Genomic DNA, 57,671 nt, shown 5'->3' with positions numbered 1-57,671 from the left:
TCCCAACTGCACCAGCTCCGTGGCCGAGTGGGCCGCGGGGGGCTGCCGGGAACATGCCTGCTGGTGACCGCGCTGGAACCGCCGCACCCCAGCCGGCGCCGGCTCGACGCCGTCGCCGCCACCACCGACGGCTTTGTACTCTCGCAGGAGGACCTCAAGCTCCGCCGCGAAGGCGACATTCTGGGCGCCTCGCAGTCCGGCGGCCGCTCCACCCTGCGGCTGCTGCGCGTGCTGGCGCACGAGGACATCATCGCCCGGGCCCGCGAGGACGCCGCGGAGATTGTGCGCAAGGACCCGCAGCTGCGCGAGAATTCGGCGTTGGAAGCGGCCATTGAAGCCTATTTGAATCCGGAGAAAGAGGCATTCCTTGAACGCGGCTAAGCCGGCAGCCCCAGCCCGATACGTGAGCGGGCTCCCGGCGTGACGCGGATCATCGCCGGCGTGGCCGGCGGCACACCCCTGGCCTCCGTGCCCGGCACGCTGACCCGGCCCACCACGGACCGGGTCAAGGAGGCGCTGTTCTCCCGGCTGGAGTCCATGGACGCCCTGACCGGGGCGCACGTGCTGGATCTCTTTGCCGGATCCGGTTCCCTGGGTGTGGAAAGCGCCAGCCGCGGTGCCGCCAGCGTGGAACTTGTCGAGTACGATGGCGGTGCTGCCGCCGTCTGCCAGCGCAACGCCGCCACCATCAATGACGCTCTGGGACGCAAAGTGGTTTCCGTGCACCGGTCCAAAGTCGAGTCATTTCTGGGGCGCGTCCCGGACGCGAACGCAGAGCAGTGGGACCTGGTCTTCATGGACCCGCCCTACCCTCTGGGCGAAGTGGAGCTCAGCACCGCGCTGGCCGCACTGGCACCCAACCTCTCGCCGGAAGCTGTCGTGGTGCTGGAACGCTCCACCCGCTCGCCGGAACCCACCTGGCCCGCCGCCGTCGAACGCTTCGCCGAGAAGAAGTACGGCGAGACCCGGCTCTGGTTCGCCGAGCCCGCCGACTAAAGTGACGCTTTAGCAGTCTTCCCCCCGGCCCGAGCCCCGGGCCGCCAGCGTCCGTCAGAAGGTACGTCCGGTCAGAAGGTAAAGGTCAGGACGGTCGCTGTGCCGGACGTCAGATTCAATTTCACCTCTTGGGTCCCGGCCGTGAACCCGGGAACACGGTCCTGGGTTGCCTTGGGGACGCCGGCGGTTTCCATGCCGTCGATTCGCGTCTGGTTTTCCGCATCGAAGCTGGGGCCAGTCATCTGACTCATGGTTCCGGTGCCGGCGGCCTTGGGGAGGGTTAAAGTGATAGGCGCCTGCGCTGTGGTTTGTGGATCATTCTGGTTGACGATCAGCACACTCAAGCTGCCGTCGTCGTGTTTTATTGCGTAGGTATAAAGGTTTTCGTTTCCCACAGTGTTGACCTTTTGAAACGCTCCGGCTCCGACGCTGTTGACCAGCATGGTGCCGTAATACGCCGGGCGCATGGTGAAATTGCCGCTGGGCTTCCTGTAGGGGCCGCTGTCGCAGATCGGTGACAGCGGCGGACCGCCCTTACAGGCTTCCAGGGAGCTGTGTAGATCCACCTGGGAAACACCTGTTTGCGCCGCACTCATGGCGAAGTTCACCGTCCACAGTGCGGAGACATGGCGTCCCGTGGTCTCATTGGAGCCTCCGCAGGAGGAGATTCCCGTTTCCGTCAGCCATGCTGCGATGTTGGCGTCCTTGGCTACCTTGCTGGCGGCTGCCTGATACTTTGCACTGGAATCGGCAAGGCTCCGCGACATAACCCGTGCAATGGACGGAGCAAGAGGATTCGACGGATCGGGGCACTCCGGGAGCGGATAGTTGTGATAGGCCAACGCGCCGACGTTATCGAGTTTCAGCGCGGTAAATTGCTTCCACCACGAATCCGAATAGGTTTCAGGTCCCGCTATCTTGACCCCGGGAGCAGCCTTTTTGATTGCGTCGGCAACGGCAGTGGCTTCTTTCGCATAGGCGGCAAAGTCCCAGCCGTCGCCACGCAGCGTCAGGTAGGGATCGTAGGACCGGTTGTAGCCGTTCGGCTCATTTCCCAGGCTGACGCCCAAAAGCCGGTCGCCCAGAATGTCCTTTGCATGAGCGGCGAGGTCCCCGGCTCTGGCCGGGTCAAAATGGCCCATGTCTGCAGAGAGCAACACGGTGCCGTCCACGGCATCGAGGAGGCGCTTAATCCGCTGCAGGTCCTCGGGCTGCACCCGCATAATGGGCCTCACATCACCCTTGTAGGCCGGCACTAATTTCCAGTCCGGCGCCGGCTCATTCGTGGACGTCCAGAAGAACCGCCGATCGACGGATTGCCCGCCGAAGCGCAGGACCGGCTTGTTCATTTTCTTCAGGACAGCCGCCAATTCCGAGTTATCCGGATCAAGGGCCGGGTCCGTCATCGAATCCGTTTCGATCGACAGCCCCATGAGGCCAGCAGGCATATTTTCACCCGTCGACTGATCCGTGACGCTGACGGCCGTTGGGTCAACGCCAGTGGTAGCGCCCGCCGCTGCGCCAATCTGCGCATATTCTTCCCGGTCAAAAGGAGCGAAGGTCTGTTTCGCGGACGCGGAGGTTGAGGTGGAGGTGGACGCGGAGGTGGACGTGGACGCGGCCGACGCCGTCGAATTCCCGGGGCGTTGTTCTTGCTCCGCAGCCGGCGCGCAGCCACTAAGGATCAGCGCTGCGAGAGCGGCAGTGACGACAAAGGCCTTGGCCCGAACGCGTGATGGCCGGTCGCGCAACGGCGTTTTCTCTGTCCGGGAGTCTTGTGCATTAGTGTCCGGCCCTTGGGCAGCGGCTTCCAGGGTCATATTTCTCCGAGGTTAGTTGCGGAAGGGGATACATACGTCAATACCCGTCTCCACGGGCGAAATGGCATGTCAGCTTCGACAGCTGAGAGGAATGGATTTGTCTTGATTCTATCCGAGCTGACCGAGGCACAGGACGTGCCGTCGCAGCCGGCGTCCCGTTGCGGTTCCCGCTGGGGTTACCGCTGCCGTCCCCATAGTCGTTCGCCGCCGTCGTGCTCCCCGGCGTTCCGTCGTCGTCGTTCGCCGCACGGCGTGCTCCCCGGCCGTCGTCGTCGTTCAGCTGTTGTTGAAGTCAGGGAGTCGGGTGCCTACGTTGAGGAGTTGGGCGATGGCCGCGATGCAGCGGGCTGCGGCGTCGCCGTCGCCGTAGGGGTTCACGGCGTTGGCCATCGCCGAATAGGCTGTCGGGTCATTGAGCAAGGTGGTGACCTCCTGGACGATGACGGATTCATCCGTGCCGATCAGTTTTACGGTGCCGGCGGAGACCGCTTCGGGGCGTTCGGTGTTGTTCCGCATTACCAGCACGGGTTTGCCGAGGCTGGGGGCTTCTTCCTGGACGCCGCCGGAATCGGTGAGAACCACGTGGGCCAGGGACAGCAGCCGGGTGAATTCACCATAGCCAAGGGGTTCGGTGATGACTACGTTCGGCTTGCCGGTGATGGCCGGGAGGACGGCTTCGCGGACGGCTGGGTTCTTATGCACCGGCAGGACGATGGTCACCTCCGGGTGAGCGTCGGCGATGCGGGCCAGGGCGCGGCCGATCCCGTCCATGGTGTTGCCCTGATTTTCCCGCCGATGCGTGGTCACCAGCAGGATTTCCTTGCCGGCCTCGGCCAGATCCTGCAGGGCCCGGTCCTGGAAGGGTACGTTCTTCTCGACGGTTTCCAGCAGTGCGTCGATGACGGTGTTCCCGGTGACGGCGATGTCCTCGGGGTTGATGTTCTCCCGGAGCAGGTTGGCTTTACTGACCGATGTCGGGGCCAGATGGAGGCTGGAAATGTGGCTGGAGATTTTCCGGTTGCCCTCTTCGGGGAACGGGGAGAAGAGGTCCCCGCTGCGCAGGCCTGCTTCGACATGGACGACCGGGATACCGCGGTAGAACGCCGCGATGGCCGCCGCCGTGGAGGTGGTGGTGTCACCTTGAACAATGACGGCGTCGGGTGCATCGGCTTCAAACAAGGCGTCCAGCCCAGTGATGGTTTTGGCCATGATTGAGTTCAGGGTCTGCCGGGGCGCGATGATGTTCAGGTCGTGGTCCGGGGCGATGCCGAAGAGTTCGTTGACCTGGTCCAGCATTTCCCGGTGCTGGCCAGTCACCGTGACTACGCAGTCGAACTGTGTGGACGCCTGGATGGCTATAATGATCGGAGCCATTTTGATGGCTTCCGGACGCGTGCCATAGATCGGCATCAGCTTAAGCATGTGGTTCCCCAGGGAAGTCGTTGTAGGTAAAGCCTTCAGAGTCTACCGGGCTTTGCACGGCCACGATCCGCTGGTGGCGCACTACAGAACCGGCTGGAGTTACCCACAACGCGCTTTAGGGTGCGCAGCGTGGCTTTCGGGCCTTCTGTTCCTGCACAGGCGGGGTCCGGCGTTCACGCATCCACATTCGCTCGGTGTCTGCTGAAAGTGGCGGTGTGTGTACCTAGTGTTGATGGCATGGGAACAGAAGGAGAAATGGTGGGCCTTCCCGGCGTCGCCGGTGCGGTGGGTATCGCGGAGGCGCAGGTAGCCCTGACCGTGCTTGCGTCATTCACCACCTCCTTCGCAGCAGCCGCACCGCTGCTGAACAAAGCGCCCTTGCTGGCAGCGGCGGAGCTGATCGAAGAGTTCTCCCGTCTAATCGAGGTCAACCAAGTCACTGCAGCTCACGCCATTGATACGCAAAACCTGGTTGCAACAGGCGGCATCGACACGAAGTTTGTCTGGGATGCCCCGATGGGAAGGAAATCGCCGTATCGGCGGGTCCAGGACCTGCTGATCGACCGGCTGCGGATTTCCCGTACAGCCGCGAACCGCCGGGTTCTCCTGGGCCGGGATCTGCTGCCGGGCTGGTCACCCGACGGGGGACCGGCAGTTCCGGTATACCCCGTCCTTGGCGGAGCTGCTGCCGATGGCACGATATCGCAGGAGACTTTGAATCTGGCCGTGCGGGCGCTTAACACCGTGCGGGTCAAAGCGAGCCCGGAGCAGCTGGCTGGAATGGAAACGGCTCTGGCCGCTCGGGCCCGGGTCACCGACCCGGACACCTTGGCACGGGACGCCAGAGAGCGGGAACTGCAGATTGATCACCAGGCCGGCGAACCATCCGCCGAAGAAATCGCGCTGCGGCAAGGCGTCCACGATCACGGAATGTACCGGGGCCTGCACCATCTGGAGATCTTCGCAACCCAGCCCCAATACGAGGTCCTGCTGACAACGATGAACACCGGGACGAACCCGCGCACGCAGTCCCTTGAACAAAAGGCCATGGACCAACGGACCCGGCCGCAAAAACTCATTGATGCTCTGACCGGCGCGTGCGGGATCGCGCTGCGTGCCGGGGAACTGCCGGAGACGGGTGGTAACCGGCCCCAGGTGCTGGTTACCGTCGACTATCAGGAGCTTTTCGACAAACTGGCCGTAAAACGGCGTGCCGGACAGTTCATGTTCTCCGGCGCAGTCTCGGCCGAAAACGTGCGTGAGCTGGCCTGCAACGCGGACCTAATCCCCGTCGTACTCGGCGGGGCAGGGGAAGTCCTCAATCAGGGTCGGGCGCGGCGGCTGCATACCAAGGCTCAGCGGCTGGCTCTGATCGCGCGGGACAAAGGGTGCACCCGACCGGGCTGTACGATGCCAGCGGCCTGGACCGAATGTCACCATGTGAAATTCTGGGAAAACAATGGTCCTACCAGTGTCCAGGAGGGAGCGTTGGTGTGCACTTACGATCACCATCTCGTTCACGAAGGCCTGTGGAAAATCCTGATGAAACAAGGCATCCCCTATTGGCTCGCACCGCCGGAAATTGACCCCTCCCGAACGCCCCGGCGCAATACCTACTTCAACCCGCCCCGGCCCGGAGCACCGGAAACCCTGCCGTCCATCACAGCCGATCCGGTTTCCGAAGCAAACGCTAATTCCGACGCCGATTTCCGGACAGCTTCGGGTATCAGCTCTCAACCGCAGCCGAACAGCAGCACGCAGCACAGCAGCACCGAAACGCCTCAAGCGCTGTGCGAGGCACGGCGCATGACCGGGATCTAGCCGCGAACTAGCGATGCACTAGCCGTGATCTGGTCGGTATCTGGTCGTGATGTAGTCGAAATCCAGCCGTAAACTAGCCGTTGAACGGGGCTCCGCCGGCAATGGAATCCAGGTCGACGCCGGTTAGAACCGTTGCGGGGTGAGGTCCTCGAGCAGTCAGTTCAGCAGTCCAGGTGGAAGGCCATCGGCCGGTAGTGCCGATGAGAATAATGTTTCCGGGGTAGCGCCCGGCAAACATTCCCGTCTCGGCAACGGCAGCCACCTCGCCGCCGCCGAAGTTCGCCCACCCGCTTGCCTGGATGACGCCGGCGTCCAGGACGATTGGTGATTCCGGGGCGCCAGGGGCGGCCGGGGCACCGGAGGAGGCGGGGATGCCGGTTCGTCTGTCCGCTATTGCGCGGCGCAGCGCACGGACCTGACTGCGTACCAAGGTCAGCGCGGGTTCGTCACCGACGTTGACAACCAGCACACCCGCAGGCGCCAGCCGGGCGATCGCTTCCTGATAGAACCCGGTGCAGGCAATGTGCTCCGGCGCCTCCGGGCCGGAAAAGATATCCAGGACAATCACGTCGAAGCTAAGATCCGGCTCCAGCTGGTTCAGCACTTCGCGCGCGTCGCCGATGTGCGTGGTCAGTATGCTGCCGGCGGGGAGCGGGAGCTGCTGGAGCACGTAGTCCAGAAGCTCCCGTTCCAGTTCGACCGCGTGCTGCACCGACCCCGGTCGGGTCCGCTGAATGTAGCGCGCCAGGGTGAGGGCGCCAGCGCCCAGATGCAAAGCTGAAATCGGCCGGCCGCCTGGAGCGACCAGATCTACCACGTGCGCGATTCGGCGCAGGTACTCGTAAAAGATTTCTTCCGGCCTGGCCAGGTTGACGTGCGACTGCTCTGCTCCTGCGATGCTCAGGACAAATGCCCCGTCCGTCCATCCATCGGGAGCGATTGTGGCGTGCTGCCCCGTGGTGCGCAGATACCGTGAATTGCCCGCCACGCCTTAGAGCCGCTCCTGCAACGTGGACAGCCTGGCCGCCGCTTCTTCCAGCACCGGAATTTTCTTGCAGTACGCAAAGCGGAGGAGGGACTTGGTGCGTTCTGCACCGTCGGCATGGCAGAAAACCGGAACGGGGATAGCCGCGACGCCGATCAACGCTGGCAGCCGCCTCGCGAGGGCAGTGGCGTCTGTGATGCCGAGGGCAGCGGTATCCGCGAGGACGAAGTAGGTGCCCTGCGAGGGCAGGACTTTGAGCCCTGCCTTCTGCAGCCCGTTGCTGAGGACGTCCCGCTTATCGGCCAGATCGGCAGCAATACCTTGATAGAAATCGTCGCCAAGGCCCAATCCGCCGGCTATCGCGTTTTGGAAGGGTGTTCCGGAGCTGTAGCTGAGGAACTGTTTGACGGTGCGGACGGCGGCGACCAGCTGGGCCGGCCCGCTAAGCCAGCCGATTTTCCAGCCGGTAAAGGAAAAAGTCTTGCCGGCGGACGAAATGGTCAGGGTGCGCTCGGCCGCCCCGGGCAGCGTGGCGATGGGAATGTGTTTAGGTCCGAAGGTGAGGTGCTCGTAGACCTCATCGGTGACGATGACGGCGTCGAACTTTTCCGCCAGCGCCACGATTCTGCTCAGCACTTCACGCGGGAAAACCGCTCCGGTGGGATTGTGCGGGTTATTTATCAGAACGACCTTGGTCCGCTCCGTGAAGGCCGCTTCCAAGGCGGTCAGATCGGGCTGAAAGTCCGGCGCCAGCAGTGGGACCGTGCTGTGCACCGCTCCGGAAAGACCGATGACCGCACCATAGGAGTCGTAGAACGGCTCGAAGGTGAGTACCTCATCCCCGGGTCCGGTCAGTGCCAGTAGGGTGGCCGCGATCGCTTCCGTGGCCCCTGTGGTGACAATGATCTCCGTCTCCGGATCCGGCAGAAGGCCATAAAAGCGCTCCTGATGAGCGGCAATGGCGGTGCGCAGCTCCAGCGTGCCCTTGCCCGGTGCGTACTGATTAGCTCCGGCGGCGATGGCAGCCCGGGCTGCCTCCTTGATGGACGCCGGTCCATCCTCGTCGGGGAAGCCCTGGCCCAGGTTGATCGCGCCGGTTTGCTGCGCCAGGTTGGTTATTTCCTCGAAAATGGTCACGCCCAAGGATCCGTCAGCCCCCAGCAGATTGGCGCCCTGGGCCGTTCGTTGCCACGGTGCGCTCATACTCGGTCCTCGATTTCGTGTTGCACGGTTATGCTGCAGGCCATAATGCATCGTCCTTGCGGTGTCATTCCATCGTATCGCTGCGCGTCCGGCATGCTCATGACACCTTGATGAGCTAGATTCGAGGGTATGCGACGCGCAGTATGTCCAGGCTCCTTTGACCCCATCCATAACGGTCATCTTGAAGTTATTGCACGTGCCTCGGGTCTTTTTGACGAGATAATTGTCGCCGTCTCGACCAATTATGCGAAGAAGTATCGCTTTACGCTGGACGAGCGGCTGCAAATGGCCAGTGAGACGTTCGCCGCCCTTCGCGGCATCATTATTGAACCGATGGGGGAGGGGCTGCTGGCGCAGTACTGCCGTGACCGTGGGGCCTCCACCATTGTCAAAGGCCTGCGCTCGTCGTCGGACTTCGACTATGAACTGCCGATGGCGACCATGAACCGGCAGCTCAATGGCGTGGAAACGGTGTTCCTTCCCGGAGACAGCCGTTACCTGCATTTATCCTCTACGCTGATCAAGGAAGTGGCGAAGCTCGGTGGCGACGTCTCAGACTATGTGCCCAAGTCTGTACTTCGCCGGCTGCTCGCTGGCGCGCCTGGCCGCGGTACGGCCTTCGGGCAGTAAGCTGGTGAGGGCCGCTTTACCGGATTCCCACGTGCCCGGGACCGTATTTTGGGTCCGGCGCCGGTTTCGGGCTAAGATGATACGTCGGTCATATGTTCTACAGGAGTTCTCATTAGCGCAACCAAGTTGGGCAATCGCCTCAACCAGGGCTCGCCCTTAGTCGTTTCAGTTAAAGACATTGGGCGTGCAGGCACCATGCGGACGCTGCAGGAAGGTGTGGCCACACCGAAGGATTTCGGTGTGCCGATCATTGGCGTTCAGGAAGGGTCCACCATGGACCTGGATCTGAGGCTGGAGGGCGTACACGAAGGAATTCTGGTATCCGGTACCGTATCCGTCGAAGTGACGGGTGAGTGTGCCCGCTGCCTGGATCCCCTTGCGTATGACCTAGAGGTCAATGTGCAGGAACTTTTCTCCTATGGGGAGCCGTCCAACAACGGTGCCGCCGTGGGGGAGGAAGAAGAAGAGCAACGTTGGATCGAGCACGATGCGATCGATCTTGAACCGGTGTTGCGGGACGCAGTGGTAACAGCGCTGCCGTTCCAGCCGGTGTGCCGGGAAGACTGCCAGGGATTGTGTTCCGAATGCGGAATCCATCTGGTGGATGAGCCGGGGCACCACCACGAGGTCCTGGACCCTCGCTGGGCTGCCCTACAAGGCTTAACCGGCAAAGACAGTCAGATCACGAACTGAATTAGAACCTGGGGAAAACCCCGGTTCGTCGAGAGAGAAAAGAGTTAGCCGTGGCTGTTCCCAAGCGGAAAATGTCCCGCTCGAATACACATGCCCGCCGGTCTCAGTGGAAAGCCACTGCTCCCGCCCTGGTCAAGACCGTTGAAAACGGTCGCGTGACCTACAGCATGCCGCACCAGGCCAAGGTCGTTACCGACTCAGCCGGAACCGCGCTGTACCTTGAGTACAAGGGCCGCAAGGTCGCTGACGTCTAAAGACCTGGGCAATGAACTATCCTGCCGGTGCTGCTGCGGGCGAGAAGGTCCAGGCTCTGCCTGAACCGCAGGCTGCTCACCACCAGCTTCTGAAGCGTCTCGGCGTCGATATCGACGCCGGGACGCTTCGTCTTGCCCTGACGCACCGCTCCTATTCGTATGAAAACGGCGGGATTCCCACGAACGAGCGTCTGGAGTTTCTCGGTGATTCCATTCTGGGATTCTCGGTAACGGACGCACTGTACAGGGACAACCCGAACCTGCCCGAAGGGGATTTGGCCAAGCGGCGTTCAGCCGTGGTCAGTACCCGGGCGCTAGCCGTGCTTGGCCGCAAACTGGGTATTGGTGAGTTCATCTACCTTGGTGCGGGCGAGCGCCTGACCAATGGCAAGGACAAAGCATCAATTCTGGCGGACACCATGGAAGCCCTGATCGGTGCAACCTATCTGTCCAATGATCTCGAGACCGCACGGCAGCTCGTGATGAGGCTGGTGGGTCCACTCCTGTTGGATGCCGGCGCTCTTGGTGCCGGTACGGACTGGAAGACGAACATCCAGGAGATCGCCGCCAGCCGGCATCTGGGCACGGTGCAGTACGTGGTCAACGGATCAGGCCCGGACCATGCCCGTTCCTTCGGCGCTATCCTCCAGATTGGCGGCGTCAACTATGGCACCGGCACGGGGAAATCGAAGAAGGAAGCCGAGCAGGAAGCCGCCGCCGATGCCTGGAAGGTCCTAGCAGCCCGTTTCCCCGACAGCCACGCTGCCGGCTCCGTCTAAGCGTGCCGGAACTTCCCGAAGTTGAGGTGGTCCGGCGCGGACTGGAACGCTGGGTCACCGGTCGGACCATCACGGCCGTGGACGTGCCGGATCCGCGCTCGATCCGACGCCACGCCCTCGGCGTAGAGGATTTCCGTGGCAACCTAGTCGGCGCGAGGGTGCTGGACGTGGTGCGCCGCGGCAAGTTTCTCTGGCTTCCGCTCAGTGATGGGACGGACGACGACGGCGTGCCCCACACTGCGCTGATGGCGCACCTGGGCATGAGCGGACAGCTGTTAATGCAGGACCCTTCGCAGCCCGACGAGAAGCACCTGAAAGTCCGGCTGCGACTCTCCCACGCCGCGGATGCGCCGGAGGAACTGCGCTTTGTCGATCAGCGGATCTTCGGCGGGTTGTTCGTCACCGCGCTGATTCCGACGGCGGACGGACTCCCGGGCGGGCAGTCATTGCTGTCCCTGCCGCTGATTGCTGCGGAGGCTGCCCACATTGGCCGTGATCCATTGGACCCCGCCTTTTCACAGGAAGCTTTCTACCAAAAAGTCCGATCCCGCAAGACGGGACTGAAGCGCGCTCTTTTAGACCAGAGCCTGATCTCCGGCATAGGCAATATTTATGCTGATGAAGCCCTGTGGCTGGCCAAACTGCATTACGCCCGCCCCACCGAGACACTGCGCCGGTCCGACGCCCAGCGGGTTGTGGATGCAGCCCGGGATGTCATGGGCATGGCGCTGGACGCGGGGGGCACGAGCTTTGACTCTTTATACGTCAACGTCAATGGAGCGTCCGGCTATTTTGCCCGATCCCTGAATGCCTACGGCCGGGAGGGCGAGCCATGCCCGCGCTGTGCAGCTTTGGGCCTGCAGTCCCGGATCCGCCGGGACTCGTTCATGAACAGGTCCTCCTTTAGCTGTCCGGTCTGCCAGCCCCGTCCCCGCAACGGCCGCTGGTAACGACTGGCCGGCGGACGGGGCTGGAACCGCCGGGCCGAACCGGGTCAGCCGGCGTCGACGGCTACTGCATAACTTTCCTCTGCGTCCACGTCCTTGCCGGTGGGATCCCACTTCACTACTGCGACGGACAATGCGCCAAGCAGCGGAGCGAGTGCGATGATCCAGAATACGTTGGTTCCGATCGAGGCGGCGAGCACTGGGAAGGCGATCAGCGAGACGATGGAGAAAGCCCGCAGCACCGCCTGATTGAACCCGACGCCCACGCCGCGAAGTGACGTCGGGTAACTCAGCGTCGCGTAAGCCATCAGCTGGGCGCCGGGCCCAAAGGCCTGAAAGAAGATGAACATGGCCAGCATGAGGACCGCGAGGATAATGAGAGCGCCCGTGGGGATACCGAGGAGCGCCAGGATCAGCAGGGAAACCGTCTGGACAGCGAAACCTATGAGAGCGAGCTTTCGGGCTCCCCACGACGTCACCAGGCCTACCCCGACAAGTCCGCCACCGACGCCAAAGCCGAAGTTGATGACCAGGGCAGAGAGGATGGTGACGAGCGGACCCTGTTTAAACATGCTGGAGATGATCAGCGGGGTTCCGTAGGCCACGGCGTTGTAGCCGAAGGTGGAAAACACGCTGACGGCCAGCGCTACGAGGGTCCGGACACGGTAATGCGCAGAGAACAGCGCTTTGAAGGAGCCGGCAGACGCCTTCGCCGGCACGGCTCGGTCGAGCTGGGATTTCTGCGCCAAGACGGCATCCACGTTGTACTTGCTGCGCAGGATGTCCACGGCGCCAACGAGATCGCCCTGGTTGGCCAGCCATTGCGGGGATTCTGCCAGGTAACGCCGGCGCACGATCAGGACCACGAGTGCCGGGACGGCACCGAAGCCGACGACGAACCGCCAGAGGTGCCCGTACTGCGCCGCCGGGAGGGTCAGGAACAGCAGCAGGACGATCAGGTATCCGATGCCGGTGGCTCCGTACCAGGCCGGAGACCAGGAATTGACTCGTTGGGACCGGTTTCCCTTCCCGCGCAGTCGGGAGAATTCGGCCAGGAACGCCATCGCCACCGGGAGGTCGAGGCCGACACCGATGCCCATGATGATGCGGAAGAAGATCAGCCACCACTCATTAGGTGAGAAGGCGCAGCCCAGGGCAGCGATGACGAAGAAAATCATGTCTGCGGTGAAAAGCCTGTACCGGCCGAACCTGTCCACCAGATAGCCGCCGCCCAGGGCGCCCATCACGGCCCCGATGAAGATGGCGGCGTTGACCAGGCCGGTCATGAAGCCGTCCAGGCCAAATTGTCCCTTAATCTGCGTGATGCCGAAGGCCAGGGAGGAGAAGTCGTACGCGTCCATGAAGATCCCGCCGAGGGCAAGGATCACAATCGCCAGGGCACCCTTCTGCGGACCCGACCGGTGGGTGAGTGCCGAGGCTACGTCCCTGGCGGAGTGGATGACTACGCGCCCGGCGGTCCAGGCTGCAGTATCGTCGGATTCCTGTCCCGAGGATCCAGCGGTGTCCCGGGCGGGAGTCTGGGCTGCGGTTTTTTTGGATGAAGACACTGCAACAAACTATTCCCGCAACGGCTGATGGGAAAACACGCTCGGTAATACTCCGTCACGTTACCGGGGAAACCCGCCGTTGTCCGGACTGGCCGTAGTAGGCTGCGAGGCGCTCCATGCCCTCGGCCACGCCGACCTGCGGGACCCAGTCCAGCACCTGATGCGTGTGCCGCTGGTCAAACCAGTGCGCGGTGGAGAGCTGTTCGGCAAGGAAGCGCGTCATCGGCGGCTCATCGTGGACCCAGCCGCGCGCTCCGGCGGCTGTCCAGGCTTTTTCGATTCCGGACCCGGCGCCTCTTGCCAGCCAGCCCGGTACAGACCAGCCCGGTTCGGGAACGCCTGCGGCCACGCAGATGCCCGCAATAAGCTCGGCGATGGGCCGCGGCTGGCCATTTGTAATGACCAGTGCCTGGCCGTGCGCATGGTCCATGCGTTCAAGCCCGCGGACGATCGCCGCCGCGGCATTGTCAATGTACGTTGTGTCGATGAGCGCCGTTCCGTGGTCCAGAAATGGCAGCCGCCGGGCCCTGGCGCGCTCAATTACTCGTTCCACCAGCTGAGTGTCTCCCGGGCCCCAGACTATATGCGGCCGGATGGCAGCCACGCGGAACGCGGCAGAGTCCTCGGCCAGGGCCAGCAGTTCGGCCGCAGCCTTGGAACGTGCGTAGTTTCCCCGGGCACGTTCGGGATCGGCGATTCCGGCGGGGGAGCCAACGATTGAGCTGCCGAAGTGCGCCACGGAGGGCGAGGAGACGAAGACGAAGTCGCGGACACCGGCGTGCCTGGCCGCCGCGAGGAGGTTGCCGGTGCCGTCGATGTTGGTGGCGGCGAACTCGCTCCAGAGACCGGTGAAGGAGACCTTTGCCGCCAGGTGAATGACCGCGTCAACGCCCGCCACCGCACGCGCCACGGCTTCCGTGTCCGTGACGGAGCCCTGTACAGATTCCACCTGGTCGGCAGCAGGACGGCGCTGGAAGGTCCGTACTGCGTAACCGGTGTCCAGCAGCATCTGTGCCACGGCCCCGCCGAGCAAGCCGCTGGCACCGGTGACGAGCACTTTGGATTGGCTGCTCACGGCGTGCGCATTTTCCCGCCGGCGAGCGTAGCGCCGGCCCAGGCTGCCAGGGCGGTGCGGTCGACTTTGGAGTTATGCCGGATATCCGTTGGTATGGCAGGGACAACCAGCACTGCCGCCAGGTCCAGCTCCGCGCCGGCTGCGGCGCCCAAAGCTACAGCTGCACCCGAAGTTACCGCTGCGCCAGAAGTTACAGCGTAGCCCGAAGCTACAGCGTCGCCCGGAGATACCGCGTCGCCCCGAGATACCGCGTCGCGGACGAGGCGGGCGAGTTCGGCAGAGGCCAGGGCGCTTGCTTTGGCGGGTGGAACCGTTTCGATGACAGCCACGGCCACTTGTGCTCCTGCGGGACCGACGCCGACGACGGCGGCCCTTGTGACGCCGTCGACCGTTTCGGCCCGCTGCTCGGCGGCTACCGGGGTGCGAATTCCGGCGACCGTGGTCAGGATGTGGCCGAGCCGGCCTTCGACCCAGAGCCGGCCGGCACTGTCCAGATGGCCGACATCACCGGTGCGGTGCCAGCCGGGAACGGAGACGCTGTGCTCTTGGGTGATCCAGAGCCTGTCATACCGGTCCTTGACGTGTGCGCCGCGAACGATGATTTCCCCCGTGATGTCCGGCGCCCCGGTTACAGTGCTGGAGACGGTTCCATCCGCCTGTAGCGGCGTGATGGCCACTTCCGCGCCGAAGACGGCGGTGCCGACGCAGACGCCGTTGCCGAGACCGGCGGCACGGATTTCGGTCAGGCTGATATCCGTGACCGGCAACGCTTCGGTCATGCCATACGGCGTGTGCAGCGCGGCATCGGGAACGAGTTCCTGTACCTGCGCAAGCAGTGGTTCGGGGATCGGAGCCCCGGCGGAAAGCAGCAGGGTCACGTGGGCCAACGACCGGCGTTGCCCCGCGGTGAGCTCCGGTGCCGTTGCCAGGACGTTGACCAGTGCGGCGGGGGAGGCAAACACAGCGGTGGCCTGCACTGCGGCAGCGGCATCGGCGAGGGCAGCGGCCGTGAGCGTTGCGGGAGCGGTAACGTCCATGTCGGGGGTGACTGAGGTGGCGCCCAGCGCCGGTCCGAGCAGGGCGAACGGGGCAAAGCCCGCCACCAGGGCGGTTCCAGCGTGCAGGTTGTACGTGTTTTTCAGCGTGTCCCGCATGGCCGAGAGCTGGCGCTGCGTGTAGACAACACCCTTAGCCGGTCCGGTGGAACCTGAGGTGAAGAGCACGGCCGCGTCGGCATCCGGATTGATCTGCGCCTGCTGCTCGAAGCCCGCTTGCTCAACGCCGTACGGGGCTGCGCTGCCACCGTCGATCCCGTGCGGGGCTGAGCTGCCACCGTCGATCCCGTGCGGGGCTGCGCTGCCAGCGGCGAGGAGTTCCGGCACGGTGTGTGCAACGCCGAGCAGCCTGCGCCTGGCCCCGCTCAGCTCGGTGGCGCTGATCCGGACCCCGGGCCAGCTGTACAGGCGGGCACCGAGTAACGCCCGTTCGATGCCGATCAGGAACGCGGGCCCGGCGCCCTTAATGGCGCGGCTCATGCCCGCTGTGCCCAGTCCGGCGTCGGCGACGACGACCACGGCACCCAGCCGCAGGCAGGCGTAAATCAGCGAGGTCAGTTCAATGCCCGGGGGCACCAGCAGGCTCACGCGGTCTGAAGGGCGTACGCCGATGGACTGCAGCCCGGCGGCCAGCCGGTCGACACGTTCGGCCAGTTCGGCCCAGGAAAGGGTGCGTGGGCCGGCTCCCGGCCCGGCCCCAAGCGGTGCCATGTCCACGACGGCGGCGGAGGAGTCCGTCCGGCGGTCGTCAAGCTCGGCGAGCATCGGGCGGAACGGGACGATCGTCTGACTGGAATCGGTCTGGCCCGGAGATGCCTGCTTACCGCTATGCAGGTTGCTGCCGCTGTGCAGGTCGCCGCTGTGCGGGGTGCTGTCCAGGTTCTGCTCGAGCCATCCCAGGATGGGCGTTGCTACGTCCCGGTCCTCGGGCAGCAGGTGCCCGGCTCCTTCAAAGCGGTGCACGTCGGCCTGTGGCAGCCGGTCCAGCAGATCGCGCAGGTAGCGGTCCGAGAAGACCGGGTCTTTAGGACCCCAGAGCAACAGCGCCGGGACATCGAGCGTGCGTATGGCCTCGGATACCTCCGAGAGTGTGGCCCAGCTTGGATGGGACGGCTCAGCAGGGATGTCCGCGACAAAATTTCCGACGCCGCGCCGCCGTGCGGCCGTGCGGTACGGCGCCATAAAGGCGGCTTTGACGTCTTTGGCCAGGGCCGGATGCGCCAGTGCATGCGTCACGCGCAGGAACGCCGCCGTCGTCGTTGTTCCCCAGCGGTGCACCAACGGGTGCAGTGCCAACTGCAGCGGTGCAGGGACGGTGAACCCCGCCGGGTGCACGGCAGTGTTATTGAGGACGACGGCGGCCAGCTGGCTGCGGTGCCGGGTGGCCCAGCCGAGTGAAATAATACCGCCCCAGTCATGCCCGACGGTGGTCACGGCCCCGGTGATCCCGAGCTCGGCGGTCAGATCACCAAGGTCGGTGATCCGGTCCTGAAGCCGGCGGAAGACTCCCGTCCGGTCGGAAAATCCCATGTCCAGCTGATCGACGGCAATGACGCGCCACGGCCGGTCCGCGGCCGACGCCGCTGCCAGCAGGGTCCGCCACAGATATGACCACGTCGGGTTCCCGTGAACGCACAGTAGAGTTCCGGCCGGTTTCACGCCCCGGGACGCTAATTGCGGTCCGTTATCCAACAGATGCCAGCGATGGCTGCTGCCGGCCGGGTCCACCGCTGCGGTGGAGGGCACGTCAATAAACCGGGACCAGGCAGGATCTACCCCCGGCCAGGCCTCTGCTACCACGCAATTTCCATCATGGTCGTGTTCAACCCGGAGCCGACCCCCATGCAGAGCACCCGGTCTCCCCGGCTGAGCGTCTGGGACTCCTGGGCCAGGGTCATCGGCAGCGAGGCCGGGCCCACATTGCCCCAGTGAGGGAAGGTGATCGGTACCCTGTCCCGGACCAGATTCACGGCCTTGATAATGGCGTTCGTGTAGGAGGTCGAGACCTGATGGGTGACATAGCGATCCATCGCGGTCCAATTCCAGCCGTTGGAATGCGCCTCGTTCCAGGCATTGACCACCAGTTCCAGCCCGCCGTCCAGCAGCCCCTTGGTATCCGTGAACATTCCGTCAACGCCGCCTACACAGAGTTCGTGATGCTCGGTACCGGCACGCGAGACTCCACCGAGGATCCGATGTGCGCCGGGGTGTTCATCGGCCGGGCCGATGACGGCCGCCGCTGCGCCGGAACCCAAGGTGAGCGTGGCGAATTCGCGCAGGTAGTCCTCACGGGTGGAGTCCGGACGGTTGAGCCGGGCGAACGTTGCCTCCTGAGTTCCCTGGGCATCCTCGCCGGCCACGATCAGGGCGTACTTGATCTGGCCGGAATCGATCATATTGGCAGCCAGAGTAATGCCGTTGACGAACCCGAGGCAGGCGTTGGCCAGGTCGAAGTTCATGGCGGAGGAGGGCAGACCCAGTCCGTGGTGAATCTTGACAGCCACGGATGGCTCCAGGTTCTTGCGGGTCACGGAGGTATTGATCAGCAGCCCGATCTGGCCCGGTTCAATTCCGGATTCAGCAAGCGCCTTCGCGCCCGCCTCGATGGCGGCGTCGTCGAACGCAGTTCCGGGCGACCACCAGCGGCGCTCGGTTACGCCGGCGACCCGTTCCAGCAGACGCTTGGACAGCCGCAGCCGTTTGAGGCTGGAGGCCAACCGTTCGTCAAAATCCGCAGAACTGACGACTACCGGGGCCTCCACACTTGTGACGGCCAGCAGCGCCGTGTTGTCATGTCGAAACGTCGCGTTGCCGATCAATATCCAGCCTTTATCCGTATGTGGTCGCTAGGGGTACACTTGCGGGTTCGATCCGTGGGCCCGTGTTGTTCGATGGCGGGTGCCACGATTGCCCAGAATCTTAACTATGCACCCAATACTATGGGTCCTGCACATGCAGCCGATGGCATACTTCCCGCAGCTGACCATCATATATCCGCAGAGTATCCCGCTGAAGACGGTAGATTTAGGGTTTCGACCGTACTCATGGCCACGCGTTAAACCGAGCAGCCAGACCAACCTGTGAGAGCCGAAACACCTTGCACCTGAAAAGCCTGACCGTCAGAGGATTCAAATCGTTTGCCTCGGCAACCACCTTCGACTTCGAGCCCGGTGTCACGGCTGTGGTGGGTCCGAACGGGTCAGGGAAGTCCAATGTCGTGGATGCGCTGGCGTGGGTGATGGGGGAGCAAGGCGTCAAGACTCTGCGTGGCGGAAAGATGGAGGACGTCATCTTTGCCGGTACGTCCGGCCGGCCCGCGCTCGGACGGGCCCAGGTCTCACTCACGATTGATAACGCCGACGGCGCCCTGCCGATTGACTACAGCGAAGTGACGATCTCCCGCACGCTGTTCCGGACCGGCGGGTCGGAGTACGCAATTAATGGCACCAGTTGTCGATTGCTGGATATCCAGGAACTGCTCTCGGATACGGGACTGGGCCGGGAAATGCACGTGATCGTCGGGCAAGGCCAACTGGACAAGGTGCTCCATGCCACGGCCGAGGAACGCCGCGGTTTTATCGAAGAGGCGGCCGGCGTGCTCAAGCACCGCCGGCGCAAGGAAAGGACGCTGCGCAAACTCGAAGCGATGGCAGCAAACCTGGCCCGGCTGACGGATCTGGGCAGCGAACTGCGCCGTCAGCTCACCCCGCTGGGGCGGCAGGCCGAAGTGGCCCGCCGGGCGCAGACTGTCCAATTCGATGTCCGGGATGCCCGCGCCCGGTTACTCGCCGACGATTTGGTACAGCTGCAGACGACTTTGGCGCAGGACGTGGCCGATGAAACCGCGCTGAAGGCCCGTCGCGTCGAGGTTGAGCAGAGCCTGGCAACCGGCCGGCAGCGGCAGGCAGAGCGCGAACAGCTCGCAGCCGCCGCGACGCCGGAACTAAACGCGGCGCGGGATTCGTGGTATCAGCTCTCCGCCGCACGCGAGAGGCTGCGTTCCCTGGGCGCCCTGGCCGATGACCGGCGCCAGCTGTTGGGTGCGGCGGACGCAGCCCCGGAGCCTTCCCGCGATCCGGAGAAATTGCAGCAGCAGGCCGTCAGGGTCCGTGCGGAGCAGACCGTGCTGGAGGGTTCCGTTCAGCAGCGGTGCAGCGCCCTCGAAGCGGCGGTTGCGGCCAAGACAGCGGCCGAGGGGGTGGCAGCGGAGGAAGACAAACGCCTGGCGACGATACTGCGCGCTGCCGCGGACCGACGCGAAGGGCTGGCAAAACTGGCCGGTCAGGTGGGCGCAGCGCGTTCCCGGGTGGAGTCCGCGGAAGCCGAGCTCGGCCGCCTGCGCGGCTCCATGACGGCGGGGGAAGAGCGCCGGCGGAAGGCTCAGGAGGAGTTCACAGCACTCGAATCCCAAGTTGCCGGAGTGGAGGAGGGCGAGGAAACCCTCGACGCGGATTACGAGTTGGCTGTCGAGGAACTGGACAATGTTCAGGCGCAGATCGAGGACCTGACCACCCGCCAGCGCGCCGCGGAGCGGGACAAGGATTCCCTGACGGCCCGCCGTGATGCGCTGGCGGCGGGCCTGCGCCGCAAGGACGGCTCGCAGCTGTTGCTCGCATCGGACCAGCAAGGGGTCCTAAGTGCCATAACGGACCTGCTCACCATCCGGCCGGGTTATCAGACGGCGGTCGCTGCCGCCCTCGGTTCGGCCGCTGACGGACTGGCAGTGCGGGACTTAGCCGCCGCGGTGGAGGCAGTGCAGCTGCTGAAGAACGACGACGGCGGCCGGGTCGAGCTGATCATCGCTGCTCCTCCGGCGACCGGCTCTGCCCCGCACGTGGCCGGCTCTGCCCCGCCGCCGGCGGAACAAGATCGTTCAACGGCCACGTGGCGATCCCCGGGCCCGGCTCAGCTGGGCGCTATGGAACTCATTACAGCCAATCAGCCATGCGTCGTTCCCGGCTTGTCCGCGGCTCTGGATGCCCTGCTGGCGGGACTCGTGGTGGTCGATGACCTCGCGGCGGCTGCTGCCTTGGTGACGGCCCATCCCGGTCTTCGGGCGGTAACGGTGGACGGCGATGTTTTCAGCGCGTTCAGTGTTCGCGGCGGATCCGCAGCTGCCCCGTCCACGCTTGAACTGCAGGCAGACGTTGACGAAACGGTTGCGCGGCTGGAAACCGCGACAGCACACGCCGAACAGCTGCGCTTTGCCCTCGCTTCGGCTACGGCACGGCTTGATGACACCCGTGGTCGGATGAACGCCGCCCTGGAACGGCTGCATGAATCCGATGCGAGGTTTGCTGCCGTGGCCGAACGGCTGGGCCAGCTGGGATCCTCGTTGCGGTCCGCCGTCGGGGAGAGCGAGCGGTTGGCGGTCCTGCTGGCAGCGGCAGAGGCCAACATCGCTACCGGGCAGCAGGCCTTGGAAGCAATTGCGGCACGGTTGGATGCTGCCCGGCTGGCACCGGCGCAGGATGAACCTTCGACGCAGATCCGGGACGAACTCGCCGCTGCCGCGGTCGTTGCCCGCGCCGCGGAGATGGAAGCCAGGCTGGGCCTGCGCAGCGCGGAGGAACAGCTCAAAGCCATCGCCAATCGCGCGGCATCGCTGGAGCGCGCAGCCGTCACCGAGCGGCAGGCGAGGGCTAGGGCAGCCGAGCGTGCGCGCCGTCGTGCTGCACAATCGCGCCGGGCCGCAGCCGTGTCCGCAGCGGTCGCGCAGGCCCTGGCTTTTGCCGAGGTTTCCCTCGACGCCGCCGGTCGCGGGCGGGACCGCGCCGAGGCCTCCCGTGCCGCCCTGGACCGTGAACTGACGGATATCCGGACCGGCAACGAAGACGCAGCGGTGGAACTTGCCAAGCTGACAGACTCGGTGCATCGGGACGAATTGGTACGGACCGAGCAACTGCTCCGGATTGAAGCACTGGAGAACCGGGCGATCGACGAACTCGGCCTCACCACAGACCACCTGGTCAGCGAATACGGGCCTTCGACGTTGGTGCCGACGGTCCCGGGCGAGACCACGGACAAGTGGGCTGCACTGCGCGCCCCGGTGGATGCTGACGGTAACGAGGTCCTGGCGGGTGTTCCCTTTGTCCGGGCGGAGCAGGAAAAGCGGCTACGGCGCGCTGAGCGGGACTTGGCCTCGTTGGGCCGGGTAAACCCGCTTGCATTGGAGGAATTCGCTGCCCTGGAGGAACGTCACCGGTTCCTGAGCAGCCAGCTGGAGGACCTAAAGGCAAGCCGCAAGGATCTATTGGACATTATCCGCGAGGTGGACGAGCGCGTAGTCCAGGTTTTCACCGCCGCCTATCTGGATACTGCACAGCACTTCGAGTCGGTCTTTGCCACGCTGTTTCCTGGTGGGGAGGGAAAGCTTGTGCTCACGGACCCGTCCGATATGCTCAACACCGGCATTGAGGTACAGGCTCGCCCCGCCGGAAAGAAGATCAAGCGGCTTTCGCTGCTGTCCGGCGGCGAGCGCTCGCTGACAGCCGTGGCCCTCCTGGTGGCAATCTTTAAGGCTCGGCCATCACCGTTCTATGTCATGGACGAGGTGGAGGCGGCCCTGGACGACACGAATCTGGGACGGTTGCTCACGATCTTCGAGGAGCTGCGCCAGTCGAGCCAGCTTATTATCATCACGCACCAGAAGCGGACCATGGAAGTTGCCGACGCCCTTTATGGTGTCACGATGCGCGGTGACGGCGTGTCCACGGTTATCAGCCAGCGCCTGCGTGCCGAAGCCTGACCTCATTCCCCTGCGGTGCCGCCTGCCAAAACCTGCCTGCGGCGCCTGCTGAAACCTGCCTGTGGTTCTTCGAGAAACCTGACTGCAGTGGTGGCAGTGCATGCAGTGCCTGCACTGCAGGCAGGTTTTTTAGCCGGTAGACCGCTGGAGAGTCTCGCTGGCCTTGAGCCAGGCAATAATCGCGACGGCGCCGACGGCGGCCGCCATGCCGAAAGCCGCGCCGTAGGAGAACGCATCGACAATCATGCCGGCGGCGATCGGGCCCAGGATGGTGCCGAAGTCTTGACTCATCTGGAAGGTTGCGAGGACCTTTCCGCCGGAGCGGTCGGAGCCGATGATGTCGGCGACGGAAGACTGCTGTGCGGGTCCGAAGAGACCGCTGCCCACCCCTGCTATCGCCGAGACAACGAAAAAGATCGGCACGTTGGTGGTGAATCCGAGAACGGCCATGGCGGAAGCGTTGACGGCCACGCCCGTGATGACCATGGGTTTGCGCCCCCATGTATCGGCGAGTTTTCCGGAAAATGTCAGGGCGGCGCCGGTCCCGATGGCAAAGACGGCCAGTGAGATACCGGCCACGGCCGTCCCGCCGTGCAGCACAACGGTGGCAAATAGCGGCACCAGCGCCATTCGGATGCCGAAGGCGGACCACCCGTTGGCGAAGGCCGAGACCAGCGCCGCGCGGTAGCTGCTGCTGGCCAGCGCCTCACGCAGTTGCATCGGCGGTTTCTTCGCTGTCGTAGGCAGAGGTGACGCTGCCGTCGTCGCCCCTTTCGCCCCTGTCGTCGACTCGCCAGCTGCAGCCAACGCCGCAGCAGCCGCGAGACGTGCCAGCCGGGCGGGTCGGAGCGAAGTTGCCACTACCGTAGCCGCCACCAGCAGCGTGCCGGCGTAGATCAGGAACGGGAGCTGCAGCCCCAATCCCGCCATCAGAGCCCCTGCTGCGGGGCCGGCGATGTTGCCGAGCAGAAAGGAGCCCGCATAAGCGCTGTTGACCCGGCCACGCGCGCCAGCGGGAGTGAGCCTGACCAGCAGCCCCATGGCGGCAACGGTGAACATCGTAGAGCCGACTCCGCCCAGGCCGCGGAAAATCAGCAATTGCCAGTAGTTTCCTGCGAACGCGCACGCTGCGGAGGACAACGCCACGATCAGGATGCCGGTGATGTAGATCCAGCGCTCGCCGAACCGTTCCACAAGCTGCCCGCTGAACGGAGCAAACACCAGCCGGGCAAAGGCGAAGGCGCTGACCACCACGGCTGCAGCGCTGACGGAGACGTCGAAACTGCGGGCAAACTGTGGAAGGACCGGAGCCACGAGGCCGAAGCCGAGGGCAATGACGAAGGCCGCAGCAATCAGGACGCTGATTTCGTGCGGCAAGGTGGGTTTGGCGCTTTGCGCGACGAGGGATCGGGACTTGCTGGTCATAATGGTCTGAGTCTTTCACAGTGCACGGCCCCGGCAGTGCGGTGCGCCGGTTGTACGGTGCCCGGCTCGGGCATCGGGCCTGCCGTCGAAGTCTGTCCGTCGAAGTCTGTCCGTCTAAGTCCGGCCGTCTAAGTCCGGCCGTCGGGAAATGCCCGTTGTGAGAAGCTAGAGGCGTGAATGAGACTCTGCTGATCATCCTGTACATCGTGATTGCCCTGGCCGTTGTTGGCTTGCTGATCCCGCTCTTCCTTAAGGGACGCCGAAGCAAGGAGATATACTCCTCCACGCGTGACGCCAACGATCCTCCAGTGACTGGTGCGGGTGGGTCCACGGCGCTGCAGGACCGCCCGGACACTGCAGTGCCGGCTGAGCCTGCCGCCCCGCCGGAAGCGGCCGATGTCTCCGACGCCGAGCTTTTGGATGACCTGGCGGGTTTGGAAACACTGCCGGCCATTGAAACTCCGGCAGCAGTGGAGGGCCGCCTGGTCCGGCTCCGCGCCCGATTGGCCAGATCAAACACTGCATTGGGCAAGGGTCTGCTGGCGCTGCTGTCACGGGACACCATTGATGAGAACGTTTGGGACGAGATCGAGGAAACTCTGCTGCTGGCGGACGTCGGCACGGGGCCAACACTGGAATTGGTGGATGCACTGCGCGCACGGGTCAAGATCCTTGGCAGCCGCACGCCCGGGCAGGTCCAGCAGATGCTTCGCGAGGAACTGATCAAACTGGTTGACCCCACCATGGATCGTTCGCTCAATGTCGCACGTCATGACAGCCGGCCGGCGGTGATGATGGTGGTGGGCGTGAACGGTGTGGGCAAGACGACCACCGTCGGCAAGCTCGCCCGGGTCTTGGTAGCGGAGGACAAGGATGTGCTTCTGGGCGCGGCGGATACCTTCCGTGCCGCCGCAGCGGAGCAGCTCGCGACGTGGGGACAGCGCGTTGGCGTTCCCACGGTTAAGTCCGACGTCGACGGCGCAGATCCGGCATCCGTTGCCTTTGAAGCCGTCAAAGCCGGGATCGAACAGGAAGTCGATGTGGTCATGATTGACACCGCCGGCCGCCTGCAGAACAAGATCGGCCTGATGGACGAGCTTGGCAAGGTTAAGCGGGTGATCGAAAAGCAGGCCAGCGTGGACGAGGTGCTGCTGGTTCTCGACGCGACCACGGGACAGAACGGGCTCACGCAGGCCAAGGTGTTCGCCGAAGTCGTCAATATCACCGGCATAGTGCTCACGAAACTGGACGGAACAGCCAAGGGTGGAATCGTCGTCGCCATTCAAAAGACGCTGGGCGTTCCGGTGAAGCTGGTGGGTCTGGGCGAGGGGGCCGATGACCTGGCACCCTTCGATGCCGAAGAATTCGTGGATGCCCTGCTCAACTGACGTTTTGGCGACGCTGCGCCAGCCGTTTTCCCGCTGACCAGCCTGCTGTTACCTGCCGGAAACACGGCGGCCGCGCATTGTTTACGCGGCCGCCGTTGTTGTAACACGACGGCAACCTGTGGCCTGTCCGGACGTAACACCGGAGCGCCAATCTTGTAGAGACATAATGCACCGCGAGTCGCCTCCACTGCGGGGTGGCCGCGATACCTCTCTACGGGAAAGGCCAGCGGGCATGAACACAGGTGACACGGCGTGGGTCTTAGCCTCCGCCGCTTTAGTTCTGCTGATGACGCCCGGGCTGGCGTTCTTCTACGGCGGCATGACCCGGGCCAAGGGTGTGCTGAACATGATGATGATGAGCTTCGGAGCCATCGCTGTTGTGGGGGTGCTGTGGATTGTGTTCGGCTATTCCGCGACCTTTGGCACGGACATAGCGGGCGGGCTGCTGGGTAATCCGCTGCAGAAATTCGGTCTGGCAGGGGTTCTGGACACGGGGACGAACGCTCCGCTGGTCGGTACCATCCCGGAAATTGCCTTCGTCGGGTTTCAAGCCACGTTTGCCATTATTGCCGTGGCCCTGGTTTCGGGCTCCATCGCGGACCGGGCCAAGTTCGGAGCCTGGATGCTCTTTGCAGTTATCTGGGTCACGCTGGTCTACTTTCCGGTGGCGCACTGGGTCTTCGATTTCAACAAGGACGCGGCGGGTAAGCCAACGGGGGGCTGGTTGGGCCAGGGGCTGGGAGTTATTGACTTCGCCGGCGGTACTGCAGTCCACATCAACGCCGGCGCTGCCGCCCTTGCGCTCGCCCTGGTGCTGGGCAAGCGAAAGGGCTTCGGCAAGGACCCGAGCCATCGTCCGCACAACCTGCCGCTGGTGATGCTCGGCGCCGGGTTGCTGTGGTTTGGCTGGTTTGGTTTCAATGCCGGCTCTGCCCTCGGCGCGAATGCCGTGGCCGGGTACGCCTGGATCAACACGCTGGCCGCACCCGCCGCGGCCACGCTGGGCTGGTTGTTGGTGGAGCGGCTGCGGGACGGTCATGCAACGTCCCTGGGGGCCGCATCGGGTGCGGTAGCCGGGCTGGTGGCCGTAACTCCGGCGTGTTCGGCGCTGACACCAATGTGGTCATTGGTGCTGGGCCTGCTGGCCGGTGTGGTCTGCGCCCTGGCCGTGGGCCTGAAATTCAGGTTCGGCTATGACGATTCCCTCGACGTGGTGGGCGTGCACCTGGTGGGCGGACTCATCGGTACGCTTTTCATCGGGCTGGCGGCAAGCCCGGGTGCACCGGCGGCGGCTACCGGTCTGCTGTACGGCGGCGGCTTAGAGCTTCTGGGCAAACAGGCCATCGGATCCTTCGCCGTGCTGCTGTACTCCTTCGTGCTGGCCTTCATCATCGGCTGGACGATCAACAAGACCATGGGGTTCCGCGTTCCGCCGGAGCACGAACTCGAAGGAATCGATGTGAGCGTGCACGCGGAAACGGCCTACGACTTCGGCGGCCGGGTGGGAGGATCCTTTCAGCCCATCGGGGAAGTATTGACCCTGCACACTGCGGTTCACGGCGGCAGACAGCCAGCGCAGGCCAGCACATGTGGGAATTCAAAGGTGGAAGCATGAAACTCATCACTGCGATCATCCGTCCGGACAAGCTCGACGACGTCCGCGGTGGCCTGGAGAGCTACGGCGTGCAGGGACTGACCATCAGCGGGGCACATGGCTACGGCCGACAGCGCGGCAACACGGAGGCATACCGCGGAGCCGAGTACACCGTGGATCTGCCCCCTAGTGTGAGGTCTCCCAGTCTTCAGGCCCGTTGGATCCGGCGGCATATTCCTGCAGCGGCACCTCGTTGGCCCGCCACGCCTGCAGCGTCGGGTCCACAATCCGCCAGCACTGTTCGGCGGTGTCCCCGCGGACGGAGAGCAGCGGGTCGCCGTTAAGCACGCCATCCAGGACCTCACCGTAGGGCAGGAGGTCATCTCCGGCAAGCTCGGCATCCAGACAGACGCGGTCCAGCGTGAAAAGATCGCCGGGTCCATTGACGTCGATGTCCAGCTTGAGGTTGTCCGGTCCGAAGCCAATGTGCAGCCGAGTGGGCCTATCCACGCCCTTAAACCCGACGGGCAGATGCGGTACCGGCTTGAAGGTGATGACGGCCTCCTTGCGGGGCTTCCCCAGGGCCTTGCCCGAGCGCAGGATGAACGGCACCGACGCCCACCGCCAGCTGTCCACCCGAACCTCGACTTCCGCGAGTGTCTCGGCCTCCTTGGCCGGATCTATACCTTCTTCCTCCGTGTACCCCGGCACCTTCCGCGACCCGATCTTCCCGGCAGTGTAGCGGGCCCGCCGGGTGCTGGCCGTGAAATCCGAACTCACCGAGCTGGCCCGCAGTACCGCGGCAATCCCGTCGCGTACGTCTCGTTCACCGAGTGTGGCCGGTGGTTCCATCGCGATGACAGCCATGACTTGCAGCAGATGGCTCTGGATCATGTCCCGCAGGGCGCCGGCACGGTCGTAGTAGCGGGCACGGTTCTCCAGGGCAAGATCCTCATCAAAAACGATTTCGACCTTCTCGACGTTGTTGCTGTTCCACAACGGCTCGAGCAAACGGTTGGCAAAGCGCAGCCCAAGAATATTCAGGACGGTGGATTTGCCCAGAAAGTGGTCCACCCGGTGTATATGGTCCTCGGGCACCAACCGGGCCAATGTGGCGTTGAGGGCGCGGGCGGAGGTCTCATCGGACCCGAAGGGTTTCTCCATCACCAGCCGGGTTCCCGCGGGGAGGTCCTCAGCATCGAGCACTTCGCACGCCTTCTGGCTGACCGCCGGCGGCAGCGCGAAGTAGACGGCCATGGGGGCGGTCATAGTGGCAAGAAGCTTGGCCAGCTCACCCTTGGCTGTCACATCCAGCAGATGGTACGAGCTGGTTTTCTGCGCGGCCGCCAACGCGGGTTTCCCCCCGGGAACAGCGGCCGTGGCTGCTTCGTCGAAGGCCTCAGAGACCCTGCTCTGCCATTGTTCCTGGGACCAGTCGTCACTGCCCGCTCCGGCTACGGTAATACCGTTTGCGCGGCCGGCGGCAATGAGCCTGGCTACGCCGGGGAGCAGTAGGCGGCCGGTGAGGTCCCCCGAAGCGCCCAGAATCAGCAGGGTCTTGATGGCGCCGTCGTCGTTGGTTGCTTGGCCGGCCCGGCGGGTCGTGGTTCCGGCCGGGGCAGCGGATGTGGTCGCAGTCTTGGCAGCAGTCATTTTTTCAGCATGCCATTGAATGCCGGAAATTTCAGCCCCGACTGCCGGAACACGTTTGGTAACCCTCAGTGTGGCGTGTGTCTTGGTATCCTAGGTAGTTGAGTCCGCGTGATGTGGGCCCACAGACTTTTGAACCCGAAGTTATCGCAACTGAGAAAGAAGTAACCGCCGCGTGTTCAACTCCTTATCTGACCGGCTGACAGCGACTTTCAAGAACCTGCGCGGCAAGGGTCGCCTGACCGAGGCCGACGTCGACGCCACCGTGCGGGAAATCCGCCGCGCCCTCCTCGACGCGGACGTCGCCGTGCCGGTGGTGCGCGAATTCACGGCCAAGGTCCGCGAGCGTGCGCTTGGCGCGGAAGTAAATGCGGCGCTGAATCCGGGCCAGCAGATCGTGAAGATCGTCAACGAGGAGCTGGTGGTGATCCTGGGCGGTCAGACGCGCCGGATCCGGCTGGCCAAGAACCCCCCGACGGTGATCATGCTGGCCGGACTGCAGGGCGCGGGGAAGACGACGCTGGCAGGGAAGCTGTCCAAGTGGCTCAAAGGGCAGGGCCACAGCCCGCTGCTGGTCGCGGCGGATCTGCAGCGGCCGAACGCCGTCAAGCAGCTGCAGGTCAATGGCGAGCGCGCCGGAGTTCCGGTCTTTGCCCCACACCCGGGTGTCAGCTCCGAGTTTGAATCCGCCACCGGTGACCCGGTGGCGGTCGCCCGTGCCGGTGTTGCCGAAGCGCGCGCCAAGCTGCACGACGTCGTCATTGTGGACACGGCCGGCCGGTTGGGCGTGGACGCCGAGCTGATGCAGCAGGCGGCCGATATCCGTGCCGCCATTTCCCCCGACGAAGTCCTGTTCGTCATCGATGCCATGATCGGCCAGGATGCGGTAACAACCGCACGGGCGTTCGACGAGGGCGTGAACTTTACCGGCGTTGTCCTCACGAAGCTCGACGGCGATGCCCGTGGCGGTGCTGCGCTGTCCGTTGCGTCGGTCACCGGTAAGCCCGTTATGTTTGCCTCCACCGGCGAGGGCCTGGAGGACTTCGAACTCTTCCATCCGGACCGGATGGCCGGGCGCATCCTGGATATGGGCGACGTTCTCACCCTGATCGAGCAGGCCGAGAAGAACTGGGACAAGGACGAAGCGGCCCGGATGGCGCAGAAGTTCGCCGACCAGGAGGACTTTACCCTCGACGATTTCCTGGCCCAAATGCAGCAGATCCGCAATATGGGTTCGATGAAGAAAATGCTGATGATGATGCCCGGTGCGGCCAGTATGCGCCAGCAGCTGGAGAACTTCGATGAGCGCGAAATTGACCGGGTGGAGGCCATTGTCCGCTCGATGACCCCGCACGAGCGGTTGGCACCGAAGATCATTAACGGCTCCCGCAGGGCCCGGATTGCCCGCGGTTCCGGCGTCCAGGTCTCCGAGGTCAACGGATTGCTGGAGCGGTTTGGCCAGGCGCAGAAAATGATGAAGAAAATGGCGCAGGGCGGGGGTATCCCGGGGATGCCCGGCATGGCAGGCGCCGGCGGCGGCGCGCGTAAAAGCGGGAAAAACGCACCGAAGAAGAAAGCGCGCTCGGGTAACCCGGCAAAGGCCGCTCAGCAGCTGCGCGAGGCGGAGGAGAAACGCGCCAGCACGGCGAAGTCCCTCCCGGCCGGTGCGGCGTTTGGCCAGCAAGGTGCGGAGGGCTTTGACCCGGCATCGTTGAATCTGCCCAAGGGCTTCGATAAGTTCCTGAAGTAACCAGAATTCATGACGCTCGAACGAATCGTTTTTGTTCATGGGTCCGACTCGTTCGGTGCGGCCGCGTGGCCACGTCAGCACGGGCTGGCCCTTGATTACGACGCACTCTTCGTCAAGCGACTGGGCTTTGACGCCGCCGCGCAGCCGGTACCGTCGGATTTCCTCACGGACCGGGACATTGTGCTGGACGCCTTGGGCGACGGCGGGCACGTCGTAGCCCATGCCCAGGGTGCCATAGCGGCAATGCTGGCAGCGGTTCAGGATCCGGGGTTGGTCCGGTCGCTGGTGCTGGTGGAACCGGATGTGCTGTCCCTGACGGCGGACCTGCCCGCCACGGCGGCCCACCGCAGCCTGCTGGAACCGCTGTATTCACGACGTATGGAAATGGCGGACGAGGATTTCAGCCGCGAATTTGCCAGGTTGGCCCACGCGTCGCAGGGGCGCCCGGTCGAGGACGAATCCCGGCTGCAGGCGAGCAGGCGACGGCTTCAAGCGCCATCCTGGGACGCTCCGCTGCAGATAGTCCCCGGTGTTCCTACCCTGGTGCTCACCGGTGGATGGGAACCGCTGTATGAGGAAATTGCCGAATACCTTGCCGCTACTGGTGCCGTGCACCGGCATGCTCCCGGCGGGCACCGTCCGCAGGATTCCGACGACGGCGACAGGCTGATCCGGGACTTCCTGCGGGTTCACGGCGCCTGACGCCCCGGCAGCAGTGCCGGCAGCAGTGCCGGCAGCTGCGGGGGCAGCAGCGCTTGCAGCTGCGCCGGCAGCAGGCGGGGGCAGCCGGTGCAGCCGGTGTAGCAGGGGGACCTTAGTGTCAGTGGCTGACCGTACGCTGAATCCATGTTGGAAATACGTCCGGCCGCACTGGCGGAGTTCTCGCTTCTGCCGGCCATTGAAGCGGAATCAGACACGCTGTTGACCGCGCTGCTGCCGGCTCTGCTGCAGGGGGCATTGCCTTTGGTGTCCACGCCGGAGATGTCCAAGCCGGAGATGTCCACGCCGGAGGTGTCCAAGCCGGCGGAGTTTTCCGCCGCGCTGCACATCATGGTCGCTGGCCGGCCCGCGGTGGCGTTCGCACGGATCGAGGAAGTGGACGGCCACGCTCATCTTCAGCAGCTCTCCGTTCTGCCTGATTTTGCCGGACAAGGGATTGGCCGGGCCCTGGTGCATGCGGCTGCCGCATGGTCCAGGGAAGCCGGGTACCGTTCCATCACCTTGTGTACGTTTTCGGATCTGCCATTCAACGCCCCGTTTTACGCAAGCTGCGGCTTTGCCATCATTGGCTCGCCCGGGCCGGGTTTGGCCGCGCTCCGGGACCACGAGCGCAGAATCGGGCTGGACGCGGCCGGCCGGCGGGTCGTCATGCAAAGGGTGTTCGCGCCGACGCCAAGTCCGGTGCGGAGCAGAGGATCTTCCAGTCACTTAAATGTCGCCGCCCGGGGCAACTCACCCACCGAAAATAAATTGAAGCTTCAAGTAATTGACGTAGGTACGGCCGCTCATGCCGATCGGCGGCGACAACCTACCTCAGGAGCATGAGATGACCCGTATGCCCTCTTCCCCGGATCTGCTGCCGGCGGACCTCGCCATGGGCACCGTGCTGCTCAAGGTGGGGGACATGAAAACCATATCCGCCTACTACCAGCAGGCCCTGGGCCTGGATATCGTTGCAGAGGCCGACGGCGTTCTCTACCTGGGCCGGGGAAGGACGCCTTTGGTGCAACTGGCTCCGGCGCCGGGACTGCGGGTCGCCGGCCGCGGCGAGGCGGGCCTGTTCCATACGGCGCTGCTGTTTCAGGACCAGGCTTCCCTGGCGGCAACCGTGGCCAGCGCCGCACGGTTTTAACCGCAGGCGTTTGTCGGCAGTGCCGATCACCTGGTCAGCGAGGCGTTTTACTTCACCGACCCGGAGGGCAATGGCATCGAGTTGTACTACGACCGGCCCCGGACCCAATGGCGGTGGGAAGGCGGCCAGGTCGCAATGGCTTTGCTGGCCCTGTCCCCGCAGCAGTATCTCAACGAGCACCTCACCGAAGCGGTTCTGGCCGGCCAGCGGCAGCAGCACGCCGCCGTCGGCCACGTCCACCTGCAGGTCGGGGATGTGCGGCGGGCGCGGGATTTCTACGTGGAAACGCTGGGATTTGAGCAGACCGCACTGCTGGGGGACCAGGCGCTGTTTGTTTCCGCCGGCGGCTATCACCATCATCTGGCGATGAACGTGTGGAACAGCCGCGGCGCCGGGCCGCGCAAGGACACCCTTGGCCTCGGTGAGGTCCTGATCCACCTTCCCGAAGCGGACGACGTCGGCGCGCTGGCACAGCGGCTGGCTCACCGCGGCGTTGCGACGTCGAATACGGGTGCTGAACTGGTCTTCCCGGATCCGTGGAATAACCGGATTCGCGTTACTGTGGACACTGAGGCGGCCGCCTGAGAAACGCATCAGGGCCGCAATGTCGACGATGGAGGCCGTAGTCTTGTCCACCCTTTCGGAATTCTTTATAGCTGATCACCGCAGCGCCGTGGCCCACGCAAAGGCCCTGGATGCACGGACGGCTCCGCCGGCGCAGCTGCCCCGGCTGGAGGTCCCGGATCTGACGGACCTTGACGTGGAAATCCTGGCCGAACTGGCCGCAAAAACCGTCCACGCCACCGGGACCGAGTGCGAGCTCGGCCTGGTGGACATTGAGCTGGACACTTTATTTGTGGTTCCGGAGGCCGTAAGTGCGGTTTTCGCCGAGCTGAAGGACCTCGAAGACCAGGAGGAGGTAGCTGTGCTGGCCGCCGACTGGGCGCGGACGGAGGAAATGGCGACGACGGCTGAGGTCACCGAACCGTTGGTACGCGCGCTCTCGGAGCTGGCCTCCGGGGCGGATGAGGATGCCATGATCAATTTGTACTTCTGGGCCGAGTAGGCCGCCCGTCCCGCTCCGACAGCGCGGAGCAGGCCGAGCCGATGGGACCGGACCGGCTGCGCTTTGGCATTCGGGACCGGCCGCATGTCGACATTCGGGACCGGCCGCGCGTTGGCTGTCGGGCAGGGAATGATCTGGCATAATGGGAAGGTACTCGATCCGCGCGGCCCCTCTCTCCGCGTGCCGATCCTGTCCTTAGAACCCTAATGATCGGCCCGCCCCACGGGAGCGTGACACAGGGTTTGCCCTCTTTAGAACCAGGAGTGACCACAAAAGTGGCCGTAAAGATTCGCCTTAAGCGCTTTGGTAAAATGCGCGCACCGTACTACCGCATCGTTGTCATGGACGCACGCGCCAAGCGTGACGGCCGTGCGATCGAAGAGATCGGCAAGTACCACCCGACCGAGGACCCCTCGTACATCGAGGTTGTTTCAGAGCGCGCCCAGTACTGGCTCGGAGTCGGCGCACAGCCGTCCGAGCAGGTTGCCGCGATCCTGAAGATCACCGGTGATTGGCAGAAATTCAAGAACCTGCCCGGCCAGGAAGGCACGCTTCGTGTCAAGGCCGATAAGGTTCCCTTTGTAGCACCCGAGAAGTCTTCGGTCATCGTCAAGGAGGCCATCACCGCGAAGGCCAAGAAGGACGATGCTCCTGAAGCAACTGCGGAAACGACTGAGGCGTAGTCACGATGCTTTCCGAGGCGCTCGAGCACTTGGTCCGGGGGATCGTTGACAGTCCCGATGATGTCAAGGTCAGTGTCAAGAACAACCGCCGCGGGGAATCCCTCGAGGTGCGCGTTCATCAGGACGATCTGGGCCGGGTGATCGGACGTCAGGGACGCACGGCACGCGCATTGCGCACTGTCATCGCAGCTCTGGCCAACGGCGAACCGGTAAGGGTCGACGTCGTCGATACCGACCGTCGCCGCTGAGCGTTAGCGCAGCAGGAGGCTAACGCAGCCCGTCGCCGGCACAGTAGATAGCCGGGACGGCACGCAGTCGGAGCGCAATATTCACCGATTGCGGCCCCGGCACCATAATGGTGCCGGGGCCGTTTTCTGTTAAGAGTCCGGCGGGCTAAGGCTCTGGCCGGTTATAAGTGTGGCCCGTTAAGAATTCGGTAACAGTACAGAGGAGTTTTTCATGCAGGTTCAGGTCGCCCGGATCGGTAAACCGCACGGCATCAAGGGTGAGGTCACCGTCCAGGTGCTCACGGATTCGCCGGGCAACCGCTTTGTCCCGGGTGTCGAGTTGACCGTCGAGCCAGCCACGCTGGGCCCCCTGACGGTGGTGAGCGCCCGCTGGAACAAGGACATCTTGCTGCTCGCTTTCGAGGGGGTTTCCACGCGCAACCGTGCGGAAGAACTGCGCGGCGGGAAACTGTTCGTTGACTCGGACGAGGTGCAGGACGACGACGACGGCTGGTATGAGCATGAGCTCGTGGGCCTTGAAGCGCGGGTCGGGTCTGAAGTCGTGGGGACCGTGAGCGCGCTGAACACCATGCCGGTGCAGGATCTGCTGATCATTACCAATGGCGCGGGCGACGAAATCCTGGTCCCTTTCGTTGAGGAAATTGTTCCCGAGGTCAACGTCGCTGGCGGATATGTTCTGCTGACACCACCGGAGGGCCTGTTCACCGTGAATTCCGAGCCTGCCACCGCGCCCGAAGACGCTCCCGAAGACGCGCCCGAAGAGCAGAGCGCCGAATAAGTGCGCATCGACGTCTTCAGCATCTTCCCGGAATACTTGGCACCGCTGGAGCTGAGCCTGATCGGCAAGGCCCGGCAGGACGGCATCCTGGACCTGCAGGTGCACAACCTGCGCGACTTCACCACGGATCGACACCGAACCGTCGACGACTCTCCCTACGGCGGAGGAGCAGGCATGGTGATGAAGCCGGAGCCGTGGGCTCTGGCACTGGAATCGGTGTTGCCGGCGGTCGGCCAAGGGACTCCGCGCCGGCCCGCGCGGACCCCTTCAGACAGCCTCGCACCCGCCAAACCCATCCTGATCGTGCCCTCCCCGGCCGGCGAAGTTTTCGACCAGGCCCTGGCCTACGAATTGGCGGAGGAGAAGCATCTGGTGTTCGCCTGCGGACGCTACGAAGGCATCGACGAACGCGTGTTGGAATGGGCCGCCGGCACTGGCTCGACCGGCACTGGCTCCGACGGCATAGACCCGACCAGCACTGGCTCCGACGGTCCGTTCCGGGTCCGCGCCGTCAGCCTCGGCGACTACGTGCTCAATGGCGGAGAAGTCGCTGTCCTGGCCATGGTGGAGGCCATCGGCCGGCTGCTGCCCGGGGTGGTGGGCAACCCTGAATCCCTTGTCGAAGAGTCCCATGCCGACGGCCTGCTGGAGTACCCGGTGTACACCAAGCCCTCGTCTTGGCGCGGACGCGGCATCCCTGATGTCCTGCTCAGCGGTAATCACGCAAAAATTGCCGGCTTCCGTCGGGAGGAGCAGCTGCGCCGAACCGTGGAGCGCCGGCCGGACCTGATCGACGCGCTTGACCCCACGATCTTGACTAAAGCGGAACTGGCTACCCTCGGCGGACTTGGCTACGCCGTCGTCGGCGGTCGGCTGCGCCGCGCCTACTAGCGGACAGCCACCGGTCCTCCCCGACCTAGCGGACAGCCACCGGTCCTCCCCGACGGCGCCACCATTCGGCGGCAGCTACCGCCGCTCTTCGTATGCGCACGCGCACCGCAACGCACGCGCAACGCAACGTAGATTACCGGAACCGGCCCGCATATGGCAGAATTGATCCTTGTGTCTACTGGGTTCGCACCTGCCACAGGGGGAGCGCGACCAATGCAGCAGCACACCGGCATTCCCCCAGCGGAACAGTCGGTCTAAACCTAACTTTCGGCAGGAACGGCTGCGTGTCTTCGGACTTCAGCATTGCTGCCGTAAAACAAAGTGAATGACCCGTGGCGTTCACCAGGAGTGACACAATGCACATCCTCGATTCAGTCGATGCAGCCAGCCTGCGTACCGACGTCCCCGCATTCCGCGCCGGCGACACCCTCAAGGTTCACGTGAACATCATTGAAGGCAGCCGTTCCCGTGTCCAGGTTTTCCAGGGCTTCGTGCTCGGGCGCCACGGCGATGGTCTGCGTGAAACTTTCACCGTCCGCAAGGTTTCCTTCGGTGTCGGCGTCGAGCGTAAGTTCCCGGTCCATTCCCCGATTATTGAAAAGATCGAGGTTGTTTCCAAGGGTGACGTTCGCCGCGCCAAGCTGTACTACATGCGTAACCTGCGCGGCAAGGCTGCAAAGATCAAGGAAAAGCGCGATAACGTTCCCGCTAAATAAGGGATCCGCACTTTGAACCAAACGGAACGCCGGTCCAGGAAACTGGGCTGGCGTTTCGTTGTGCTGGCCGTGGTGCTGGTCATCGCCGGGAGCGCCGTTATCCGCAGCTGCTGGCTGGACGTGTACTATATCCCGTCCGAATCCATGGAGCCTTACCTGGTGACCGGGGACCGCGTACTGGTTTCCCGTACGGACTACAACTCCACCACCATTGTGCGCGGCGACGTCGTAGTCTTTGACGGCAGGGGCTCGTTCGCTCCCTTGAACAGCGGGCAGGGACCCGTCGCCGACGCCGTCCATACCATCGGTGTGTGGTTGGGCGTGGCCGGAAGCGACACTGTGTATGTCAAGCGCGTTATCGGCGTCGGCGGTGACCACGTCAAATGCTGTGCCGTGGATGGTCGGCTGGAAGTTAACGGCGTCCCGCGCGATGAGCCGTATCTCTACCCCGGGGATGCGGCAAGCACCTCGGCTTTTGATGTCGTAGTTCCAGAGGGTAAATTGTGGCTGATGGGTGACCACCGCTCCGTCTCAGCCGACTCGCGATCCCTGCTCGGTGCTCCGGGCGGCGGCATGGTGTCCGTGGATAAGGTCATTGGCCGCCCTCTACGGATCCTTTGGCCGTTTGAGAGATTCGGGCCACTTGCTCGCCCAACGGCTTCGGCAATCCTGCCGGTTCCGCCGGCCATACAGAAGGACGCACAGTAAATGCCGCAGAATACCCCGGGCGTACCCGATGATGACGAGCCGCGCGGCATGCCAGGGCCGGAGACGGATCACCATGGGCCGGAGGCGGATCACCATGGGCCGGACGGTACGCCAGGGCCGGAGGCGGATCACCATGGGCACGCGGCCCACGCCCAACCATCACATTCTGCCGCTTCACATCAGACGGTTCACGGAGCCCATTCTGCGGCGTCGCCCGACCACCAGGAAACGTCCGGCGAGAGAATGCGACGCGGCGCGCGTGCCTGGCTCAAAGAGATCGGCACCATAATTGTCGTCGCTTTGGTGCTGTCCTTTCTGATCAAAACCTTTTTGTTCCGGGCCTACTGGATCCCGTCCGGCTCGATGGAGAACACTCTGGAGGAAAACGACCGTATCTTCGTGAATCTGCTGGTTCCGCGTCCGTTCGCTCTGGAGCGCGGCGACATCGTGGTCTTCAAGGACAGCCAGCATTGGCTCCCGCCCACTGCACCTCAGTCAGATGGACCCCTGAGCTGGACGAAGGATGCACTGATGTTCGTTGGGCTGGCTCCTGACGAATCCCAACAGCACCTGGTCAAACGTGTCATCGGGATGCCGGGGGACAGAGTCATCTGCTGCGACGCCGGGGGAAAAATTACCATCAATGGACAGCCGATAACCGAGCCGTACTTGTATCCCAGAGCCGCGCCCTCCGCCACGGCTTTCGACGTGACCGTTCCCGCCGACGAATTGTGGGTGATGGGGGACCACCGCAACGACTCGGCGGATTCGCGCGCACATATGGATACTCCGGGTAGGGGCTTTGTCCCCGTCGCGGACATCGAGGGTCGCGCCACGGTAATCGCCTGGCCGTTCAACCGGCTGGCGATTCTGGGTAACTACCCCGATGTCTTCCGCGACGTCCCGGCTCCAGCGAAGCCGGCCCCCAGTTCTCCCGCGCCCACATCCGGTCGGTAACCGTGGGCGCACCCGTACCGGCGTCCGGACTTGGCCGCAAAACAGCACCCAAGAAGCGTGCAAAGGCCAAGACCGCCGGCCAACCTGCCGCACCTACCCTGGTCTATGAACGCTCCTTCATGACGAAAGGGCACCGACTGATAGCAGGCTGCGACGAGGTGGGACGCGGTGCCCTGGCCGGACCGGTCAGCGTCGGCATGGTGGTTGTTGACCTCTCATCCCAGCGTGAGCTGGCAAAAGTGCGGGACAGCAAGCTGCTGACGCCCGCCGCGCGGGTGGAGCTGGTGCCGCAGATCCGCGAATGGGCCGTTGCCTACTCAGTGGGGCACGCCTCCGCCGCCGAGGTTGACGCCGTCGGCCTGATTTGCGCCCTGCGGCTGGCCGGAACGCGGGCATGGCACCAGCTGGTGGCCTCCGGGGTAACGCCGGATGCCGTCATTTTGGACGGCAATCACAACTGGCTATCCCCGCAGCCGGAACCGGCACCGGAAGCCGAACTTCTAACGACGGCACAATGCCAGCAGCAGCTCGACTTCTTCGGCGAGTCACCGGCGGCGGTCGCGGCCACCCGGCCGGAACCGCTCACAGAAGCGGCCGACGTCGTCGTCCTGTCCTGCAATGCGCCGGTTTACACCAAGGTCAAGGCGGACATGCAGTGCCTGAGCGTCGCGGCCGCCAGCGTACTGGCGAAGGTGGAGCGGGACGGCATGCTGATCGAGCTCGACGCCGTCCATCCGGACTTTGGCTGGGCAGTGAATAAAGGCTACGCAACGGCGTCGCACCGGGCGGCTATCGCTGCCCACGGGCCCTCTCCCTACCACCGGTTGAGCTGGCGGCTGACGGCGGATGTCGAGCCCGCTGCGCAGGTTGCTGTGGGTAAGGGATGATGGAACGATGAGTGCCGAAGATCTGGAAAACTACGAGACCGACATGGAGCTCCAGCTCTACCGTGAATACCGGGACGTCGTGGGGCTGTTCAGCTACGTGGTGGAGACGGAGCGTCGGTTCTACCTGGCCAACCACGTCGATCTGCAGGCACGCTCGGCAGATGGCGAGGTTTATTTTGACCTGACGCTACAGGATGCCTGGGTTTGGGACGTCTACCGCTCCGCCCGGTTCGTGAAGAATGTCCGCGTTATCACCTTCAAAGACGTCAATGTGGAAGAGCTCGTCAAGTCGGATGACCTGACAATCCCCAAGGACGGATCGCTGGGAAACTAGCGGGCGCAGCCGCTGGTGTCCGCTGGCACTAGCCCTCAACACCGGGGTCAGGCGGCGGCCTGCCCACAGCCTCGTCACGGCCACTTCTGATGCCCCCTGAGTGCGGCCGGGGATGTCCGCGGCACCGGGCGTACCGTTTTCATCCGGTGCGCGGGATTCTGCCGGCCGTGATAGCCGCGGTCCGCGCGGGCTTCTCAGATTTCGTCGTGGCTTCCGCCAATCAGAGGGAAGCTGCGCTGGTTCCCCATGCGAAGGCGCAGGAGCTGATGTTGGAATATGCCGGCGCGGATGAGCCCTCCCGTCGTGCCGCTCCTCCGGTAGGTGATGCGCTTTCCGAGCCGGACCTAGTCGATGTGGCGGAGGAGGCACGGAATGCGCTAGAAGTTGCCGCGGCAGAACGCCATTATCTGCTGCTGGCAGGTCCGCCGGGTGCAGGGAAAACGATGCTGGCCGAACGCCCTCCGGGGCTGTTGCCTGATTGAGACGACACTAAGGCCATGGAAGTGACGGCCATTCACTCATTGGAGGGCTACGGCCAGGTGTCCGCCCCGATCCGCCGACCGCTCAGCCGATGATTGGTCTTTCCTCGGGGAGCCGGTACAGCTGCGGACGCGACGATAGTGCCACGGCGGACGCGACCGTGATGGTTCCTATGCGGCCGGTAAACATTAGGCCCATCAGCACCCATTGGGCGCTGTCCGGCAGGCTGGGGGTAATGCCCGTACTGAGTCCGACCGTGGCGAAGGCGGAAATGGATTCGAAAAGGACGCGTTCCAGTCCGTGGTTGGTCAACATCAGGAGCAGCAGGGTTCCAACCATGACTGCGGCGACGCCGAGAAGGGCCACGGATAGGGCCTGTCGTTGCACAGAGGCGCTGATCGAGCGGTGTGCGATGGTTACGTTCTCGCGCCCGCGGATCTCGTTCCAGATCGCGAACCCCAGTACCAGGAATGTGGCGATCTTGATCCCGCCGGCCGTGCTGGCGCTGCCGCCGCCGATGAACATCAGGACGTCGGTGACCATTAGCGTTTCCGATGACGCGGCCCCGTAGTCGATGCTGTTGAACCCGGCGGTGCGTGGAAAGACGCCGCCGGCCAGAGACGTCAAGATTTTCCCCCCGAGGCTCAGCGGTCCGAGGGTTTCCTGCCGGTTCCATTCGAAAGCGGCGAACATCAGCGTGCCGATGGCCAGCAGGAGCACGGTGCCGTAGACAGTGAGCCGGGTATGGACGGTCCAGGTCCTGATCCTCAGGCCGTCGCGGAATAGTGCGATAATCACCGGGAACCCAAGCCCTCCGGCGATCACAGCAGCGCAGATGGGGATAATGATCCATGGATCTTCGGCGAAGCTAACCAGACTCTCACTGTAAAGGGCGAAGCCGGCGTTGTTGAATGCCGAGATGGAGTGAAACACTCCGTGCCACAACGCGGTCGCCAGGTTATCGTCGTAGACGGTCCGGAAGCGTATGGTCAGGATGACGGCGATGCCCGCTTCGACTACAGCCATGATTCCGGCAACCCGGAACAGCACGGCGCGGACGTCACCGAAATTCAGAGTGTGGGTTTCGGATTGTGCCACGAGCTGGTTCCGCAGGCTCAGGCTCTTGCGGACCAGCAGCGCCAGCAGGGTGGCCAGGGTCATGATCCCGAACCCTCCAACCTGGATCAGGACCACTATGACCCCTTGGCCGAATGGTGTCCAGAACGTTGCCGTGTCGACCGTGATCAAGCCGGTGACACATACCGCGGAGACGGCCGTGAACAGTGCGGGCATTAGCGCATCGGCGCTACTGCCGGTGCGTGATGCTGGAAGCATCAGCAGGCCCGCGCCGAGCAGGATCACTCCAAGGAACGCCAGTGGTACCGACCGGACGGGGTGCAGCAGCAATGCCCAGATGCCCGATTTCTTTTTCTCGTACCCGGCACGCAATTCCAGCGCCCGTTTGTTGATTTGTCGCTTCAAAGTCTCCTACATCCCATTGTGAAAAGTTCGAGGTGAAGGATCACTTTGGCAGCATCGGCATGGATCATTAGACCGGTCACTTGCTATCATCATCGCTCCATCCCCTACAGCCCTGCCAACCGGACTTCGGTCATTGTACTTAGCAAACCGGGCATAAGAGCACCACTGCGCCGACCGACGTGGAACACGGCGGCTGGGTCAGTTGGAGTCGATTTCCTCCCCGACGCGGACGTGGCTGCCGCGTTCCTGTATATCGCGGCCGGTCGCGGTCAGACAGGCTACGAAGATCGCGATCAGGATCGTTAAGACCAGGGCTACCCACCCGGCACCGAGTCCGAGTCCGCTGGCATCCTGGGGCTTTCCGAGCCAATCGGCAACGGAGGCACCCAGCGGCCGGGTCATCACGTAGGCGAACCAGAAAGCGAGGATCGAGTTGAACCCGAACCGGTATCCGAGGGCGGGAATCAGGATTATCACCGCGAAGATAACCGCCGATCCGAAGTAGCCCAGGTGGAACGTGTAGGCAACCATGTCTCCGAGGGCAGTACCCAATGCGAACGTCGAGATGACCGCCAGCCAGTAGAAAATCTCCCGCCGTGGCGTATCGACCGCGTGGATGGACAGAGTTTTCTCGATTTTGTGCCACGTGAGGAAGACTGCGGCAAGTGCGGCCGCGTAGAACGTGGAGGACACGAGGTAGGAGACGCCGAATCCGACGTGGAGGACGTCGGCGCACATCGTTCCGAACACGCCGACCATCACTACCGCCAGCCAGTAACGCCAGGCGACGTAACGCCCTGCCCTCAATTGGATGATCATTGCGGCGACGAAGGCAATGAATCCGAGGAGCACCGCGGGAACCGGCCCAATGGCGTTCACAAGATAGTCACTGGTCGACTCGCCCATAGCCGTCGACAGTGCCTTGATGAGCCAGAACAGGGCCGTAATCTCGGGCACCCGCAACATACGCTGCCTGACCGTCATGCATGCTCCTTGCAATCGCGCTCCACAGTGCCCGCTGGGGGTGGAGTGCTTTATTTCGTCTTATCCGGGCGAACGGGTGTCCGGGCGTACCCGCTGGCTACTGTCTCACAGTTACCTTGGTGATCGCTTCTAAGCCGAAGACAGGGCGCCGACCAAGGTGTCGCCTTGGGAGGACAGTTTCACGGACCTGTCGGGGCTGTTCGCCAAGATTTCAGCGTACCGGGATACGTGCGCTTCAATGCCGTTAGGTTGGGGGTAGGCGCAGCACTAAAGGATTTCAAATTATGAATTCGCCGGCTATTTCATTTTCGAATTCGCCGACGTCGGCGACAAGCTCCACACATTCGCTGCGTCTGGCAGCAGCGAAGTCCGCTCGGGAAAATATGGCTTCCGTGTCGTCCAGTGGCGGTGCATCAATGCCTATCCGCGGGGCAAAGTTGTGACGAAGACGAACTTGAACTCACCGTATCGAGGGGCGTCTACTTTGACCTCCACGCTGGTGGTAAACCCTCGATCGAAGGCCGGCTCGGCGTCCAGCGGCAAATCTGGGCACCGGGACCAAGAGGCAGTTCAGGACCAAGGAGGTGGATATCAGTTTACGGTCGCATACGATGCGGTGCGTCTGCCGGAAGCCCCAAGATCGGCCGCGCGCATAGATGGCATTGCCATCTGACACTTCGGTCAAATACGCCCTACTTGGTGCCAAACATTGGAGCGGCTCGTGGGTGCCGTCGGCCGAATCACTGCTGTCGAGTACGCGTTGCTCGTAGCGCGGCACTAGGGCTGTGCGGTTTTCGGTCACGTCTGTTCCTCCACCGCCATCATGCGGAGATCAGTTGCCCACATCAGCCGCTGCTGATCTTGTCGAGTTCACAGCGGCGCTCCAGGCTGGTGGGGGAGGTGTTCATGAAAGCGAAAGATGCTCTGGGCCGGCACGGCGAGGTCCTGGCGGCCGATTATCTGGAGGACCGGGGTATTCGTGTGGTTGACCGGAACTGGCGGTGTCGCACGGGTGAGATCGATCTGGTCGCGTACGACGGCGAATGTCTGGTCATTGCCGAGGTCAAGACGCGCCGGTCCCTGCGTTTCGGCCATCCGTTCGAGGCGATCACGCCGGCCAAATTGACCCGGCTGCGCACCTTGGGGGTGCTATGGTCCCGGGACCACTGGGTCGTTCCGGTGGCTCTGCGCATTGACGCCATTGCGGTGCTGGACTGCGGCGATGGGGAACCCGTGCTGGAGTACCTCAAGGGCGTGGGTTAGGTGTCCATGGGGCGGGCCTTCTCGGTCGCGCTGGTCGGGTTGGAAGGTCACATAGTTGAAGTCGAGGCGGACATTGGGCAGACGCTGCCGAACTTTGTTCTCCTTGGGCTGCCGGACGCATCCCTGAATGAGGCTAAGGAGCGGATCCGGGCCGCAGCACATAATTCCGGTATTCCGCTGAGCCGACGCAAGATCACGGTCAATTTGGTTCCGGCGTCCTTGCCGAAGAAGGGATCGGCTTTTGACCTGTCCATCGTCATGGCGGCGCTGAGTGCGGCCGGGGATGTCCGCGGCACCGGGCGTACTGTTTTCATAGCCGAGTTGGGACTCGATGGCAGGCTGCGTCCGGTGCGCGGGATTCTGCCGGCCGTGATAGCCGCGGTCCGGGCGGGCTTCTCAGATTTCGCCGTGGCTTCCGCCAATCAGAGGGAGGCTGCGCTGGTTCCCGGCGCGAAGGTAACCGGCTATCGGTCGCTGGCGCGGGTTGCCTTGGACTTCGGCGCCAGGGCGCAGGAACTGGTGTTGGAAGCCGAGGAGGATGAGCCCCCGCCTCGAGTCGCTATAACGGACTGTGCCGCGCTTGCTGAGCCGGACCTGGCTGATGTGGCGGGGCAGGCGGAGGCACGGATTGCCATAGAGGTTGCCGCGGCTGGTGGCCATCATCTGCTGCTGTTGGGCCCGCCGGGGGCAGGCAAAACGATGCTGGCCGAACGCCTTCCGGGGCTGTTGCCTGACTTAGACGACACCGAGGCCATGGAGGTCACGGCCATTCACTCCTTGGAAGGCTACGGCCAGGTTTCCGCACTGATCCGCCGACCGCCCTATGAGCGGCCGCACCACACGGCCAGTACCGTCGCCATCATCGGGGGCGGCAGCGGGATTCCCCATCCGGGCTCGGCATCCCGGGCACACCACGGCGTACTCTTCCTCGACGAGGCTCCCGAGTACGAGCGGGGGGTCCTCGATGCCCTGCGTCAACCGCTGGAAAGCGGCGAACTGATCCTGCACCGCTCCGCGGGAACGGCCTCCTACCCTGCGCGGTTCCAACTTGTCTTGGCAGCGAACCCGTGTCCTTGCGGCCGGGCATCGGGGAAAGGACAGGACTGTACATGTACCGCAATGGCGCGCCGGAGATACTTCGGACGGCTGTCCGGGCCGCTTCTGGACCGAGTGGACATTCAGCTCCGGGTAAACCGGGTTTCCCTCGCGGAATTATCCAGTATGGAGCAGCGTGAGAGTTCGGCGGTGGTGGCCGCCAGGGTGGCGGCGGCGAGGACCAGGCAACGCCAGCGGCTGGGAATCCATGGCCTGGTGCGGAACGCCGACGTGGGCGGAAAACTCCTTCGTGGGGTCTTCCGGCTCCCGTCGCGGACAACTGCGGTCCTTGATTCGGCGCTGGAATCTGGAGCCTTGACTGCCCGCGGTTATGACCGGGTGCTTCGGTTGTCATGGACGTTGGCAGATTTGGCCCAAATTGCGCAGCCCGGCAGCCATCAGGTGGGTCTTGCGCTGAACATGAGACAACGCGGGATGAACGGGTGAGTGGCTTGGACGGCACAGACGGCACAGACGGCATAGACGGCATAGAGGGTGTGGACGGTAGGAATGGCAGGAATAAGGCTATGCCAGCGTCCGTCACGGTCGCCCGGGCTGCTCTCACCCGCCTGATGGAACCGTCGGACCTCGCCGGGCTGGCGTTGATTCGAGTTGTAGGGCCCGAACGCGCCGTGTGCATCGCAAAGGGTGAAGAACGTGCAGGAACCGAGACGGAACACAAAGTCGCCACCCTTCTGGAAGAAGCCGGTGCGCTGCGCAGCTGGCTCGGATTGGAATCCTCGATTAGTCGATGGGCGCCGCGCATTAACGATCTCGCGCCGGAGCGGGACCTGGCCGTGATCAGGCGGTTGGGCGGCGGTTTGCTCATTCCTGAGGACGATGATTGGCCCGTAGCTTTGTCCGACTTGGGACTGGCTGAACCGATTGCGCTGTGGTGCAGGAGCCGCTGCCGTGTCCTTCCCGGACTGAACAGGTGCGTGGCTGTGGTTGGCTCCCGAGACAACACCAGCTATGGGGCGTCCGTCACGGGCCAGATCTCGCAGGGACTCGCGCAGCGTGGAATCACCGTTGTCAGCGGTGGGGCCTACGGGATCGACGCGCATGCGCACTCGGGAGCACTCGCCGGCGGCAATACCGGGAACCTTCCTACCATTGCGGTTATGGCGGGCGGCGTCGATAGGTACTATCCAGCAGGGAATGAAGAACTGCTGCGGACCATTGCGCAAGAAGGGTCCATGATTGCCGAGGTGCCCCCTGGCACAAACCCCACCCGCTACCGTTTTCTGCAACGAAACCGCCTCATAGCGGCCCTATGCTCTGTGACCGTGGTGGTGGAAGCACGCTGGCGCTCGGGCGCCCTGAATACCGCCCATCATGCTGATTCCCTTAGTCGACAGGTCGCGGCCGTGCCAGGATCCGTTTTCAGCGCGAATTCGGCCGGCTGCCACCGATTGCTGCGTGAGGGTTCTGCGGTCTGCGTTACGGATGCAGCAGAAGTGGCGGAGCTGGCCGGTGTCAGTGGCGACCACCTGGCCAGTGAGCCGGCGGGCCCGGCGGCCACCCATGACGGGCTGAATGTCGAGGATCTACTGCTCATGGATGCGCTGCCTGCCAGGCAGGGGAGCCCACCGGAGAAGCTTTCTTCCGTGGCAGGCTTGGGCATTGCTTCGGTGCTGGCAGGGCTGGGTAGATTGGAACTCATGGGACTGGCCGAGCGCATTGACGGCAACTGGAGGCTCCGCAGGGGAACGAAGTGAAATGCATTGGGGTGACGGGCGCGCTGCCGCTGTCGATCACCGCAGGTCCCCTGCCTGGGGACCAGTGCGGATTTATCCCGCCGGACACGGCGCTGCGGCTTGCCCGATGGCGCGCGTGGACGCACAGTAGGGAGGTGGACCGATCCGAAATTGACCAACTGCCGGAGGAGTTTTCCGCAGCGTTGGGCGACTTTGAGCGTTATCTCGTCTCCGAAAAAGCCAGATCCGCTCATACGGTGCGGGCCTATCTAGGCGACGTGGAAAGCCTGCTGATTCATGCGCTCGCGGAAGGTGTGACTACTTTGGCCGGGCTGGAGTTGGGAACCTTGCGCCGTTGGCTGGGGGAGCAGAGCTCTGTAGGGCTGACCCGGGCAACCTTGGCACGGCGGGCTGCAACTGCCCGCAGTTTTACCTCGTGGGCGGTAAGGCAGGAGTTAGTGGCCCTGGACGTGGCTCTGCGGCTCAAGGCGCCCAAACGGAACAAGACACTACCGGGGGTTCTGCAACGGCAACAAATGGGTCGCCTGTTTGAGGTGCTGCAGGCCAATGCCGTGGGCGCAGACCCGGTGGCTGTCCGGGACCTGGCCTTGGTTGAGCTGCTCTACGCCAGCGGAGTGCGGGTCGGAGAGTTGGTCGGGCTCGATCGCGGGGACCTTGATCCTCAGCGTCGGACGCTGCGGGTCATCGGCAAGGGGAATAAGGAACGTACCGTTCCGTATGGCCAACCGGCAGCGCAGGCGTTGGATCGGTGGCTTTCGTCAGGTAGGCCGAAACTGGAGACTGCCAGCAGCGCAGAGGCACTGTTTCTGGGCAAGCGCGGGAACCGGATCGATCAGCGCCAGGTGCGTTCCGTCGTCGGCCGCCTTTTTCGGACTCTCGGAGATACTTCGGCCACCGGTCCGCACGCCCTGCGCCACTCAGCGGCCACCCACCTGCTCGACGGTGGTGCGGATCTACGGGCCGTCCAAGAGATTCTGGGCCACAGCAGTCTTGCCACGACGCAAATCTACACACACGTTTCGGTTGAGCGGCTCCGCAGCAGCTACCAGCAGGCCCATCCCCGCGCGTGACGGGTGGGCCCTTCTCCGCGCGTGACGGGTGTGCCCATCGATCACAACTCACGGGGAAGCGCCATGCCACCGCCGGTTATGCCACCGGCGGCATTCCACTGGTGTTCTTAGCCGGCATGCGGCACAATGTGAGGAAGTGCGGCGAGAGATTGCCCACCAACTGTAAAGAATGAAAACGCGGGTCGCATGAGCGGCCCGGTCAGGGACTGTGTAACAGCAATTCCGCGCATATAAAGCAATATCATTTCAGCCTTGCCGAAGGTCGTTGGGGAAGACGTACCTATAGCTATGGAGGATGGAATGTCTGCTTTGATGACACGCGGTGTTTTGTTTATTCACTCGGCCCCTACTGCGCTGTGCCCGCATATTGAGTGGGCCGTCGGCTCTGTCGTGGACCGGCGCACCCAGTTGGACTGGGCGGCGCAGCCAGCTGCACCTGGCATGATGCGTGCCGAACTGTCGTGGGCCGGGGTACCGGGTACGGGGGCGCAGTTGGCTTCAGCCCTGCGCGGCTGGGCCCATCTGCGTTACGAAGTGGCCGAGGAGCCAAGCGCCGGAGTTGACGGTGGCCGCTGGTCGCATACCCCGGAACTGGGCATATTCCATGCGGTGACTGATGCACACGGAAATATTATGGTCACGGAGGACCGAATCCGTTACGCCTACGAGTCGGGGGCAGGGGATCCAGCTGCCGTCTACCATGAGCTCTCGCTGGCCCTCGGCGAAGCGTGGGATGAGGAACTGGAGGCGTTCCGCCACGCAGGTGAGGGAGCGCCGGTGCGCTGGCTCCACCAGGTTGGCTGATTCCGCGGGTTATCTCAGGTCCATCGGCTACTGCAACCATCTCCGGTGGCCGCCGCTCCATAGCTAGGCGGCTGTCCCGAACCGGCCGTAACAAAGCCACCGGGCCTAAGCGACCGTAACTAAGCGACCGCAACTAAGCGACCGTAACTAAGCGGCCGGAACCAAGAGGCCGGAACCAAGAGGCCGGAACCAAAACGGCCGGGGCCGGGGCCCGGCCGCTTCGCTGTTTCCTGCCGCTAGTGCGCGGTTTAGTTCGTGTTCCGGATGACGATGACGGCATTGTGTCCGCCAAATCCGAAGGAATTACTCAATGCCACGAAGTCGCCGGCCGGCAGGTCACGGGCCGTGGTGACAATGTCAAGCGGGATCTCCGGATCCTGGTTTTCCAGGTTGATCGTGGCCGGCGCCTTGCGGTTGTACACAGCCAGCACTGTCATGACAGCTTCAACGGCCCCCGACGCGCCCAGCAGGTGCCCCGTTTGGGACTTAGTGGCCGAGACCGCTACATTGTCCACGTGGCTGCCCAGGGCCGCCTTCAGTGCGGTGTACTCCGGCTTGTCGCCCACCGGAGTCGAGGTCGCATGCGCGTTGACGTGCACCACGTCGGTGTTTTGCGCACGGGCGTCAAAGAGGGCCGCCTTCAACGCCCGGGTGGCACCGAGCCCTTCCGGATCGGGAGCCGTGATGTGGTAAGCATCGGCCGTGACCGATGTCCCAGCCAGTTCGCCGTATATGTGGGCGCCGCGGGCCAGCGCATGCTCTTCGGCTTCGAGGACCAAAGCGCCGGCTCCCTCGCCCATGACGAAGCCGTCGCGGTCCCGGTCGTAGGGGCGGGACGCGTGTTCCGGGTCGTCATTGCGCCGGGAAAGCGCCTGCATCGATGAGAAGGACGCCATCGGCAGTGGATGGATGGCGGCTTCGGCGCCTCCGGCCATGACCACATCGGCCTTGCCGGACCGAATCAGCTCCAGTCCTAAGTGCAGGGCTTCGGTACCGGACGCACATGCGGACACCGGCGTATGGGCCCCGGCGCGGGCACCCAAATCAAGGCTGACGGCGGCGGCGGCGCCATTGGGCATCAGCATCGGAACCGTCATCGGCAGGACGCGGCGCGGACCTTTCTCACGCAGAGTGTCCCACGCATCAAGCAGCGTCCAGACGCCACCGATGCCAGTAGCGAAGGCTACGGCGAGACGGTCGTGGTCCACCTCGGTAATGCCCGAATCCTTCCAGGCTTCGCGGGCCGCGACGACTGCGAATTGGCTGGAGGGGTCCAAACGCTTGGCCTCGACCCGGCTGAGGATCTCCGTGGCAGGCGTGGAAGCCTTCGCGGCAAAATGAACGGGAAGATCATATTTGGCTACCCAGTCAGCGGTCAGGGTATGCGCTCCGGACACGCCAATGAGCGCGTTCGCCCACATGGTGGGAACGTCGCCGCCGATCGGCGTGGTAGCTCCGAGTCCGGTAATGACTACTTTGCGGGCCATGGTTCTACTCTCTGGGTATTCCTACGAAACGTATGCTCTGCAGGACAGTTCTTGATGTACGAGGATGGCCGGTGCCCGTGGACAAACCGGCCATCCTCCCTACCCTGCAAATGCGGGGCGTAGGTCAGTTGCGAAAGAACTAGGCCTGTGCGCCGGAGATGAAGTTGACGGCGTCGCCGACGGTCTTGAGGTTCTTGACTTCTTCGTCCGGAATCCGCACGCCGAACTTCTCTTCGGCATTGACCACAATGGTCATCATGGAGATGGAGTCAATGTCCAGATCGTCGGTGAAGGACTTGTCCATTTCGACGGCTTCAGGGGCAAGGCCGGTTTCCTCGTTCACGATTTCAGCCAGACCGGCCAGGATTTCTTCGTTGCTAGCCATTAGTGGCTCCTTTTCTTGTGGTTTTCTTTGTCGTCGGTAATGGGGTGAAGCAGTGTTGATCAAACCACGGTTGTGGTCCGAAATGCTATGCGGCAAAGTTGCGCGCGGCAGCGGCCACTATGGCAACTCGATGACCTGGGCCCCAAACACGAGCCCGGCTCCGAAGCCGATCTGCAGGGAGAGGCCACCGCTCAGCCCGGGATTTTCCTGCAGCAGCCTGTGGGTGGCCAGCGGGATGGACGCCGCCGAAGTATTGCCCGCGTTCTCAATGTCGCGTCCGATCAGCACCGAATCCGGGATTTTCAACTGTTTTGCCAGCTCGTCAATGATGCGCATGTTGGCCTGGTGCGGCACGAACGCTGAGAGCTGATCGGCGGTGATGCCCGCGGCATCGAGGGCCTGCTTGGCCACCTTGGCCATCTCCCAGACGGCCCATCGGAAGACGGTTTGTCCGTCCTGGCGCAGTGTCGGCCATAACTTAGCGTGTTCGTCGCCGACGGCGGCCAGGTCGCCGTCGTCGTCCTCGTTTTTCATTGCGGCGATACTGAAGTCACGGATGTCGAGCTGGGAGTGCGTCATGCCGATGGCATCCCAGCGGCTTCCGTCCGAGCCCCACACGGTCGGTCCGATTCCGGCACGTTCGGCGGGCCCGATCACCACGGCGCCGGCGCCGTCGCCGAGCAGGAAGGAGATGGTGCGCTCGTGGTTGTCAATCACGTCCGAGAGCTTTTCGACGCCGACCACCAGCACGTAATCGGCAGTGCCGGCGCGGACCAGCGCGTCCCCTTGTGCCACGCCGTAGCAGTAGCCGGCGCAGGCCGCGGAAACGTCATAGGCGGGGGCCGGTGTGGCACCGAGGCGCTCAGCGAGCAAGGAGGCGGCCGACGGCGTTGCATACGGATGGGTGACCGTGGAGACTATGACGGCGCCAAGCTGGGCAGCGTCGATGCCGGCGCCGCGGAGTGCCTCGCGGGCGGCGCCCTCGGCCATGTCGACAACGCTGACGTCCCTGCCGGCTCGATGCCGGGTCACAATGCCGGTGCGCTGGCGGATCCACTCGTCCGAAGAATCAATCCATTGGCAGACGTCGTCATTGGTGACGATAATGTCCGGGCGGTAGGCCCCGATGCCCAGGATGCGCGTAAATTCGCGCATCGGGTTCTGCTGGAGCGTGGGAGTGCTCATTCGGTTCCTTCTTTCCGCCCGGCCAGCGCGGCCACAAGCAGGTCCTTGGCGGATTCGAGATCCTCGGGGGATTTGACGGCAATGCAGGTAACGCCGGGCATCGCCCGCTTCGCCAGGCCCGTCAGGGTCCCGGCCGGGGAGAGCTCAATCAGCGCCGTGACACCCATGGAGACCATCGTTTCCATGCACAGGTCCCAACGTACCGGCCGGGAAACCTGGGCAATGAGGCTTTCAACAGCGCCGTCACCGGAAGTTACCGGCCCTCCGTCAAAGTTGGAAAGCAGAACGGGATCCGGGCTCCCGGGGTTCAGACTGGGGCGCAGTTCCTGCAGCGCAGTGACTGCCGGGGCCATGTGCCCGGTATGGAAGGCGCCGGCCACCTGCAGTGGGATTACCCGGGCCTTGGCCGGCGGGTTGTCTTTCAGGCTTTGCAGTTGCGCAAGCGTTCCGGCGGCAACCGTCTGCCCCACGCTGTTCATATTGGCAGCAGTCAGGCCCGCTGACGCGATGGCTGCCAGCACGTCGGCGCGATCCCCGCCGACGACGGCACTCATGCCGGTGGGCGTGGCGGCCGCAGCGCCCGCCATCGTGTTGGCGCGCTCCCGGACGAAGATCATCGCGTCATGTTCGCTTAGCGCGCCCGAAAGTGCAGCAGCGGTGATTTCCCCGACTGAATGGCCGGCGAGTACCAGCGGGAGGCCACGGAGGGGGGAGTCTTCCACCGGTGGCAAACCGGCGCAGTGGAACAGGGCGTGGGCGGATACAAGTCCGGCGGCGACAATCAGCGGCTGCGCCACTGCTGTGTCCTTGATGGTTTCCGCATCGGATGTTGTGCCATGCGCTAGCAGGTCGATGCCGGCTACTTCACTCAATGCGGCCAGTCGTGCTGCTGCGGCGGGCAGCTCCAGCCACGGCGTAAGGAAGCCGGGAGTTTGGGAACCCTGTCCAGGGCAGACTATTGCAAGCACGATATCCAGCTTTCCAAAGATTGGGCTCTTTCATCGGTGTTTGCGTACACCAAGCTCGTGAGACGCTTTTGTAGGAAGTCTACAATGCCGCTGCCGTTAGGTCCGCGTCCCGTTCCGCTCGACGACGGGCACCGGCGGCGGGGCGAGCCGACCGACCACCAGTGCAGTCTGCAGCACAAACGCTTCCCGGGGGATCAGTGGATCCCAGCCTGTGACGTCACAGACGCGGCGCAACCTATAGCGGACGGTGTTCGCATGAACAAACAATTCGCGGGCCGTGGCTTCGAGTGAGTGCCCCAGCTGCAAGTAGCTGCTGAGGGTCTCCGCCAAGCCATTGGAAGCTGCGAGCAACGGCCTGTAAATGTTCTTCACCAACGCGCGCCGGGCCGCCTCGTCGCCGGAAATCACGCGTTCGGGCCATAAATCATCGGCGGCAACCGGACGCGGCGCACCAGGCCAGGCCTTGGCAGCGGCAAGCCCGGCGAAGGCCGCCTGAGCGGAGTTGGTGGCCTCCAGGAGGGAGGCAGCCAACGGTCCGTACACCACGGGACCCGGCGCGAACAGCTCGCCAAGACGCAGGTAGGCCGTGTCCTGGTCCGCCACGCCCCCGAGCACCAGAATGAGTCTGTCGCCTTGGATTCCGACCAGCGCGTCTTCGGCAAACCGGCTCGCGGCCCGGCGCAGATCAGAAACAAAGCCCGCGGTCGTTTCCGACGGCGAGGTGCCCACCATGACGGTAAAGCGGCTCTGCGACTTCCAGCCCAGGGCGGCCATCCGGGACCGCAGGGAATCCGTGTCTTCCCCTCGCAGGATGGCGTCCACAACCAGTGCTTCCAAACGAGTGTCCCACGAGCCGCGGCTCTCGGCCGCCCGGGCATAAACGTCTGCTGCTGCGAAAGCGACTTCGCGGGAATAGCGCAGGACTGCCTCGCGCAGCGCACCCTGTTCGGCCTTGGGCGCAATTTCCGGGACCTGATCCTCCACCACCTGCACCACAGTTCGGATCAGCTGCAGTGCCCGTTGCAGGCTAATCGAGCGGGTCAGCTCGGTGGGTGCGGTGCCGAAAACATCGGAGAGGACCCACGACGGAGACGATGGCCGCTGATACCACGAGACGAAGGCATTGATGCCATTCTGTGCAACCATTCCCAATGCGGAACGTTCATCCGCGCTGAGCCGGCGGTACCAGGGCAGTGCGGATTCCAGTTCCTTCAGGGTTGCGGTGGACAACCGTCCCACGTTGGCTCGTAGCCTCTGCAGCGTCAGGGCCTGGGCGTCCGCAGCTGCCGCCGAAGCATCCGAATGATCTGCGGGGGTGCGGGGGGTCAGAGCCATTCTTCGAGCATACGGCCAGCCTGGATAGAAGCCGCATTTGTACGATCACTACAATTTGTGCGATCACTACAAAGGGCTGGCCAGCTGTGCGGTCGGCACTGAACACGAAAACGGGGCCGGCCGGCGTGGACGATGTTGCACAACATCGTTCACGCCTGCCGGCCCCGCGTTTAGCGCTGGCGCGTTGCAGCCTCTCCGACTCCGACTGCCGCTGGCGCGTCCGCCGGAGCCTCTGGCAAGCAGGCACCGAGGGCCCCGACGTGAGCCTGCGAGGGTTGGGAAGGTGCGCAGCGCTAGCTGTCGCCGCCGGTGATGCCAGTGGTGCCTGCGTTGACATCGAGCAGCTTATACTTCTCGATCGCCTGCGCCGGTGTCTGCCAATCGACTTCGCCGCGACGGGCGAGCATCTCCAGTGCCCGGACCACTATCGAGTGTGAGTCGATCTTGAAGAACCGGCGCGCTGCGGCCCGCGTATCGGAGAAACCAAAACCGTCCGCGCCCAGCGTGGCGAATTCGTTCGGCACGAACTGCCGGATCTGGTCCGGAACCGCCTTCATGTAGTCGCTGACGGCCACGATGGGTCCGGTGGCTCCCGCAAGCTGCTCGGTCACGAACGGCGTGCGGGCATTGGTGCCGGGATTGAGGAACTGTTCTTCCTCTGCGGCCAGGCCGTCGCGGCGCAGTTCGGTCCAAGAGGTTACGGACCAGACGTCGGCCGAAACTCCCCAGTCGTCGGCGAGGATCTGCTGGGCTTCCAATGCCCACGGCACGGACACGCCGGAGGCCAGCAGCTGGGCGCGCGGCCCGTCCACCTTTGCCGGAGCCAGCAGGTATATCCCCTTGATGATTCCCTCAACGTCCATGTCTTCCGGCGCAGGCGGCTGGATAATGGGTTCGTTGTAGACAGTGATGTAGTACATCACGTTCCGCGTCGAGTCCCCGGATGACGGTCCCTTGCCGTACATCCGCTCCAAGCCGTCATGCATGATGACGCCGATTTCGTACCCATATGCGGGATCGTAAGTCACCACTGCCGGGTTCGTGGAGGCCAGCAGCGGGGAATGCCCGTCCGCGTGCTGCAGCCCTTCGCCGGTGAGCGTGGTTCGCCCCGCGGTGGCGCCGATGATGAAGCCGCGCGTCATCTGGTCCGCGGCCGCCCACAGAGAATCTCCGGTGCGCTGGAAGCCGAACATGGAGTAGAAGACGTACACCGGGATCAGCGGTTCGCCGTGCGTCGCGTAGGAGGTGCCCGCAGCGGTGAATGCAGCCACGGAACCGGCCTCGTTGATACCCGCATGCACAATTTGCCCTGAGATGGATTCCTTATACGCCAAAATGAGATCCCGGTCCACAGACAGGTAGTTCTGGCCGTTGGGATTGTAGATCTTCGCGGTCGGGAAGAACGCATCGATCCCGAAGGTGCGCGCCTCATCCGGAATAATCGGCACAATCCGGGCGCCGAATTCCTTATCCCGCATGAGTTCCTTGAGCAGACGCACGAAGGCCATCGTGGTCGCGGCATATTGCTTCCCGGAACCCCTGTTGGCTACCTCATAGGTCTTATCCGCCGGCAGTGCAACCTCGGCATATTCGGTCCGCCGCTCGGGCACAAAACCACCCAGCTTCGCCCGGCGGTCCATCAGGTACTTAATCTCCGGCGCATCCATCCCCGGGTGGTAATACGGGGGACGGTACAGGTCCTTTTCCAGCTCGGCATCGGAAATCGGGATACGCAAGTGGTCACGGAACTTCTTCAGATCCGGCATGGTGAGTTTTTTCATCTGGTGCGTGGCGTTGCGGGCCTCGAAATTGGTGCCCAACCCGTAGCCCTTGACCGTGTGCGCCAGAATCACCGTCGGTTTTCCCTTGAACTCAACGGCGGCCTTGTATGCCGCGTACACCTTGCGGTAATCGTGGCCGCCGCGCTTGAGATTCCACACCTCATCGTCGGTCAGGTCGGCGACCATTTCCTTCGTCTGCGGGGTCTGACCGAAGAAGTGCTCGCGGACAAACCCGCCGGACTCGCCCTTGTAGGTCTGGTAGTCTCCGTCGACGGTGGTGTTCATGACCTTCACCAGTGATCCGTCGTCGTCCTTGGCCAGCAGGTCATCCCACTCGCGGCCCCAGACCACCTTGATCACGTTCCAGCCCGCGCCGCGGAAGAACGCCTCGAGCTCCTGCATGATCTTGCCGTTACCGCGGACCGGTCCATCCAGCCGCTGCAGGTTGCAGTTAATCACAAAGTTCAGGTTGTCGAGCTTGTCGTTGGCCGCGAGCTGGAGCAGGCCGCGGCTTTCCGGCTCGTCCATTTCGCCGTCGCCCAAAAATGCCCAGACCTGCTGGTCCGAGGTGTCCTTGATACCGCGGTTGTGCAGGTAGCGGTTGGACTGCGCCTGGTAAATCGCGTTCATCGGGCCGATCCCCATCGAGACCGTCGGGAACTCCCAGAATTCGGGCATCAGCCGGGGGTGCGGGTAGGAGGAAAGCGCGTGGCCTTCCTTGGACTTTTCCTGCCGGAACCCGTTCAGGTCCTCTTCGCTCAACCGCCCTTCCATGAACGCGCGGGCGTACATGCCGGGGGAGGCGTGGCCCTGGAAGAAGATCTGGTCTCCGCCGCCGGGATGGTCCTTTCCGCGGAAGAAGTGGTTGAAACCTACCTCATAGAGCGTTGCTGCACCGGCATAGGTGGAGATGTGCCCGCCCACGCCAATGTCCGGACGTTGTGCCCGGTGCACCATAATGGCGGCGTTCCAGCGCAGCCAGGCCCGGTACTTGCGCTCAATTTCCTCGTTGCCCGGGAAATCCGGCTCCTGGTCCGCCGGGATGGTGTTGACGTAATCCGTGGTGGTCACCATCGGTACGCCCACGCTCTGCGCACCGGCCCGCTGGAGCAGACTTCGCATAATGAACTGGGCCCGTTCGGTGCCCTGCTCCTGGATCAGAGAGTCCAGCGACTCGATCCATTCCGCGGTCTCTTCAGGATCCCTGTCGGGAAGCTGGTGGGTTAACCCGCTCAGGATGTGGGAGTTCTCTTCGCCTGCGGCCACGTCAGACCTCTCTTAAAGACAGTATTTCCGGCCCCCAGCTGTGGCTGTGGGCACACAACGAATACTCTAGTCCGGTTAGGCCGGACTGCGTAGCCGGTGCGCCACCGGGACACTTCCGGAGCCCACCTCCCCGTAGCATAGGAGCAGTGCGGCCGGTGCCGACTTGTTGCCGGCGGCATTACGGTGTTGGCTGGAGTAAGGCACAGACCCGTAGCCCTGGGTCTGGAAGTCCTATTATTCTTCCGGATTGTGTGCCGCGTGAGCAGTTAATCGTTTGAGTAGTTCGTAAAGACCGGACAATCTGTAAAATAGACATTTAGAAGACCAACATCAACGAAGCGCTGATGCGTTTCAAGCAGGAGGAACAACGTGAGCGAGGCCGACGCCGGCACTGTAGTTAACGTGGCAGGCAAATTGGGTTTCAAGGATGGCGATCTGATCCAGGAACTCGGGTACGACGACGACGTTGATTTTGCTCTGCGCGACAGTGTCGAAGAACTGGTCGGGTCCGAGCTGCTGACCGAGGAGGACCACGACGTCGTGGATTCTGTACTCCTATGGTGGCGGGCCGACGACGGCGACCTGGTCGACGCGCTGGTCGACTCGCTGACCACCTTGGATGAGGGCGGAATTGTGTGGGTGCTGACTCCGAAAAACGGACGCGTCGGTTATGTTCCGCCCGCTGAGATTCAGGAAGCCGCACCAACAGCGGGTCTGCATTCCACCACAACGGTTGGCGTTTCAACTGACTGGGCCGCAACAAGGCTCGCCCCCCGCAAGAAGCCGTGACGGGTGCCATGACGGCGGCTTCCCTGGAATCGGGGATGAATCCCACTCAATCGCGGGCACCGGTCGTTGGTCAACCAGCTCCGGACTTCGAGCTTTCCAACCAGTTTGGCGAGTCCATCTCGCTTGCGTCGCTGCGCGGCGGGAACGTCGTCGTCGTTTTTTATCCCTTTGCCTTTTCCGGCATTTGTACCGGCGAAATGTGCGAGCTTCGGGACAATCCGGCTGACTTTGCCACCGCCCGCGCACGTGTCCTGGCCGTCTCCGTGGACAGCAAATACGTCCTGCGCGCCTACGCCGAGGCCGAAGGACTTGAGTTCGACCTGCTGGCGGATTTCTGGCCGCACGGCGAAACAGCGCGACGCTATGGCGTCTTTGACGCAGACCGAGGCATGGCGGGGCGGGGAACCTTCGTCATCGACGCGAACGGAATTCTGCGCGATACTTTCAGCACAGCTGCAGGCCAGGCACGTTCTCTGGACAGGTACCGCAAAGCTCTCGCAGAACTCTAGAATCGGGGCTTCAGCGCATGGATGAGACCACGGACCGGCCACCGGTCGGAATCGGTATGACGGGCTTTGCAAGTTCCCCTCCACGGGCCGGCAGCCACGAGCCATCTGCCGCGGAGCTCCCGGTGCTGGCCAGGATCGCGGGTCTGC

Annotated in this window: 51 protein-coding genes and 2 pseudogenes (2 of these 53 only partly in view); 35 read left to right on the top strand and 18 right to left on the bottom strand. The window is 63.7% G+C overall.

Features of this window, described 5'->3' with window-relative positions:
- Positions 1–381, top strand: the 3' end of a protein-coding gene (locus IV500_RS07065) for an ATP-dependent DNA helicase RecG (protein ID WP_196396097.1). 2,055 nt of this gene lie to the left of the window's left edge; only the last 381 of its 2,436 coding nucleotides appear in the window; its start codon lies off the left edge, out of view; its stop codon occupies positions 379–381.
- A 39-nt stretch (positions 382–420) separates the two neighbouring features.
- Positions 421–996 (top strand): 16S rRNA (guanine(966)-N(2))-methyltransferase RsmD, encoded by a 576-nt coding sequence (gene rsmD, locus IV500_RS07060; protein WP_196396096.1) that lies wholly within the window; start codon positions 421–423, stop codon positions 994–996.
- 71 nt (positions 997–1,067) lie between these two features.
- On the opposite strand, the gene IV500_RS07055 is transcribed toward rsmD, so the two are convergent.
- Both IV500_RS07055 and wecB read right to left on the bottom strand, forming a co-directional pair.
- The gene (locus tag IV500_RS07055; RefSeq protein WP_196396095.1) at positions 1,068–2,816 is read right to left on the bottom strand and encodes a hypothetical protein; all 1,749 of its coding nucleotides are present in this window, start codon (positions 2,814–2,816) and stop codon (positions 1,068–1,070) included.
- A 276-nt stretch (positions 2,817–3,092) separates the two neighbouring features.
- The gene (gene wecB / locus IV500_RS07050) at positions 3,093–4,238 is read right to left on the bottom strand and encodes a non-hydrolyzing UDP-N-acetylglucosamine 2-epimerase (RefSeq protein ID WP_196396094.1); all 1,146 of its coding nucleotides are present in this window, start codon (positions 4,236–4,238) and stop codon (positions 3,093–3,095) included.
- A 237-nt stretch (positions 4,239–4,475) separates the two neighbouring features.
- Here wecB and IV500_RS07045 point away from each other — a divergent pair, with 237 nt between their 5' ends.
- Positions 4,476–6,059, top strand: coding sequence for an HNH endonuclease signature motif containing protein (locus tag IV500_RS07045; RefSeq protein WP_196396093.1), 1,584 nt, complete (start codon positions 4,476–4,478; stop codon positions 6,057–6,059).
- Positions 6,060–6,132: 73 nt separating this feature from the next.
- Here the strand turns inward: IV500_RS07045 and IV500_RS07040 are convergent, their stop codons facing one another.
- On the bottom strand, positions 6,133–7,047 hold the full coding sequence (locus IV500_RS07040; protein ID WP_196396092.1) for a spermidine synthase: 915 nt from the start codon (positions 7,045–7,047) through the stop codon (positions 6,133–6,135).
- 3 nt (positions 7,048–7,050) lie between these two features.
- A complete protein-coding gene (locus tag IV500_RS07035) occupies positions 7,051–8,247 on the bottom strand; it encodes an aminotransferase class I/II-fold pyridoxal phosphate-dependent enzyme (RefSeq protein ID WP_230854609.1) in 1,197 nt (398 codons plus the stop codon).
- Between the two features lie 129 nt (positions 8,248–8,376).
- Between IV500_RS07035 and coaD the strand changes: the two genes are divergently transcribed.
- From coaD to mutM, 5 genes are all read left to right on the top strand, one after another.
- Positions 8,377–8,877: a pantetheine-phosphate adenylyltransferase gene (gene coaD / locus IV500_RS07030; RefSeq protein ID WP_196396090.1), complete on the top strand. Its 501-nt coding sequence runs from the start codon at positions 8,377–8,379 to the stop codon at positions 8,875–8,877.
- Between the two features lie 195 nt (positions 8,878–9,072).
- Complete coding sequence (locus IV500_RS07025; RefSeq protein ID WP_196396089.1) at positions 9,073–9,570, top strand: YceD family protein; 498 nt, start codon at positions 9,073–9,075, stop codon at positions 9,568–9,570.
- 50 nt (positions 9,571–9,620) lie between these two features.
- Entirely contained in the window at positions 9,621–9,824 is a 204-nt protein-coding gene (gene rpmF / locus IV500_RS07020) for a 50S ribosomal protein L32 (RefSeq protein ID WP_196396088.1), read from the top strand.
- A gap of 11 nt (positions 9,825–9,835) precedes the next feature.
- Positions 9,836–10,603, top strand: coding sequence for a ribonuclease III (gene rnc / locus IV500_RS07015; RefSeq protein WP_196396087.1), 768 nt, complete (start codon positions 9,836–9,838; stop codon positions 10,601–10,603).
- Positions 10,604–10,605: 2 nt separating this feature from the next.
- Positions 10,606–11,553 (top strand): bifunctional DNA-formamidopyrimidine glycosylase/DNA-(apurinic or apyrimidinic site) lyase, encoded by a 948-nt coding sequence (mutM, locus tag IV500_RS07010; RefSeq protein WP_196396086.1) that lies wholly within the window; start codon positions 10,606–10,608, stop codon positions 11,551–11,553.
- 44 nt (positions 11,554–11,597) lie between these two features.
- Here mutM and IV500_RS07005 read toward each other — a convergent pair whose 3' ends face one another.
- Genes IV500_RS07005 through IV500_RS06990 form a run of 4 tightly spaced genes read right to left on the bottom strand, consistent with a single transcriptional unit; the run spans position 11,598 to position 18,067 of the window.
- Positions 11,598–13,118, bottom strand: coding sequence for an MFS transporter (locus IV500_RS07005; RefSeq protein ID WP_196396085.1), 1,521 nt, complete (start codon positions 13,116–13,118; stop codon positions 11,598–11,600).
- A gap of 55 nt (positions 13,119–13,173) precedes the next feature.
- Positions 13,174–14,193: an NAD-dependent epimerase/dehydratase family protein gene (locus IV500_RS07000; RefSeq protein ID WP_312875847.1), complete on the bottom strand. Its 1,020-nt coding sequence runs from the start codon at positions 14,191–14,193 to the stop codon at positions 13,174–13,176.
- Positions 14,190–17,048: an alpha/beta fold hydrolase gene (locus IV500_RS06995; RefSeq protein WP_196396084.1), complete on the bottom strand. Its 2,859-nt coding sequence runs from the start codon at positions 17,046–17,048 to the stop codon at positions 14,190–14,192. The genes IV500_RS07000 and IV500_RS06995 overlap by 4 nt, the downstream gene beginning before the upstream one ends.
- Complete coding sequence (locus IV500_RS06990) at positions 17,042–18,067, bottom strand: 3-oxoacyl-ACP synthase III (protein WP_196396083.1); 1,026 nt, start codon at positions 18,065–18,067, stop codon at positions 17,042–17,044. Before IV500_RS06990 ends, IV500_RS06995 begins: the two co-directional genes overlap by 7 nt.
- Positions 18,068–18,345: 278 nt before the next feature.
- On the opposite strand from IV500_RS06990, the gene smc reads away from it, so the two are divergent.
- Positions 18,346–21,996: a chromosome segregation protein SMC gene (smc, locus tag IV500_RS06985; protein WP_196396082.1), complete on the top strand. Its 3,651-nt coding sequence runs from the start codon at positions 18,346–18,348 to the stop codon at positions 21,994–21,996.
- A 129-nt stretch (positions 21,997–22,125) separates the two neighbouring features.
- Here smc and IV500_RS06980 read toward each other — a convergent pair whose 3' ends face one another.
- Complete coding sequence (locus IV500_RS06980; protein ID WP_196396081.1) at positions 22,126–23,421, bottom strand: MFS transporter; 1,296 nt, start codon at positions 23,419–23,421, stop codon at positions 22,126–22,128.
- A gap of 173 nt (positions 23,422–23,594) precedes the next feature.
- Between IV500_RS06980 and ftsY the strand changes: the two genes are divergently transcribed.
- From ftsY to IV500_RS06965, 3 genes and pseudogenes are all read left to right on the top strand, one after another.
- A complete protein-coding gene (gene ftsY, locus IV500_RS06975; RefSeq protein ID WP_196396080.1) occupies positions 23,595–24,809 on the top strand; it encodes a signal recognition particle-docking protein FtsY in 1,215 nt (404 codons plus the stop codon).
- 232 nt (positions 24,810–25,041) lie between these two features.
- Positions 25,042–26,424, top strand: a complete 1,383-nt coding sequence (locus IV500_RS06970) for an ammonium transporter (protein WP_196396079.1) — start codon at positions 25,042–25,044, stop codon at positions 26,422–26,424.
- Positions 26,421–26,600 (top strand): annotated as a pseudogene (locus IV500_RS06965) (P-II family nitrogen regulator); the annotation flags it as partial. The gene IV500_RS06970 and the pseudogene IV500_RS06965, both read left to right, overlap by 4 nt.
- Here the strand turns inward: IV500_RS06965 and IV500_RS06960 are convergent.
- Positions 26,590–28,056 carry a glucose-6-phosphate dehydrogenase gene (locus tag IV500_RS06960; RefSeq protein WP_196396078.1) on the bottom strand — a complete coding sequence of 489 codons (1,467 nt, stop codon included), beginning with the start codon at positions 28,054–28,056 and terminating at the stop codon, positions 26,590–26,592. The pseudogene IV500_RS06965 and the gene IV500_RS06960 overlap by 11 nt on opposite strands.
- Before the next feature lie 172 nt (positions 28,057–28,228).
- Here IV500_RS06960 and ffh point away from each other — a divergent pair, with 172 nt between their 5' ends.
- The 15 genes and pseudogenes from ffh (at position 28,229) to IV500_RS06885 (ending at position 39,405) form a co-directional block, all read left to right on the top strand.
- Entirely contained in the window at positions 28,229–29,803 is a 1,575-nt protein-coding gene (gene ffh / locus IV500_RS06955; protein WP_196396077.1) for a signal recognition particle protein, read from the top strand.
- Between the two features lie 9 nt (positions 29,804–29,812).
- A complete protein-coding gene (locus IV500_RS06950) occupies positions 29,813–30,505 on the top strand; it encodes an alpha/beta fold hydrolase (RefSeq protein ID WP_196396076.1) in 693 nt (230 codons plus the stop codon).
- A 144-nt stretch (positions 30,506–30,649) separates the two neighbouring features.
- Positions 30,650–31,348 (top strand): GNAT family N-acetyltransferase, encoded by a 699-nt coding sequence (locus tag IV500_RS06945; RefSeq protein ID WP_230854608.1) that lies wholly within the window; start codon positions 30,650–30,652, stop codon positions 31,346–31,348.
- A 1-nt stretch (position 31,349) separates the two neighbouring features.
- Positions 31,350–32,240: pseudogene (locus tag IV500_RS06940) on the top strand (VOC family protein).
- A 43-nt stretch (positions 32,241–32,283) separates the two neighbouring features.
- Positions 32,284–32,721, top strand: a complete 438-nt coding sequence (locus IV500_RS06935) for a hypothetical protein (RefSeq protein ID WP_196396075.1) — start codon at positions 32,284–32,286, stop codon at positions 32,719–32,721.
- Positions 32,722–32,996: 275 nt separating this feature from the next.
- Complete coding sequence (gene rpsP, locus IV500_RS06930) at positions 32,997–33,404, top strand: 30S ribosomal protein S16 (RefSeq protein WP_196396157.1); 408 nt, start codon at positions 32,997–32,999, stop codon at positions 33,402–33,404.
- Positions 33,405–33,409: 5 nt separating this feature from the next.
- Positions 33,410–33,652: an RNA-binding protein gene (locus tag IV500_RS06925; RefSeq protein ID WP_196396074.1), complete on the top strand. Its 243-nt coding sequence runs from the start codon at positions 33,410–33,412 to the stop codon at positions 33,650–33,652.
- Between the two features lie 211 nt (positions 33,653–33,863).
- Complete coding sequence (rimM, locus tag IV500_RS06920) at positions 33,864–34,430, top strand: ribosome maturation factor RimM (protein ID WP_196396073.1); 567 nt, start codon at positions 33,864–33,866, stop codon at positions 34,428–34,430.
- Positions 34,431–35,321, top strand: a complete 891-nt coding sequence (trmD, locus tag IV500_RS06915) for a tRNA (guanosine(37)-N1)-methyltransferase TrmD (RefSeq protein ID WP_196396072.1) — start codon at positions 34,431–34,433, stop codon at positions 35,319–35,321.
- Positions 35,322–35,677: 356 nt separating this feature from the next.
- A complete protein-coding gene (gene rplS, locus IV500_RS06910) occupies positions 35,678–36,037 on the top strand; it encodes a 50S ribosomal protein L19 (RefSeq protein ID WP_196396071.1) in 360 nt (119 codons plus the stop codon).
- A gap of 12 nt (positions 36,038–36,049) precedes the next feature.
- Entirely contained in the window at positions 36,050–36,745 is a 696-nt protein-coding gene (gene lepB, locus IV500_RS06905; RefSeq protein WP_196396070.1) for a signal peptidase I, read from the top strand.
- Entirely contained in the window at positions 36,746–37,702 is a 957-nt protein-coding gene (gene lepB / locus IV500_RS06900) for a signal peptidase I (RefSeq protein ID WP_196396069.1), read from the top strand. It begins immediately after the preceding gene.
- Between the two features lie 2 nt (positions 37,703–37,704).
- Complete coding sequence (gene rnhB / locus IV500_RS06895; protein ID WP_376770187.1) at positions 37,705–38,589, top strand: ribonuclease HII; 885 nt, start codon at positions 37,705–37,707, stop codon at positions 38,587–38,589.
- A gap of 7 nt (positions 38,590–38,596) precedes the next feature.
- Positions 38,597–38,923 carry a DUF2469 domain-containing protein gene (locus tag IV500_RS06890; RefSeq protein WP_196396068.1) on the top strand — a complete coding sequence of 109 codons (327 nt, stop codon included), beginning with the start codon at positions 38,597–38,599 and terminating at the stop codon, positions 38,921–38,923.
- 206 nt (positions 38,924–39,129) lie between these two features.
- A complete protein-coding gene (locus tag IV500_RS06885; protein WP_376770186.1) occupies positions 39,130–39,405 on the top strand; it encodes an ATP-binding protein in 276 nt (91 codons plus the stop codon).
- A gap of 82 nt (positions 39,406–39,487) precedes the next feature.
- Here IV500_RS06885 and IV500_RS06880 read toward each other — a convergent pair whose 3' ends face one another.
- Both IV500_RS06880 and IV500_RS06875 read right to left on the bottom strand, forming a co-directional pair.
- Positions 39,488–40,858, bottom strand: coding sequence for a TrkH family potassium uptake protein (locus tag IV500_RS06880; protein ID WP_376770191.1), 1,371 nt, complete (start codon positions 40,856–40,858; stop codon positions 39,488–39,490).
- A gap of 225 nt (positions 40,859–41,083) precedes the next feature.
- Positions 41,084–41,869, bottom strand: a complete 786-nt coding sequence (locus tag IV500_RS06875; RefSeq protein WP_230854606.1) for a COG4705 family protein — start codon at positions 41,867–41,869, stop codon at positions 41,084–41,086.
- A 906-nt stretch (positions 41,870–42,775) separates the two neighbouring features.
- Between IV500_RS06875 and IV500_RS06870 the strand changes: the two genes are divergently transcribed.
- The 5 genes from IV500_RS06870 (at position 42,776) to IV500_RS06850 (ending at position 47,819) form a co-directional block, all read left to right on the top strand.
- The gene (locus IV500_RS06870) at positions 42,776–43,132 is read left to right on the top strand and encodes a YraN family protein (RefSeq protein ID WP_196396066.1); all 357 of its coding nucleotides are present in this window, start codon (positions 42,776–42,778) and stop codon (positions 43,130–43,132) included.
- Positions 43,133–44,674: a YifB family Mg chelatase-like AAA ATPase gene (locus IV500_RS06865; RefSeq protein ID WP_196396065.1), complete on the top strand. Its 1,542-nt coding sequence runs from the start codon at positions 43,133–43,135 to the stop codon at positions 44,672–44,674.
- Positions 44,675–44,754: 80 nt separating this feature from the next.
- Entirely contained in the window at positions 44,755–45,945 is a 1,191-nt protein-coding gene (gene dprA / locus IV500_RS06860) for a DNA-processing protein DprA (RefSeq protein ID WP_196396064.1), read from the top strand.
- A 134-nt stretch (positions 45,946–46,079) separates the two neighbouring features.
- Complete coding sequence (locus tag IV500_RS06855) at positions 46,080–47,015, top strand: tyrosine recombinase XerC (protein WP_196396063.1); 936 nt, start codon at positions 46,080–46,082, stop codon at positions 47,013–47,015.
- Positions 47,016–47,315: 300 nt separating this feature from the next.
- Entirely contained in the window at positions 47,316–47,819 is a 504-nt protein-coding gene (locus IV500_RS06850) for a DUF3145 domain-containing protein (protein WP_196396062.1), read from the top strand.
- 248 nt (positions 47,820–48,067) lie between these two features.
- On the opposite strand, the gene fabF is transcribed toward IV500_RS06850, so the two are convergent.
- The 6 genes from fabF to aceE form a co-directional block, all read right to left on the bottom strand.
- Positions 48,068–49,306 (bottom strand): beta-ketoacyl-ACP synthase II, encoded by a 1,239-nt coding sequence (gene fabF, locus IV500_RS06845; RefSeq protein ID WP_196396061.1) that lies wholly within the window; start codon positions 49,304–49,306, stop codon positions 48,068–48,070.
- 139 nt (positions 49,307–49,445) lie between these two features.
- Positions 49,446–49,691, bottom strand: a complete 246-nt coding sequence (locus IV500_RS06840) for an acyl carrier protein (RefSeq protein WP_196396060.1) — start codon at positions 49,689–49,691, stop codon at positions 49,446–49,448.
- A gap of 117 nt (positions 49,692–49,808) precedes the next feature.
- Complete coding sequence (locus IV500_RS06835) at positions 49,809–50,876, bottom strand: beta-ketoacyl-ACP synthase III (protein WP_196396059.1); 1,068 nt, start codon at positions 50,874–50,876, stop codon at positions 49,809–49,811.
- Positions 50,873–51,844, bottom strand: coding sequence for an ACP S-malonyltransferase (locus tag IV500_RS06830; RefSeq protein ID WP_196396058.1), 972 nt, complete (start codon positions 51,842–51,844; stop codon positions 50,873–50,875). Before IV500_RS06830 ends, IV500_RS06835 begins: the two co-directional genes overlap by 4 nt.
- Positions 51,845–51,940: 96 nt before the next feature.
- A complete protein-coding gene (locus IV500_RS06825) occupies positions 51,941–53,179 on the bottom strand; it encodes a PucR family transcriptional regulator (protein WP_196396057.1) in 1,239 nt (412 codons plus the stop codon).
- Positions 53,180–53,472: 293 nt separating this feature from the next.
- The gene (aceE, locus tag IV500_RS06820; protein ID WP_196396056.1) at positions 53,473–56,226 is read right to left on the bottom strand and encodes a pyruvate dehydrogenase (acetyl-transferring), homodimeric type; all 2,754 of its coding nucleotides are present in this window, start codon (positions 56,224–56,226) and stop codon (positions 53,473–53,475) included.
- A 369-nt stretch (positions 56,227–56,595) separates the two neighbouring features.
- Between aceE and IV500_RS06815 the strand changes: the two genes are divergently transcribed.
- The 3 genes in view from IV500_RS06815 to IV500_RS06805 are tightly spaced (at most 56 nt apart) and all read left to right on the top strand, a layout consistent with a single transcriptional unit that may run on beyond the window.
- Positions 56,596–57,015, top strand: a complete 420-nt coding sequence (locus IV500_RS06815; RefSeq protein ID WP_196396055.1) for a DUF3052 domain-containing protein — start codon at positions 56,596–56,598, stop codon at positions 57,013–57,015.
- A 35-nt stretch (positions 57,016–57,050) separates the two neighbouring features.
- A complete protein-coding gene (locus IV500_RS06810; protein WP_196396054.1) occupies positions 57,051–57,524 on the top strand; it encodes a peroxiredoxin in 474 nt (157 codons plus the stop codon).
- A 56-nt stretch (positions 57,525–57,580) separates the two neighbouring features.
- On the top strand, positions 57,581–57,671 hold the beginning of the coding sequence (locus IV500_RS06805; protein ID WP_196396153.1) for an NAD-dependent protein deacetylase. The gene runs 797 nt beyond the window's last position; 91 of the gene's 888 nt are visible here — the first part of the coding sequence; the start codon lies at positions 57,581–57,583; the stop codon falls past the right edge of the window.

The sequence above is a fragment of the Arthrobacter terrae genome (genome assembly GCF_015708085.1).
Classification (GTDB): domain Bacteria; phylum Actinomycetota; class Actinomycetes; order Actinomycetales; family Micrococcaceae; genus Arthrobacter_M; species Arthrobacter_M terrae.
This window is presented reverse-complemented; position numbering and strand designations above follow the sequence as displayed.

Excerpts from the sequence above, each read along its gene's own strand:
- IV500_RS06945 (WP_230854608.1), top strand. The coding sequence starts at position 30,650 with ATGTTGGAAATACGTCCGGCCGCACTGGCGGAGTTCTCGCTTCTGCCG.
- IV500_RS06980 (WP_196396081.1), bottom strand. The coding sequence starts at position 23,421 with ATGACCAGCAAGTCCCGATCCCTCGTCGCGCAAAGCGCCAAACCCACC.
- IV500_RS07035 (WP_230854609.1), bottom strand. The coding sequence starts at position 8,247 with ATGAGCGCACCGTGGCAACGAACGGCCCAGGGCGCCAATCTGCTGGGG.
- IV500_RS06950 (WP_196396076.1), top strand. The coding sequence starts at position 29,813 with ATGACGCTCGAACGAATCGTTTTTGTTCATGGGTCCGACTCGTTCGGT.
- rimM (WP_196396073.1), top strand. The coding sequence starts at position 33,864 with ATGCAGGTTCAGGTCGCCCGGATCGGTAAACCGCACGGCATCAAGGGT.
- IV500_RS07025 (WP_196396089.1), top strand. The coding sequence starts at position 9,073 with ATGCGGACGCTGCAGGAAGGTGTGGCCACACCGAAGGATTTCGGTGTG.
- IV500_RS06890 (WP_196396068.1), top strand. The coding sequence starts at position 38,597 with ATGAGTGCCGAAGATCTGGAAAACTACGAGACCGACATGGAGCTCCAG.
- IV500_RS06875 (WP_230854606.1), bottom strand. The coding sequence starts at position 41,869 with ATGACGGTCAGGCAGCGTATGTTGCGGGTGCCCGAGATTACGGCCCTG.
- rnc (WP_196396087.1), top strand. The coding sequence starts at position 9,836 with ATGAACTATCCTGCCGGTGCTGCTGCGGGCGAGAAGGTCCAGGCTCTG.
- IV500_RS06925 (WP_196396074.1), top strand. The coding sequence starts at position 33,410 with ATGCTTTCCGAGGCGCTCGAGCACTTGGTCCGGGGGATCGTTGACAGT.
- IV500_RS06960 (WP_196396078.1), bottom strand. The coding sequence starts at position 28,056 with ATGACTGCTGCCAAGACTGCGACCACATCCGCTGCCCCGGCCGGAACC.
- IV500_RS06870 (WP_196396066.1), top strand. The coding sequence starts at position 42,776 with ATGAAAGCGAAAGATGCTCTGGGCCGGCACGGCGAGGTCCTGGCGGCC.
- lepB (WP_196396069.1), top strand. The coding sequence starts at position 36,746 with ATGCCGCAGAATACCCCGGGCGTACCCGATGATGACGAGCCGCGCGGC.
- fabF (WP_196396061.1), bottom strand. The coding sequence starts at position 49,306 with ATGGCCCGCAAAGTAGTCATTACCGGACTCGGAGCTACCACGCCGATC.
- IV500_RS07045 (WP_196396093.1), top strand. The coding sequence starts at position 4,476 with ATGGGAACAGAAGGAGAAATGGTGGGCCTTCCCGGCGTCGCCGGTGCG.
- IV500_RS06970 (WP_196396079.1), top strand. The coding sequence starts at position 25,042 with ATGAACACAGGTGACACGGCGTGGGTCTTAGCCTCCGCCGCTTTAGTT.
- IV500_RS06850 (WP_196396062.1), top strand. The coding sequence starts at position 47,316 with ATGTCTGCTTTGATGACACGCGGTGTTTTGTTTATTCACTCGGCCCCT.
- IV500_RS06840 (WP_196396060.1), bottom strand. The coding sequence starts at position 49,691 with ATGGCTAGCAACGAAGAAATCCTGGCCGGTCTGGCTGAAATCGTGAAC.
- IV500_RS06810 (WP_196396054.1), top strand. The coding sequence starts at position 57,051 with ATGAATCCCACTCAATCGCGGGCACCGGTCGTTGGTCAACCAGCTCCG.
- coaD (WP_196396090.1), top strand. The coding sequence starts at position 8,377 with ATGCGACGCGCAGTATGTCCAGGCTCCTTTGACCCCATCCATAACGGT.
- IV500_RS06835 (WP_196396059.1), bottom strand. The coding sequence starts at position 50,876 with ATGAGCACTCCCACGCTCCAGCAGAACCCGATGCGCGAATTTACGCGC.
- rplS (WP_196396071.1), top strand. The coding sequence starts at position 35,678 with ATGCACATCCTCGATTCAGTCGATGCAGCCAGCCTGCGTACCGACGTC.
- wecB (WP_196396094.1), bottom strand. The coding sequence starts at position 4,238 with ATGCTTAAGCTGATGCCGATCTATGGCACGCGTCCGGAAGCCATCAAA.
- dprA (WP_196396064.1), top strand. The coding sequence starts at position 44,755 with ATGCCAGCGTCCGTCACGGTCGCCCGGGCTGCTCTCACCCGCCTGATG.
- IV500_RS07055 (WP_196396095.1), bottom strand. The coding sequence starts at position 2,816 with ATGACCCTGGAAGCCGCTGCCCAAGGGCCGGACACTAATGCACAAGAC.
- IV500_RS06825 (WP_196396057.1), bottom strand. The coding sequence starts at position 53,179 with ATGGCTCTGACCCCCCGCACCCCCGCAGATCATTCGGATGCTTCGGCG.